Below are 42,071 nucleotides of genomic sequence, written 5' to 3'. Positions count from 1 at the left end.
GCGACAAGGGCGACACCGGCGCAGACGGAGCCAAGGGCGACAAGGGCGACACCGGCGCAGACGGAGCCAAGGGCGACAAGGGCGACACCGGCGCAGACGGAGCCAAGGGCGACAAGGGCGACACCGGGGCGAGCGCGTACGACCTGGCCGTGGAGCTCGGGTTCGCCGGTACCCCGGGCGAGTGGATCGCCTCCCTCAAGGGCGCCAAGGGTGACACCGGCGCGGCCGGCCAGGACGGCGCGGCGGGCGCCCAGGGCCAGAGCGGCGCCGCGGGCGCCGACGGGCAGAACGGCGCCGCGGGCGCCGAGGGGCAGAGCGCCTACGCTCTCGCCGTCGAGCTGGGCTTCGTCGGTGACCAGGCCGCGTGGCTGGACTCCCTCAAGGGCGCCAAGGGCGACACCGGGGCCAAGGGCGACACCGGAGCGGCCGGCGCCGCCGGTGCTGCCGGGGCCACCGGAGCCAAGGGCGACAAGGGCGACCCGGGCGCCGCCGGCGCGAAGGGCGACACCGGAGCGAAGGGCGACACCGGGGCGGCGGGCGCCAGCGGCGTCAGCGGGTACGTCCGGGTCGACGCCGCTTCGGCCAGCAACAGCACCAGCCCGAAGCACATTCTGGCGACCTGCCCGACCGGCAAGGTGGTCGTGGGCGGCGGCTACACGGTCGCCGGTGCCGACGCGCAGCGCCAGGTCGTGTACGCCAACGGCCCGGTCACCAACAACGGCGCCTGGGCGGTGTCGGCGATGGAGCACGAGAACAACAACGCGAGCTGGTCGCTCGAAGCTTACGCACTGTGCGCGACGAGTAACTGATCGGTCGGTAAGGAATCGCGGCCCCCGGAGCACGGTAGCGCGCTCCGGGGGCCGCGATTCGCGTACCCGCCAGGCGTCCACCCCAAGGTCGGCCGGTGGGCCGACAGACCGAGGTCGGGTCGCCGACTACGCTCAGTAATACCCCTTTTGTTCAGGTATCGGAGGCAACCTGTGACGACGGCCATCGAGGCACCCGACACCAGCACCGCCCCGGACTCCCCCGCGACAAGCCCCGCCGGGCGCCCGCGCGGCCGCCGGGCGGCCGCCTACGTCGGGGGCGCCGTCGCCGCCGGGGCCGTCGGCGCGCTGCTCGGCTGGCAGGGCCCGGCCCTGCTGGACGGGTTCGGCGCCGGGTACGTCGGGCAGCCCGCCGCCGCGCTGGCCGAGGACCTGCGCTGCACGGGGTACCAGCCGCTGCGCGCGGACTCCGGGACCTACCCGCACCACGAGCGCGGCACGTGCGCCCTCGACGGCACCCGGGTCACCGTGGTCACGTTCGACCGGGCCTCGGACGTCACGGCCTTCACCACGCTGATGAACGGCGTCGTGCCGCTCATGCACCCCACCTGGCGCCAGGCGACGATCGCCACCGGCGAGGGCTGGGCGGCGTTCGACACCGCGAGCATGACGCAGGGCGTGGCGGAGACGGCCGTCCTGCGGGTCGGTGCCGGCGCCACCCACGTCGTACCGTCCCGCTGAGTCAGCGCGCCGCGGCGGCGCTGAGGGCCGCGAACACCTCGTCGTCGAGGTCGATGGACGCCGCGGCGACGTTCTCTGCCAGGTGCGCCAGGGAGCTGGTGCCCGGGATCGGGGCGATCACCGGCGAGCGCCGCAGCAGCCAGGCGAGCGCGAGCTGCGCGGCCGTGTGACCGGTCTCCTTGACCAGGACGTCCAGCACGCCGCCGGGCCGGGCGAGGTCACCGGCGGCGACGGGGTACCACGGGATAAAGGCGATACCCTCGCGGGTGCAGTGGTCGACGACGTCCTCGCTGCGCCGGTCGCCGAGGTTGTACAGGTTCTGCACGCTCACGATGTCGACGACCCGCCGGGCCCGGGTCAGCTCGGCGACGGTCACCTGCGACAGTCCGACGTGGCGGATCTTCCCCTCGTCCTGCATCTCCCGGACGACCCCGAGGCTCTCCTCGACCGGCACCTGCGGGTCGATCCGGTGCAGCTGCCACAGGTCGATCCGGTCGACGCCCAGCCGGCGCAGGCTCATCTCCACGCACTGCCGCAGGTACTCGGGGCGCCCGACCGGGTGCCACTGGTCGGGGCCGGTCCGCACGAGCCCGCCCTTGGTGGCCACGAGCAGCCCCTCGTACGGGTGCAGGGCCTCGCGGATCTGCCGCTCGCTGACGTCGGGGCCGTAGCTGTCCGCGGTGTCGACGAACGTGACGCCGTGCGCCACCGCGGCGCGCAGGACCGCCAGCGCCGCGTCCGGGTCGGCGGGCGCGTCCCAGATGCCCGCGCCGCACAGCCGCATCGCGCCGTAGCCGAGGCGGCCGACCTCGATGTCGCCGATGGTGACGGATCCGCCCAGAGGTGCCCGCGTCGATGTCATGGGGCCACCGTATCCGCACCCGCGCCGCACTGGCCGGGTGGCCGGACACCAGTCCCGTGACCTGCGCATACTCAGAGGGTGACGAGCATCGGACCGGACGGGCCCGCCCCTGACCTCGCCGGGTTGATCCGCACGCTGCGGCAGGCGGTGACGCAGGGGCCGCCCGGCACCTCGGCCGCCGCCTCGGCGGCCGCCGTCGCGCGGGCGCAGGGCGGCCGGTTGAGCGCGCTGCTGGCCGACGGCCCCGCCCCGGGTACCCGGTCGCCGCTGAGTGAGCTGGCCCAGGTGCTGCGCGCGTCCCTGGCCGGCGGCGGTGGGCCGGCGGCGGTGGCGCGGCTCCTCACCGCCGCTCTCGACGGTCCCGCTCCGGTCGCGCCGCGCGGTACGGCGGGTTCCGGGGGCGCCGGGCCGGCGGCGGGAGGGACCCAGGCCGGCGCGGGTTCGGGCGGTCCGGCCGGTTCGGCAGGGGCGGGGCCGGGAGGGGCGGGGCCGGGCGCGGCCGGCCCGGCGCCGGCGGGTCCGGGAGCGGCCGGTCCGGGAACGGCCGGCGGCGGACCCGGAACGGCCGGCGGCGGACCAGGCGGAGCGGGTCCCGGGCCGGGGAGCGCGGGCGGCGGCGCGGCGGGCGCGGAGCCGGCGGATCCGGGAGCGGTACGGGCGAACGGGAGGCAGCCGGGTGCGGACGGCGCGGGAGCGGCCCGGTCGACCCGCGGGTCGCCGTCGGGCCGGAGCCCGGTCGCCGGGGAAGGCGGCCCGGTCGCGGGACCGCGACCGGCGGGTCCCGGGACCGTCGTCGGGGGCGCGCCGGTCGTGCCGGGTACCGGGGGGCCGGCGGGCGGTCCGGGGGGAGCCGGCGGCGCCACCGGGCTGCCGCCGGGCGGACAGGGCGCGGGAGCCGGGCCGGCCGGCGGCGCTGCCGGGGGCGGACCCGGGGCAGTCGGCGGCCCGCCGGGCGGCGCCGGGCGGCCCGAGGGCGGCACCGCGCCGCCCGGGGGCGCCGCGCGACCCCCGGGGTACGTGGCGCCCGGTACGCCCGCACCGGCCGCGCCCGCGGCGCCGGCCGACGCCCGTGCGGTGCCCGGCCCGCTGCCGGCCCCCGGCGACGCCGACGGCGGGCCGCAGCAGGCGGTGCAGTCGCTCCTGCCCGCCGCGCCCGAGGCCCGCACCGCGCAGCTCGGCCGGGCGATCGGCTGGCTGGCGGAGAACCTCGACCGGCCGCAGCTCGTCGCCACCGGTGCGGCGCAGCTCGGCCCGGCGGCGGCGGCGCTGGGCGTCCGTCCGGAGCAGACGGCGGCGCTGGCGGCGCTGCTCGCCGACGCGGTCCGCGGCCACGAAGGGTGGGGGCCCCGGGAACAGGCGGCCTGGCAGGCCACGGCGGACCTGGTCGCGCGCTGGGTCGGCGAGGGCGCGGCGGCGGCCGCGTACGCGCCGGCCTTCTGGACCGGCACGGTGGTCGCGCGCGAGCTGCGCCGCCCCGACCTGGCGGTCCTGCTGGTGCGCACCTTCCTGCCCTACCCCTACGTCGGCGGCCAGCACGCGGTCGTGGAGACCGCGCACCACCGCGACGTCTGGGCGCCGTGCTGGATCGCGGGCGCGCCGCGGCTGGACAACACCGTGGAGCTGCACGTGCGGGCGGAGTCGGTCGACGACGTGGCCGCGGCGCTCGCCGGCCGGGTCGCCCCCGGCGACCAGGTGCGACTGCGCCCGCCGGAGGGCGGGCTCGCCGCCGACCCGGCGGCCGCGGGCCTGCTGGTGGTGGGCGAGGGCACCGGTGCGGCCGCGGTGCGCGGCCTGCTGGAGGAGCTGCGGTTGCAGGGGGACACCCGGCCCGCCGCCGTCGTCCACTGGGTGGACCCCGGGCAGGACTCGTACGACCGCGCGGCGCTCGCCGCCCTGGGCGACCTGACCGTCGTGGACAGTGCCGTGGCCCTGGCCGAGCTGGTGGCCGGACTGCCGGCGCCGGAGGACCTGACAGCGGCGGTAGCGGGGTCGCCGACCGGGGTCGCCGCGGCCCTGACCGCACTCGCCTTCGCCGGAGTACCGGGCGGGCGGGTCTGCGCGACGCAGATCGGCCGCGACGACTGAGAGCCGCTACCGCGCAACTGTCAAAAATTGAACGACGACCCCGGTCACCTCGCCGCCATTCCTTAAGAGAACGCAAAGGGAACGCACAACGAGTCCCGGATTCCCGGCGCGCAATGCCCGGTTATCCCCGGACTTTCCGCCGCTCCTGTGTGAAACCTTAGCGCTTTCAATACTTTGCGTAGCGACACGGACACAGGAAATCCTTCTGGATCGGCCGCGTTCAGGCGAGAGTTTCGGCTCTGTCAACGCTGACCCACACAAATTTCTCGCGTCAACTCCTCGAAACAGCACCTGCACTCTGGCCAGGCATTTGATTTCCCCGCCCGGACCCGCCTACCGTGCAGCCACTGCCGGACAGCCATCACAGTCAATAGTTGCCGGCATCACCGATATCACGCACGAATGGTCGGCACCGGTCGGCGGCGCCACTCCCGGGGCACCCGATCCGGTCACCCGCCAAGACGTGCAGAGGGGAAATACAGAATGAGGAACCGTCCCGCCATCATCGCCGTCGCCGTCGCCGCCGCTGTGGCGACCCCCGTCGTCGCCCACGCCGGTACGGACGCCCCGGCGCCCGCACCGGCAGCCGCCACCACCGGGGACCCGCAGGGGATCGTCGGGGGCGAGGACGCCGCCGAGGGCGCCTACCCGTGGATGGCGCACCTGACGGTCGCGTTCAAGAGCGGCAGCAAGGGCTGCGGCGCGACGCTGCTGTCCAAGGACATCGTGCTGACCGCACAGCAGTGTCTCGCCGAGGACAAGGAGCGCGGCAAGCCCACCGGCGTCACCGCCGACATCGGCCAGCTCGACCACACCGAGGCCGAGGAGGCGGGCACCCGCCGCGTCGGCGCCAGGTACCTGCTCGGCGGCGGTGTCGGCGCCGGCGACTGGGCCGTCGTCAAGCTCACCAAGAGCATCAAGGCCAAGAGCTTCCCCGTCCTGCCCGCCGACGAGGCGTTCGACGCGAAGAAGACCATGCGCGCGCTCGGCTGGGGCAGCACCAAGGAGGGCGGCAAGCCCGTCCGGAACCTCCAGGAGGTCGACCTGCCCGTCGTCTCCGCCAAGGTCTGCGGCAAGAACGCCGACAACGAGATCTGCGCGGGCGACCTGGCCGAGGGCGGCGTCGACACCTGCACCGGTGACGGCGGCGGCCCGCTGCTGGCCTCCGGCGCGGGCAAGACCTGGGTACAGGTCGGGATCACCAGCCACGGCGTCGGCTGCGGCCGTAAGGACAAGCCGGGTCACTACACCAAGGTGAGCGCCTTCACCGCCAAGATCCAGGCTGCGATCACCCTGCTGGAGGGCGAGGCCGCCAAGACCACCGCCTGATTCACCCGACGGCGCCGCTCACCTGCGGCCGCCGCCAGATCCCCCCGACCGGGTGCGGAGCCGCGGTTGCGCCGGCTCCGCACCCGGTCGGGGGTGTCCGGGTTTCCGGGCTGCCCAGGTCAGGCAACCGCGCGTGACCTGGCAGACCTGGTGGTAGTACACCCGGCCGCGCCCCCAACCCTGCTGTGACACTCGTGTAACACCCACAGGTATGCATCGAGCAAGTTGAAACCTCTCCCCTGCCCCTCGCGCGGGACAGAGACCTTAATGCCCCTCTTCACGGCCAACGCATGTCCGCCACGTAAGAAGTCCCCGCCGTACCATCCATAAAGATTTGGACCTTGGTGCCGGTTTTGATTGTACCGAGATCCGATTTGAACATGCCGTCCGCACACGAGTGTTGGAAAAACCGAGGCTGCCCATTGAAGTTGAGCCTCGTGTTGAGTTGGCCCCGATCACATTCCAAACGGAACGTCATGGGCGCTGTGCGCTCAGACTTCGTCTCGGCGTAGCTGTTTGTGGGCAGTCCCCCGATAGACATCCAGAACGTTTTGTCATCCTGCTTGATTGACGACTTGAACGACGCCGATGGCGCCGGGAGCGTCTGCGTGGGTGCCACGTCCGTGGGTGCCGCTGTGGGGATAGGCGCAGGCCGGGGTGCCGGGTCACTCCCACATGCTGTGAGCAGGACCAACCCAGCTACCACGACGACGCATCGAGACTTTGTCACGCCTTCAAGTATGGGCGACCATCGTTGCACTGCGTCGGGCGGGACCCCAGCGACTTCTTGGAAGCCCACGTGCACCACCCGATGGACTTGCTACGGGCAGACACGTAGGTGGTGAACAACTTGCGGTTGGTCTTCTTACAGGTTCGGTGCGCGATCTGGTACTTCTCGCCCGTTACGACGTGGCGATTACGGCCCCAGTAGGCATTACCCCAACGCTTCGCAGGCACATCCACCGACACCTCCATCGAGGAAGATACCCCGATTTTGGCCTGGATTGAGGCATCGACTTGGGTGGTTAAGGTAGCGATGACAACAGTTGCTTCTCCGGCAACGGACGCGCTATACGTGGCACTGATCTCGCCGTTGATTCCCGCGGTAAGCTTGTGTGAACCCTTACTGTCGAAAAAGTGAGAAATGCTCGGACCGACGCGACCCATCCGGTCACTGAACTTCTTCTTACGGTTGTAGACCCACTGACCTCGACAGTCAGGGTCCCCTGGGGCGAACTCTGACGACGGTTCGTCAGGGAGGTCCTCACCCTCGGGACCCACCGCGTCCGGGTCCTCCCAGTCCGCCGGGATGCCTGACTCTGGCTCGTTTCCAGCCTCGATGACCACGAACGCCGGGTTCTCAGCGACCACGGCTGCCGACGCGGCGTTCGGCGGAACGATCATCGCCATGGCCGTTACCAGGGCAACCACCCCTACAGGACGCTTGGTGTATCTACGCACGAGCTAGGCCCGTCCCTCCATTGGGTGGCATACCGCTGAGGGACCCTAGCCGTCGTCCGCCAGGCTTCAACCAAAGTGTCATGAAGCCGACAGCGCGGGCTGCAAGTGACCCAGACGGCACTCACGATCATCGTAGTGTCCTGACCTGAGCCAGCGACCGTGGCGAGGTTGCCGCCAGAATTTTGGTAGACCTGCATCTCGACCGCCTCGCCCGCCACCAGGTAGACGGACGTTGGTGGGGCGACCACCGACAGCGTTCCACCAGCGCCGGACGGTAGACGTACGTCACTACCCGGGATGTACGTGCCTGCGCTCTTGTTCCACCGGATGCCGCGCATGTTTGTTGCGTTGGTGGCGAACGTGGCCTTGCCCTCCAACTTGTAGCGGCCCGTGCCCGAGGCGACGAACGTGGTAGAGCTGAGTGTCGAGGCGCTCCATTTCGATAGAATGCGTTAGCGATTCGCGCATTCTTCGCAGACCGAGGCATGACTTTCAGGTGTGATTGACACCAATCTGCGAGTATCGTTTGAGTCGTCATGCGTTCAATTCTCCGCAACAACGAATCGCCCCGCATGAAGATGGGCTTGACCTAGCACCGGCGACCATATGTGAAACAAGCGTCCCTAAAGTTGTCAGCCAACGTCGCCCGACGAGCGTCGTACACGTACGCGCTGCCCGTCGCAGCTTCGACCACCGCCTGACGTTCCTTGAGGATGTTGACCACGACATCGGGCAACGGGACAGGCTTACGCTTCGACTTGGGCGAGTGTTCAATGTAGCCGCTCGGGCGAACCATGACGCGGTTGTTCTCGACCCTGAGCGTCTTCTTATCGTGGTATTCGGCAGCGATGGTGCCGTGGGCACTCAGGGCACGAGCCGCCTCTTCGGCATCCTCGGCCGCCCGTCTGATCTTCTCGGTACCGCTACGCCAGACCCAGGACCCATCGGCGTCTTTGCCGACATGTAAACGCCAGCGCCACGTGCCAGAGGAAGTTTGTTTGACGGGTATGTGTCACACACCTGGCTCAGCTCGACCCCGTATGTCACTTCCTGTGACACACCAAGATCCGAGGTAGCAACGAAATCAGAGTTTGGGCAGGTCAGAGCGCGTTTCCTCTGACCTGCCCAAACTCGGAGGCGCCTACCGCCAGGAGGCGCCGGTGGGGTGTCGGGTGGGGTCCGTCGGGACCGTCCGCGGTCGCATCGCCACGTGATACCGCGCTGCGCCCCGGCCGTACGGGACGCGGGTGACGAACTCCCACCCGACGGCATTAGTTTAGGCAAGGCTTACCTAATTGCAAGCGCCCACTTCCGTGACGCACGCCACCGTCACTCCCGGGGGCGGGCGTGCCGCGCGCCGGCCAGCGCCGCGCGCAGCGCCGCCAGGTCGACCTCCGCGAGCGTGGCCGGCCGCCAGCGCGGGCTGCGGTCCTTGTCGACGAGCTGGGCCCGGACGCCCTCGACGAAGTCGTGGCCGCGTGCCAGTACCGTCGCCGCGGCGAACTCCCGGTCCAGTGCCTCGGCCAGGTCGCCGCCCGCCGCGCCGCGCAGCAGCTCCAGCGTCAGGCACAGCGACGTGGGCGACCTGGTGTCGATCTCGGCCGCGGCGGCCGCTGCGGCTCCGCCGTGGCCGCGCAGCCGGTCGAGGATCTCGGGCACCGTCGGCGCCGCGTAGCACGCGGCGATCCAGTCCGCCTGCGCCTGGAGGGGGGCCGGCGGCGGGGGGACGGCGAACTCGGCGACGGCGTCGGCCGGGTCGGTCCCCGTCAGCGCGGCGCGCAGTGCGGGCAGGCTCGCGCTGGGCACGAAGTGGTCGGCCAGTCCGCAGGCGATCGCGTCGGCGCCCGTGACGGTCGAGCCCGTGAGGGCCAGGTGCGTGCCGAGCTGGCCCGGCGCCCGCGCCAGCAGGTGGGTGACACCGACGTCGGGGACGAAGCCGATCCGCACCTCGGGCATCGCCAACTGGGTGCGCTCGGTCACCACGCGGACACCGCCGTGCGCCGAGACGCCGACCCCGCCGCCCATGACCAGGCCGTCCATGAACGCCACGTACGGCTTGGGGTAGCCGGCGATCCGCGCGTTGAGTCGGTACTCGTGCGCCCAGAAGTCCCACGCGCCCGTGCCGCCGGCCCGGATGTCGTGGTACAGCGCCCGGACGTCGCCGCCCGCACACAGCCCGCGCTCCCCCGCGCCCTCGATGAGGACGGCGCGGACCCGGTCGTCGGCGGCCCAGGCGTGCAGCGCGGCGTCCAGGGCGCGGACCATCGCCTCGTCCAGGGCGTTGAGGGCGGCGGGGCGGTTCAGCGTCAGGTGGCCCAGGCGGCCGGTGGTCTCGGCGATGACAGGGGACATGACGGGCATCCTGCCCGATGCCCGGCGGGCGGGCGCCGGTGGGCCGGACCCGGCTGGGAGACTGGCGCCGCCGACGCGTGCGCCGTCGGCCGGGGAGAGGGCGATGCGGACGGTACGGGTGATCGGCGTCGGTGCCGGCGACCCCGGGTACGTGACCGGGCAGGCCGTGGAGGCGATGCGGACGGTCGACGTGTTCTTCGTACTCGACAAGGGGCCGGCCAGCGCCGACCTGACGGAGGCGCGGCGGCGGCTGTGCGCGCGGTTCCTCAGCGACCGCCCGCACCGGATCGTCACGGTGGCGGACCCGCCGCGGGACCGCGCCGCGCCCGACTACCCCGACGCGGTGGACCGGTGGCGCCGGGCGCGGGCCGGCGCGCTGGCCGCGGCGTTCGCGGCGGAGCTGGCCGACGGCCAGGTGGGCGGCATCCTCGTGTGGGGCGACCCGGCGCTGTACGACCCGACGGTCCGGATCATGGAGTCCGTGGCCGCCGGCGGGGACCTGGCGTGGGACGTGGTCCCCGGGATCAGCAGCGTGCAGGCGCTGGCCGCGCGGCACCGCGTCGCGCTGCACGAGGTGGCCGCGCCGGTGCACATCACGCCGGCCCGGCGCCTGGCCGCGGCCGGCTGGCCCGCGGGCGCCCGGGACGTGGTGGTCATGCTCGACGCCGACCCGGCCGCGACCTGCGCCGGGCTGCCGCAGGCCGAGCTGTCCATCTACTGGGGGGCCTACCTCGGCACGCCGGACGAGCTGCTCGCCGCCGGCCCGCTGCCGGCGACGCTGCCCCGGATCGCGCACCTGCGCCGGGAGGCCAGGGAACACCACGGCTGGATCATGGACACCTACCTGCTGCGCCGGAGCGACGCGGGGTCGACCGGCGCCTGAGCCGCGCCCGGCCCCGCGGGGGCGGCGCCGGGCGGCCGGTCCGGTGCGTCGGCCAGCGCCGCCAGCGCCGCGCAGACGGCCGGCCAGGCGGCCGCGCGCGGATCGATGAGGTCGAAGTGCGCCACGCCCGCCAGCTCCACCAGGGGTACCCCGTGGGCGGCGGCGTAGCGGCGGCTCTGGGCGACGGGGACCTGGCGGTCCGCCGCCCCGTGCACGAGCGTCACCCGGTGCGGCCGCGGCCGCCGCAGCGGGTCGGCGGCCGCGTAGCGGTCCGGGACCTCGGCGGGGCCGCCGCCGAGGAGGTCGGCCACGGCGCCGCCGTCGAGGTCGAGCCGGTGGGCCTCGGCCAGGTCCGCGACCGGTGCGAGGGCGAGGGCGCCGCGGACGGCCGCCGGATGCTCCACGGCCGCCCACAGGGCCAGGTGGCCGCCCGCGGAGTGGCCGAGCAGGAGCACGCCCTCCGGCGCCGGCACCCCGGCCCGGACCAGCGGCGGGCCGGCCAGCGACGGCAGGGCCGCGAGCCCCGCCGCCACGTCCGCCGCGGTGTCCGCCCAGCCGGTGCGGCGGTACTCCAGCACGGCGACCGGCCAGCCGCGCCCGGCCAGGTCGTGGGCCAGCGGGCCGACGTGGGCGCGGTCGTACTGGGGTCGCCAGAAGCCGCCGTGCAGCACGGCCACCACGGGCGCGCCCCGCCCGTCGCGCGGCATCCGCAGGTCGAGCACCTGGTCCGCGTGCGGCCCGTACGCCAGGGTCAGGTCGGCAGCGGGCGCAGCGCGGGTCAGGACGCTCCGGGAATCCTCCGCCACGCCGCGACCCTACGCGCCCCCCGCACCGGCAGGGCGGCCCGCGACCGACGATCACGGCGTTTCCGACAAACATTGCCACCGGGCCGGGCGGTGCCGGCGGGCGGTCCGGTGCAGGTCAGGCCCCTTCCGGCGGACACCGGGAAGCGGCCGGGGGCGCGGAACGGCAGATGCGCGGCCGGCCGCCGATGAGATACAAACTCACGGGACGGCCGGTCTGTCGGTTTGTCACCACCCGGTTCCTGCGCGCCCCGTACCGTCGAGGTGAGCGCAGAGGAGGGAGTCGAGGATCGGATGAACGCAGCCGAGGAGGTCGCCCGGCGACGGGACGGCGACGATCCCGGACACCGGGACCTGTTCCACATCCCGCCCGCGACCGGCGGCGACCACCCCGAGGTCGCCTACTTCGCCGGCAACTCCCTGGGGCTGCCGCCCAGGGCCGCCGCCGCCGAGCTGGCCGCCGACCTGGCCGACTGGGCGCGGCTGGGCGTCGAGGGCCACCTGGAGGCCGGGCGCGCCTGGCTGCCGTACCACGAACTGCTCACCGGCCCCGTCTCCCGGCTCGTCGGCGCCCGGCCCAGCGAGGCCGTGGTGATGAACTCGCTGACGGTCAACCTGCACCTGCTGATGGCCTCGTTCTACCGGCCGGCCGGCGCCCGCACCCGGATCCTCATCGAGGACGCGGCCTTCCCCTCCGACAGCTACGCCGTGCGCAGCCAGGCCCGCTGGCACGGCCTGGACCCGGACGCCGCCGTGCTGCGGCTGCGGCCCCGCCCGGGCGAGGACGTGCTGCGGACCGCCGACGTCTGCGCCGTCCTGGCCGCCGAGGGCCCCACCGTCGCGCTGGTCCTGCTCGGCGGCGTGAACTACCTGACCGGCGAGCTGATGGACATCCCGGCGATCACCGCCGCCGGGCAGGCGGCCGGCGCCGTCGTCGGCTGGGACCTCGCGCACGCCGCCGGCAACGTGCCGCTGGCCCTGCACGACTGGAACGTCGACTTCGCCGCCTGGTGCTCGTACAAGTACCTGAACTCGGGCCCCGGCGGACTGGCCGGCGCCTTCGTCCACGAGCGGCACCTGGGCGACCCGGCGCTGCCCCGGCTGGAGGGGTGGTGGAGCACCGCGGCGGCCACCCGGTTCGAGATGGCGCCGGTCTCCCGCCCGCCCGCGACCGTCGAGGCGTGGCAGGTGTCCAACCCGCCGATCTTCGCGATGGGGCCGGTCCGCACGAGCCTGGAGCTGTTCGACAAGGTGGGCATGACGGCCCTGCGCGCCCGCAGCGAGCGGCTCACCGGCTACCTGGCGGAGCTGCTCGACGAGGTGGTCGCCGCGCGGCCGCTGCACGTGATCACGCCGCGCGACCCCGCGCGGCGCGGCTGCCAACTGTCGGTGCGGGTGTCCGGCGGGTCGGCCGGCGCGCTGACCCGCCGACTGCGAGAGGAGTACGGGGTGATCGCGGACGCGAGGGAGCCCGACGTCGTCAGGTTGGCGCCGGTGCCGCTCTACTCGACCTACCACGACTGCTGGCGCGCCGCCGACGCCCTGGCCCGGGCGGTGGCCCCGTGAGCCGGCCGCGGGTGGCGATCGTCGGGGCGGGCCTCGCCGGGTCGCTGCTGGCCGGGTACCTGGCCCGCCGCGGCTACCCGGTGACGCTGTACGAGCGGCGGCCGGACCCGCGCGGCGGCCAGTCCGAGCGCGGCCGGTCGATCAACCTGGCGCTCTCCGAGCGGGGCCTGGACGCGCTGCGCCGGGTGGGGCTGGACGGCAGCGTGCTGGCCGCGGCGCTGCCCATGCGCGGCCGGATGGTCCACGCCGTCGCGGGCGAGCCGGACTTCCAGCCGTACAGCCTCGACGGCGAACGGGCGATCAACTCGATCAGCCGGGGCGCGCTCAACAACGCGCTGCTGGACGCCGCGACGGCGCTGCCCGGGGTCAGCGCGGTGTTCGGTCACCAGCTCGTGGGCCTGGACCCGAAGACGGCGGTGATGACCTTCGCCACCGCGGGCGGCCAGGTCGAGATCGAGGCCGACGTCGTGCTGGGCGCCGACGGCGCCGGGTCGGCGGTCCGCGGCCAGCTCCGCGCGCACGGCCTGACGGGCGAGGACATCGAGTTCCTCGACTACGGCTACAAGGAGCTGACGATCCCGGCGCGGCCCGACGGCGGGTTCGCGCTGGACCCGCACGCCCTGCACATCTGGCCCCGCGGGTCGTCGATGATGATCGCGCTGCCGAACCCGGACCACTCGTTCACCTGCACGCTGTTCTGGCCGCTGACCGGGCCGGGCAGCTTCGAGTCGCTGGCCACCGACGCCGAGATCCGGGGGCACTTCGCCGTCCACTACCCGGACGTGCCGGACCTGGCCCCGGACCTGCTCGCGGACTACCGGGCCAATCCGGTCGGCAAGCTGGGCACGGTGCGCACGGCGCCGTGGCAGGCGTACGGGCGGGTCGGGCTGATCGGCGACGCCGCCCACGCGATCGTGCCCTTCTACGGCCAGGGCGCGAACTGCGCGTTCGAGGACGTCGTCGAGCTGGACCGCTGCCTGCGCGAGTGCGGCGACGAGTGGCCGGCGGCGCTGGCGCGGTACGAGTCGCGGCGGTCCGAGAACGCCGACGCCATCGCCGAGATGGCGCTGGACAACTTCGTCGAGATGCGGGACCGGGTCGCCTCGCCGGTGTACCTCGCCGGGCGCCGGGCGGAGCAGTTCCTGCAGCGGCTGCTCCCGCAGGTGTACCAGTCGCGGTACGAGCTGGTGTCGTTCTCCACCACGCCGTACGCGCAGGTGCAGCGGCAGGTCCGCCGGCAGCACCAGGTCCTCGCCGGGGTCGCCGCGGCCGTCGGGGCGGCGGTGCTGGTCGGGGTGTCGGGCGCGCTGCGGCGGCGTCGGTGACGGCGGTGGGCTGGCCGACCGGGCTGATGGCGGGGCGGCCCGCGGGCGGGCCGACCCGGCTGCGCCACTTCATCGACGGGGCGTACGTCGGGGGCGAGGGCGGGGCGACGTTCCCCAAGCACAGCCCCGTCACCGGCGAGGCGCTGTTCGAGGTGCCCGAGGCCGACGCCGCCACCGTCGACGCCGCGGTCGGGGCCGCGCGGCGGGCGCTACGCGGGCCGTGGGGGCGGCTGGGCGACGCGCAGCGCGCGGCCCTGCTGCGCCGGGTGGCCGAGGAGATCGAGCGCCGGTTCGAGGACCTGGTGACCGCGGAGGTCGCCGACACCGGCAAGTCCGTCGCCCAGGCGCGCACGCTGGACGTCGCCCGGGCGGCGGCCAACTTCCGGGCCTTCGCCGACATCGCCGCCGGCACCGCCACCGAGTCGTTCACGACCGTGACGGCCGGGGGCGACCGGGCGTTGAACTACGCCGTCCGCAAGCCGGTCGGCGTGGTCGCCGTGATCGTGCCGTGGAACCTGCCGCTGCTGCTGCTGACGTGGAAGGTCGCGCCCGCGCTGGCGTGCGGCAACGCCGTGGTGGTCAAGCCCAGCGAGGAGACGCCCTCGTCGGCCACCCTGCTCGCCGAGGTCCTGCGGGACGCGGGCGTGCCCGACGGGGTCTTCAACGTCGTGCACGGGTTCGGCCCCGGCTCGGCCGGGGAGTTCCTGACCACGCACCCGGGGGTGGACGCGATCACCTTCACCGGCGAGTCGGCCACCGGCGCGGCGATCATGCGGGCCGCCGCCGACGGCGTCAAGGCCGTCTCGTTCGAGCTGGGCGGCAAGAACGCCGGCCTGGTGTTCGCCGACGCCGACCTCGACGCCGCGGTGGCGGGGTCGGTGCGTTCGGCGTTCACCAACGGCGGCCAGGTGTGCCTGTGCACCGAGCGGCTGTACGTGCAGCGGCCGGTGTTCGACGCGTTCGCCGCGCGGCTTGCGGAGGCGGCCGGGGCGCTGCCGTGGGGCTGGCCCTCGGACGAGGCGACGGCCACCATGCCGCTGATCTCGCGCGGCCACCGGGAGAAGGTCGCCGGCTACTACGACCTGGCCCGCGTCGAGGGGGCGACCGTGCTGGCCGGCGGCGGGGTACCCGCCTTCGGCGACGCCCGCGACGGCGGCGCCTACATCCAGCCCACGGTCCTGACCGGACTGGGCGCCCACGCGCGCACCAACCGGGAGGAGATCTTCGGGCCGGTGGTCCACGTGGCGCCGTTCGACACCGAGGAGGAGGCGTTCGCGCTGGCCAACGACAGCCCGTACGGGCTGGCCGCGGCGGTGTGGACCGGCGACGTGGGGCGCGCCCACCGCGCCGGGGCGGCGCTGGACGCCGGGATCGTGTGGGTCAACACGTGGTTCCTGCGCGACCTGCGCACGCCGTTCGGCGGCGTCAAGGCCTCGGGCGTCGGCCGGGAGGGCGGCGTCCACTCGCTGGAGTTCTACAGCGAGCTGACCAACGTCTGCGTCGCCGTGCCGCCCGCCCGGGACTGACCGTGCCGACCCGCCGCCCCGCGCCCGCGACCCGGCCGCCCCGCCCGGGGACCGGCCTGGCGTGCCCGGCGGCCCGGCGCCGCCCACCCGCGGCCCGCCGACGGGAGGCGTCGGCTAGGGTCCGGCCGGGCGGTGCGCCCGTCCACCACGTCCACCGGGAGCTGACATGACGTTCGACGCCGCGGGCGCCGCCGCCGCGCTGACCGAGGCTTACCACACCGGCAAGCCGGTCCCCCCGCTGCGCGACCGGATGATCGCCACCGGCGACGTCGCCGCGGCGTACGCGGTGCAGCGGGCACAGGTCGAGGACTGGCTGGCCGCCGGGCGGCGGCCCGTCGGCGCGAAGGTCGGCCTGACCGCACCGGCGGTACAGCGGGCGCTGGGCATCGACGAACCGGACTTCGGGGTGCTGTTCGCCGACATGGCCGGCGACGACGACGCCGTCCTGGACATCGCCCCGCTGCTCCAGCCGCGGGTGGAGGCCGAGGTCGCCTTCGTCCTGGGCGCCGACCTGCCGTACGAGCAGGTCACGACCGCCGACGTCGTGCGGGCCACCGACTTCCTGCTCCCGGCGATCGAGGTCGTCGACTGCCGGGTCGCCGACTGGGACATCTCCATCGTGGACACCGTCGCCGACAACGCGGCGGCCGCCCGCTACGTCCTGGGTACCGCGCCGCGCCGGCTGGCCGACGTCGACCTGCGGCACTGCGGCATGGTCCTGACCGACCGCGGCGAGCCGGTCTCGGTCGGGGCCGGGGCGGCCTGCCTGGGCAACCCCGTCCACGCCGTGGCGTGGCTGGCGGGCACCCTGGCCCGGCTCGGCCGCCCGCTGGCGGCGGGGGACCTGGTCCTGTCCGGCGCGCTGGGCCCCATGGTCCCGGTGCGGCCCGGCGCGGCCTATGAGGCGCGGATCTCGGGGCTGGGCACGGTCCGCACCCGGTTCAGTGGGGAGCGCGCGTGAGCGTCGGGGTGGCGGTGATCGGTTCCGGGAACATCGGCACCGATCTCATGATCAAGGTGCTGCGGCTGTCGGAGACGCTGCGGATGGCGGCGCTGGTCGGCATCGACGAGCAGTCCGACGGGCTGGCCCGGGCCCGCCGGCTCGGCGTGGCCACCACGGCCAAGGGCGTCGAGGGGCTCGTGGCGATGCCCGAGTTCGCCGACGTCCGGGTGGTGTTCGACGCCACCTCCGCGGCGGCGCACCGGCACCACGCCGCGGTGCTGGCCGCGCTCGGCCGCACGGTCGTCGACCTCACCCCGGCCGCGGTGGGGCCCTACGTCGTGCCGACCGTCAACCTCGACGCCCACCTCGGCGAGCCCAACGTCAACATGGTCACCTGCGGGGGCCAGGCGACCGTCCCGGTCGTCGCCGCGGTCGCCGCGGTCACCCCCGTGGCGTACGGGGAGATCGTCGCCTCGATCGCGTCCCGCTCGGCCGGGCCGGGGACCCGGGCCAACATCGACGAGTTCACCGACACGACCGCCCGCGCGGTCGAGGTGGTGGGCGGCGCCGAGCGGGGCAAGGCGATCATCGTTCTCAACCCCGCCGAACCGCCGCTGCTCATGCGGGACACGGTGTACTGCCTCTGCCCCGACCCCGACCTGGACCGGGCGGCCGTCGCCGCGTCCGTGGTGGACATGGTGGGGCGGGTGCAGCGGTACGTGCCCGGGTACCGGCTCAAGCAGGACGTGCAGTTCGACCCGGTCGACACCTACGTGCCGCAGCTCGGGCGGCGGGTGCGCGGCTGGCAGGTGTCGGTCTTCCTGGAGGTCTCCGGCGCCGGGCACTACCTGCCGGCGTACGCCGGCAACCTGGACATCATGACCTCGGCGGCGCTGCGCACCGCCGAACGCCTGGTGGAGGTGCGCCCGTGACCGGCCGGCCCGCCGCGGACCCGCCGCGGCTGTACGTCCAGGACGTGACGCTGCGCGACGGGATGCACGCGATCGGCCACCGGTACGGCGTGGCCGACGTGCGCCGCATCGCCGCCGCCCTCGACGCCGCGGGCGTCGACGCCGTCGAGGTGGCCCACGGCGACGGCCTGGCCGGGTCCAGCGTCAACTACGGGCACGGCGCCGCCTCCGACGCCGACTGGATCGCCGCCGCCGCGGACGTGCTCACCCGGGCGCGGCTGACCACCCTCCTGCTGCCCGGGATCGGCACGATCGCCGACCTGCGGGCCGCGCGCGACCTCGGCGTGCGCAGCGTGCGGGTGGCGACGCACTGCACCGAGGCCGACATCTCCGCCCAGCACATCGCCTGGGCCCGGGAGAACGGCATGGACGTCGCCGGCTTCCTGATGATGTCGCACATGGCGGAGCCCGCCGAGCTGGCCCGCCAGGCCGCGCTGATGGAGTCCTACGGCGCGCACTGCGTGTACGTCACCGACTCCGGCGGCCGGCTGCTGATGGGCGACGTGGCCGCCCGCGTCGACGCCTACCGCCAGGTGCTGGACCCGGCCACCGAGATCGGCATCCACGCCCACCACAACCTGTCCCTGGGGGTGGCGAACTCGATCGTCGCCGTCGAGCACGGGACGACCCGGGTGGACGCCTCGCTGGCGGGCATGGGCGCGGGCGCCGGCAACGCGCCGCTGGAGGTGTTCGTCGCCAACGCCGAGCTGCTGGGCTGGCCGCACGGCTGCGACGTGTTCGCGCTGATGGACGCCGCCGAGGACATCGTGCGGCCGATGCAGGACCGGCCCGTGCGGGTCGACCGCGAGACCCTGTCGCTGGGCTACGCCGGGGTCTACTCCAGCTTCCTGCGGCACGCCGAGCGGGCCGGCGCCCGGTACGGCGTGGACGTGCGCGCGATCCTGATGGAGCTGGGTCGCCGCCGGATGGTCGGCGGCCAGGAGGACATGATCGTCGACGTGGCGCTGGACCTCGCCGGCGCCAAGGAGGACCAGTGACCGACACCGCCGCACTCGCCGCCCGGCTGGACACCGCCGCGCGCGAGGCCGCCGCCACGACCCAGCTCACCGCGGACGTCGCGCTGGCGGCGCCCGGCGCCTACGCCGTCCAACGCGCGCTGGTGGCACGGCGGCTGGCCCGCGGCGAGCGGATGGTCGGCGTGAAGATGGGCCTGACCAGCCGCGCCAAGATGGCCCAGATGGGCGTCGACGAGGTCATCTGGGGCCGGCTCACCGACGCGATGTGGATCCCCGACGGCGGCGCCGTGGACACCGCCGCGCACATCCACCCGCGGGTCGAGCCGGAGGTCGCGTTCCTGCTCGACCGCACGCCCGTCGTCGGCGACGACTTCGCCGCCTGCGTCCGCGCGGTGGCGCCGGCCCTCGAACTGATCGACTCGCGGTACGCCGACTTCCGGTTCACGCTCGCCGACGTCATCGCCGACAACACCTCGGCGGCCGGTTTCGTCGTGGGGCCGTGGCGGCCGGTGCCCGACGGGCTGGACAACCTCGGCGTCCTGCTGGAGGTCGACGGCGAGGTGGTCCAGACCGGCTCGACGGCGGCGATCCTCGGCGACCCCCGGCGCGCCTTCGACGCCGCCGTCCGGCTCGCGGGCGCCGACGGCATCACCCTCGCCCCCGGCTGGGTCGTCCTGGCCGGGGCGGCCACCGCCGCCGTGCCGCTGGCGCCGGGCTCGCACGTGCGGGCCGTCGTGGAGGGCCTGGGCACGGCGTCGCTCACGGCGCGCGGGGCGCGGCCGTGAGCGGGGCCCGCGTCGTCGCCGGCAAGGCCACCCCGCGCGGGGCCTTTCCGCACGTCAAGGTGGCCGGCGGGCTGATCTTCGTCTCCGGTACCTCCAGCCGCCGCCCCGACAACACGATCGTCGGCGCGGCCGCCGACGCGCTGGGGACGACGGCGCTGGACATCCGCGCCCAGACCCGGGCGGTGATCGAGAACATCCGCGACCTGCTGCGCGCGGCCGGCGCCGACCTGGCCGACCTGGCACAGGTCACCACGTACCTGGTCAACATGAACGACTTCGGCGGGTACAACGAGGTCTACGCCGAGTACTTCGACGCGACCGGTCCCGCCCGCACCACGGTGGCGGTGCACCAGCTTCCGCACCCCCACCTGCTGATCGAGATCCAGGCCGTGGCCGTACGACCCCAGGAGGCGTCATGACGGAGACCGGACAGCCGCACGAGGCGAGCCGGGTGGACTTCGCGAGCTGGCTCGGCGCGAACCAGCACCTGCTCAAGCCGCCGGTCGGCAACCGGCAGCTCTTCACCTCCAGCGAGGACTTCGTGGTGATGGTCGTCGGCGGCCCCAACCAGCGGACCGACTTCCACGTCGACCCGTACGAGGAGTGGTTCTACCAGATCAAGGGCACGATGCACGTCGACCTGATGACGCCGGACGGGCCGGAACGGGTCACGGTGGGCGAGGGCCAGATGTGGATGCTGCCCCGCTCCGTCCCCCACTCCCCGCAGCGGCCCGAGGCCGGCTCGGTGGGGCTGGTGATCGAGCGGCCCCGCCCCGAGGGCACGCAGGAGCGGTTCCAGTGGTACTGCCCCTGGTGCCAGGCCCTGGTGCACGAGGTGGAGCTCCAGGTGCGCGACATCGTCGCCGACCTCCCGCCGATCTTCCAGGCGTTCTACGACAGCGCCGAGGCGCGCACGTGCGGGGCGTGCGGGGCGCTGCACCCCGGCAAGGGCTGATGGCCCGTCCCCCGGTCGTCGACATCCACACGCACCTGGTCCCGCGGGGGTGGCCCGATCTGGCCGCCGCCTGCGGCGGGACCGGCTGGCCGTCGCTGCGGATCGACTCCGAGCGCGAGGCGATGCTGATGGTCGGCGGCCAGCCGTGGCGGCCGGTCCGGTCGCCGGCCTGGGACCCGGCGGCCCGGCTCGCCGACATGGCCGCCGACGGCGTGGACGTCCAGGTCGTGTCCCCGACGCCGCTGTTCTTCTCCTACGACCGTCCGGGCCCGCAGGCGGCGAAGGTGGCCCGGATCTTCAACGACCTGACCCTGGAGGTGACGCAGCGGGCGCCGGGGCGGCTGGTGCCGTTCTGCCAGGTGCCGCTCCAGGACGCCGAGGCCGCCTGCGCCGAACTCGACCGCTGCCTGGCCGCCGGCCACGCCGGGGTGGAGATCGGCAACCACGTCGGCGACCGGGACCTGGACGACCCGGGCGTGGTGACCTTCCTCCAGCACTGCGCCGCCGTGGGCGCGCCGGTCTTCGTGCACCCGTGGGACATGCCGACCGGGCCGCGGCTGGAGCGCTGGATGGCCCGCTGGCTGACCGGGATGCCCGCCGAGACCCACCTGTCGATCATGGCGATGATCCTCGGCGGCGTCTTCGACCGGGTGCCGGAGTCGCTGCGGATCTGCTTCGCCCACGGCGGGGGGAGCTTCGCGTTCTGGGCGGGGCGGGCCGACAACGCGTGGCACCGCCGCGGCGACCTCGTCCGCGGACAGTCGCAGCGCCCGCCCAGCGCCTACGTCGACCGCTTCCTGGTCGACTCGGTGGTGTTCAGCCCGCCCGCGCTGCGCCTGCTCGTCGACACGATGGGCGCGGACCGGGTGCTGGTGGGCAGCGACTACCCGTACCCGCTGGGCGAACGCCCGGTCGGCGCGGTCGTCCGCCGGGCGGACTTCCTCGACGACGGCCAGCGGGCGGCGCTGCTCGGCGGCAACGCCCTGCGCTTCCTCGACGGCCCGGCGGCCCCCGCGTGGGGACCCGGGTGGCGGGGCATCGATACGGTGTAGATCAGCGACGGTCGCCGTCGCGCCGGACAGCGAGGAGTACCGAGATGACCATGACACCCCGACGCCTGGTCCGACCCCGTCAGCACCGCATGATCGCCGGCGTCTGCGCCGGCATCGGCCAGCGTTTCGGCATGTCCCGGAACCTGGTCCGCGTGCTGTTCCTGCTCTCCTGCCTGCTGCCGGGCCCGCAGATCCTGGCGTACCTCGCCATGTGGATCATCGTCCCGAACGAGTGACCCGCCCGGCGCCCGTCGACCCCGCCGGTCGACGGGCGCTCACCGGCGGGGTCGGGCGGCCAGCCACGCCGCGCGCCGCCGCCCGCGCGGCGGGTCAGCCCATCGACTTGGCGCCGTCGATCGACTCGCGCAGGATGTCGGCGTGGCCGGCGTGCTGCGCGGTCTCGGCGATGATGTGCAGCAGCACGCGCCGGGCCGACCAGCGGGCCCCCGGCGGGAACCACGGCGCCTCGGGCAGCGGCTGGCTGGCGTCCAGGTCGGGCAGGGTCCGCACCAGTTCGTCGGTGCGGGCGGCCACCTCCTCGTAGGCGGCCAGCAGGCCCGGCAGCGTGTCGTCCCCGGTCATCTGGAAGCTGTCGGCGTGCGCCTGGTACGCGTCGGATTCGTCGCCGGCCATCGCGGACGGGCCGTCGACGATGAAGGCGGCCCAGCGGCTCTCCACCCGGGCGACGTGCTTGATCAGCCCGCCCAGGCACAGCTCGCTCGCCGCCGGCCGCTGCGCGGCCTGCGCGTCGTCCAGGTCCCGGACGGTGTGGCGCAGGAAGAACCGGTGCTGGCCCAGCGTCGCGACGAGGTCGGCGCGCTCGCCACCGAGGGCGTCGTCGGCGGGGCGGGTGTGGGCGGTCGGAACGGTGGCGGTCGGATTGGTGGCAGTCGGATTGGTGGCGGTCGGATTGGTGGCCATCTGTCTCCTCCTCGTGGGTGGTTCGTCGGCGACCGTACCGCCGCCGACCGACATTTGCGGGTCCGGCGGGTTCACCGCGGGCGGCGGGTGAGCACCAGGTGCGTCACGCCGTCGCCGGCCACCGGCGGGGCGCACTCGTAGCGGAAGGCCAGGTCGGCGGCCGGCTCGAAGATCCGCTCGCCGTCGCCGAGCAGCACCGGCGCCACGACGACGTGCAGGTGGTCGACCAGGCCCAGGGCCAGGTACTGGCGGATCGTCGCCGCTCCTCCGCCCAGCCGGACGTCGGCGCCGCCGGCCGCCGCCCGCGCCCGGGCGAGCGCGGACTCCGGCCCGTCGGTGACGAAGTGGAAGACGGTGCCGCCCTCCATGGTCACCGACGGCCGGGCGTGCCTGGTCAGGACGAACACCGGGTGCCCGTACGGCGGCCGCGGCCCCCACCAGCCCGTCCACTCCTCGTCGGGCCACGGGCCGCGCACCGGGCCGAACATGTTGCGGCCCATGACGGTGGCGCCGACGCCGACGTCCCCGCGGACCACGAACGCGTCGTCCACCCCGGCGGTGCCGCCCTCGCCGCCCAGCATCGCCCGCCCGGCGCGGGTGGCGAACATCCAGCCGTGCAGCCGCTCCCCGCCCACCCCCAGCGGGTGCTGGAGACTCTGTTCCGGGCCGGCGACGTAGCCGTCCACGGACATCGTCAGGTTGTGCACGCGCAACTGGGACACTCTCCACACCCCCCGGGTCCGGCCGGCGAAGCCGGAACCAGCCTAGGCGGCGGCCCCGGCCCGCGCGCCGCTTCGCCACGACGCGGGTCGGGGAGCGGCCAGGTCGGGGAGCGGCCAGGTCGGGGGACGGCCAGGTCGGGGAACGGCCAGGCCCGGGGACGGCTCAGTAGGGCCGGCCGCGGGTCGGGCCGGCCGCGGGTCCAGGGCCGGGTCGCCGTTGACGGGTCAGGGTCGCTCCGGCGCCGGGTGCAGGGCCGTGCCCGCCACGTCGCAGTGCGCGCACTCCTCGATCGGCAGCCGGTGGCCGGTTCCCCGCTCCCGCGGCCCCACCAGCAGCGCGGCCAGGACCGCGCCGCCGACCATCAGGCCGACGCAGACGAGCACCGCCGCGCGGAACCCCGCCGCGAAGGCCGGCGGGTCGGTGTAGTCGGCGCCGCCGATGCCGGCCAGGACCGGTACCACGGCCAGCGCCAGCAGGCCGGCGGCCCGGGCGACGGCGTTGTTCACGCCCGAGGCCACCCCGGCGTACCGGTCGGGCGCGGCGTCCAGGACGGTGGCGGTCAGCGGCGCGACGGTGAGGGCCAGCCCGCCGCCGAAGACCACCGTGGCGGGCAGCACGGTACCCAGGTACGTGGCCCCCGCCCCGATCCGCAGCATCAGCAGCAGGCCGGCGGCGCACAGCAGCGGCCCGGCGGTCATCGGCAGCCGGGCGCCGACCCGCTGCGCGAGCGCCCCGGCGCGCGAGGAGAACAGCAGCATCAGCGCGGTGACCGGCAGCAGCGCCGCGCCGGCCGGCAGCGGGGCGAAGCCGGCCACCACCTGGAGCTGGAGGACCAGCAGCACGAACAGCACGCCGAGCGCCGCGTACACCAGGAAGGTGACGGCGTTGGCCGCGGTGAACCGGCGCGCCCGGAACAGCTCCGGCGGCACGAGCGGGTGGGCCGAGCGGCGCTCGACGGCCACGAAGCCGGCCAGCGCCGCCACGCCGGCCGCGCCCACCGCCCACACCGCGGGGCCGGCGCCGCCGCCGGCCGCGGTGAGTGCCCAGGTCAGGCCGCCGAGCCCGACGGCGCCCAGCGCCGTGCCGGCCACGTCGAACCGCCCGGCCGCCGCCGGGTCCCGGGACTCCGGGACGTGCCGCAGCCCGACCAGCAGGATCACGGCGGCCACCGGCAGGTTGACCAGGAACACGGCCCGCCAGCTCCACTCCAGCAGCCAGCCGCCGACGAACGGCCCGACGGCGGCGGCGACGCCGCCCAGCCCCGACCAGGCGCCGACCGCGGCCGCCCGGTCCGGGCCGTGGAACGAGGCGGAGATCAGGGCGAGGCTGCCCGGGGTGAGCAGTGCCCCGCCGACGCCCTGCAGCGCCCGGGCTGCGACGAGGGTCCCGATGTCCGGGGCGAGGCCGCACAGCAGCGAGGCCGCCGCGAACCAGGCCACGCCGAGGGCGAAGACGCGGCGCCGGCCGAACCGGTCGCCGAGGGAGCCGCCGAGCAGGATGAGGGCGGCCAGCGTGAGGGTGTACGCGTTGACGGTCCACTGGAGACCGGCGAAGCCGGCGCCCAGCTCGGTGCCGATCCGGTTGAGTGCCACGGTGACGACGGTGCCGTCGAGCAGGGCCAGGCCTGAGCCCAGGACCGTGGTGAACAGGACCCAGCGCCCGCGCGCGGTACCCATGCGGATCCCGTCGGCCATGCCGCCGCCCTCCCGCCGCCCGCCGGGCGACCCTGGATGTCGACCGGCCGTCGGCGCCCGGCCGGTGGTGCAGGCCGGCCGGGGTCGACGTGCGGCCGTCGATGTCTAGGGCGATCCTCGTCCATCGGCGGTCCCGGCGGCGGCGGAACCGCCGAGCAGCGCGACGGCGGCCGGCAGGTCCGGCGGCAGGACCTGCACGCCCGGCCCCGCGCGCCGGGCCAGCGGCGGGGTGGCGCCGCCACCGGCCAGCGCGACCCGGGCGCGGGCCGACAGTGCCCGCAGGGCGCCCAGTTCGGCGCTGAACGCCCCGACCCGCGTGGCGGCCAGGACGAACGTCACCGTCGGCGCGGCGAACGAGGCCAGGTCGGCCAGCGGCGTCTGCGCCCCCAGGAAGCGGATCCGCCAGCCGGCCCGGCGCAGCAGCAGGCCGAACGCGAGCAGCGCGATGTCGTGCTGCTCGGCCAACGGGCAGGCCAGGACCGCCATCGGGCCGCCGCCCTCGCCCCAGCCCTGGGCGTGGGCGGTCAGCCAGCCGCGGACGATGTTGCTGGCGTAGTGCTCCTCGGCGACGGTGATCGCCCCGGTGCTCCAGCGCTCGCCGAGTTCGCGCAGGTACGGCAGGAGCACGTCGGCCACCATCGGGCCGAGGCCGAGTTCGCGGTGGGCCTGGGCGAGCCGGCGGGCGGCCAGTGGCTCGGACCGGTCGTCGAGGGCGGCCCGCAGGCGGCGCCGCAGGACGGCGGCGCGGTCCGCGGGCGCCGGCCGCCCGGCGGGCGACACGGCGGGCGCCGCGGCGGGCGACACGGCGGGCGCCCCGGCCAGGACGGCGGCCGCGGCCTGGGCGGCGGAGTGGCCGGCGGCGAGCAGGGCCTTCATCTGCCGGATCCGCGACTCGTCGCCGAGGCCGTAGAGCCGGTAGCCGCCGTCGGAGCGCACCGGCGACAGCAGGCCGTACCGGCTCTCCCAGGCGCGCAGGGCGTGGGTGCTCACGCCGACGCGGGCGCTGAGCTGGCCGATGCGCAGCATGACGGGGGCCTCCACGCCGTTCATCCTACAAACCTTAGACAAACATTTGACAGGATGTGCCGGCCGCCCTAGCGTCAGGCCATGAGAAAAGGTCAGCTCGTGCCGCGCGCGCTCGGACTCCTCACCGCGGTCTATGGGGCATACACGCTGGCCCGGCCGGCGTCGCTCCTGCGCACGTGCGGGTACCTGCCGGCCGGCCGCAGGCCTGGCCGGGCGGGCCTGGTGCTCGGCCGGGCCGTCGGCGTCCGCGACACGCTGTCCGGGCTGGCCATGCTGTGCGCGCCCGCCGGGGCGCCGCTGCGGGCGGCGGTCGCCGCGCGGGTGGCCTGCGACGTGGCCGACACGGTCGGCTTCGGGCTCACCGTGCCGGCCGCCCGGCGGGCGAAGGTCGTCGCGATCACGACCGGCTGGGCCGCCGCCTGCGGCGCGAGCCGCCGGTTCGCCGGGCGCCACCGGTGACCGGACGCGTCGCCGTCGTCGGCGCCGGCATCTCCGGGCTCACGGCCGCCTACCTGCTGCGGCGGCGGTACGACGTGGCGCTCTACGAGGCCGCGCCGCGCCTGGGCGGGCACGCCCACACCCACGACGTCACCGACGCCGCCGGCCGCGCGCTGCGGGTCGACTCGGGCTTCATCGTCCACAACCGGCGCACCTACCCCCAGCTCCTGAGGTTGTTCACCGAGCTGGGCGTACCCACGCAGGCCAGCGAGATGAGCATGAGCATCCGGGTCGGGCGGACCGGTCTGGAGTACGCCGGCGGGCGCGGGCTGCGCGGCATCTTCGCGCAGCGGCGGCGGGTCGCCTCGCCCGCTTTCCTGCGGCTGCTCGGGCAGATCCGGCGGTTCCACCGCGACGCCCGGCACTTCCTGCGCACCAGCGACGACGCCGACCGGACAACGCTCGGCGAGTTCCTGGACCGGCACGGGTTCGGCCCGGCGTTCGTCCGCGACTTCGCCGTCCCGCTGGTCTCGTGCGTGTGGTCCACCGGCACCCGCACGGCGCTGGACTATCCGGCCCGGTACCTGTTCCGCTTCCTCGACCACCACGGCCTGCTCCAGGTCGGCAACTCGCCCCGCTGGCGGACGGTCGTCGGCGGCTCGCGCACCTACGTCGACGCGGTCCGGGCCGTCCTCGCCGACGTGCGCCTCGACTGCGCCGTGGCCGGCGTCCGGCGGGGCGTCGACGGGGTCACCGTCACCGACGCGCGCGGCGGCGCGGCGCGGTACGACAAGGTCGTGCTCGCCACCCACGCCGACGAGGCGCTGGACCTGCTCGACGACGCCACCGCCGCCGAGAAGGAGGTGCTGGGCGCGTTCCGGTACGCGGCGAACACCGCCACGCTGCACTCCGACGACCGGCTGCTGCCCGCCGCCCGGGGCGCCCGCGCCTGCTGGAACTACCTCGTCCCCGAGACCGACGACGGCGATCCCGCGCCGGTGGTCAGCTACTGGATGAACCGGCTGCACCGGCTGCGCACGGCCACCCCCTACCTGGTCACCCTGAACGCCCCGGAGCGGATCGACCCGGCGAAGGTGATCGCGCAGATGCGCTACACCCACCCGGTCTACGACCTGGCCGCCGTCGCCGCCCAGCGCCGGCTGCCCGAGCTGACCACCGACCGGACCGCCTTCGCCGGGGCGTACCACGGCTGGGGCTTCCACGAGGACGGCTGCCGCTCCGGCGCCGCCGCCGCCGAGGCGTTCGGGGCGGGCTGGTGACCGCGGCGGCGGACCTACCCGCCCTGCCGGCCCTGGTGGTCGGCCACGTGCGGCACCTGCGGGTGCGCCCGGTGCGGCACGGCTTCCGGTACCGGCACTGGCACTGGCTGGTGGACCTCGACGACCCGCCGCGGGTGCCCTGGGCGCTGCGGCCGCTGGCCCGGTTCGCGCAACGGGACCACCTGTGCGGCGGGGCCGCCGGTGGCGGGCGCGCGGCCGGGCGCGACGGCGGGCTCGGCGGGATCAAGGCCGACGTCGTGCGGCTGCTGGCCGCGCACGGCGTCGCCGCCGACGACCGGTGGCGGGTGCTCATGCTCGCGCACGCGCGGCAGTGGGGGTACGTGTTCAACCCGCTCACCGTGTACTGGTGCCTCGACCCGCGCGGGCGGCTGGGCGCGGCCGTGCTGGAGGTGCACAACACCTACGGCCAGCGGCACGCCTACGTCCTGCGCCCGGACGGCGACGGCGCGGCGGGGATGGACAAGGAGTTCTACGTCTCGCCGTTCAACGACGTCAGCGGGCGGTACCAGGTCCGGCTCACCCTCTCCCCCGCCGTCGTGGGCGTCGCCGTCGACCTGTACCGCGACGACGCGCTGGTCCTCGCCGCCACCGTGCACGGCGTCCCCCGGCCGGCGACCGGCCGGGCGCTGCTGGGCCGGCTGGCCGTCATGCCGGCGGCGACCCTGCGGGTCACCGCCCTGATCCACTGGCACGGCGTGCGCCTCTGGCGCCGCCTGCCCGTACAGCCCCGCCCCGCGCGGAACCACCCGGAGGTCGCACCATGAGCACCGCCAACCCCCTGGGCGCCCGGCCCGCCCTGACCCGGCCCCTGCGCCTGGGCGCGGGGCCGACCCGCCGGGTGGTGGACCGGATGGTGGCCGACCTGCCGGTCCGGCTGCGCTACCCCGACGGCAGCGTCGCCGGGGGCGGCGGCGCCGACGCGCCGACGATCGAGATCGTCCGGCCGCGGGACGCGTTCGCCCGGATCGCGAGCGCCCCGAAGATCGGCATCGGCGAGTCCTACATGGCCGGCGACTGGTACGCCGCCGAGGGGACCGACCTGGCCGACGTGCTGACGCCGTTCGCCGCCCGGATGGCGACGCTGGTGCCGCGGCCGCTGGTCCGCCTGCGCCGGTGCGTGGACCGCCGGGTGCCGCGCACCTCCCGCAACACGGTGACCGGCGCCCGGCGCAACATCGAGGCGCACTACGACCTGAGCAACGCCCTGTTCGCCGAGTTCCTGGACCCGACCCTGAGCTACAGCAGCGCCCTGTTCGACGCCCGGGCCCCGCTGGCCGGGCAGGACCTGGGGGCCGCCCAGGAGCGCAAGATCGAGGCGGTGCTGGACCGGGCGGGCGTGCGCGCCGGGTCGCGGGTGCTGGAGATCGGCAGCGGCTGGGGGTCACTCGCCGCCGCCGCCGGGCGGCGCGGCGCCCGGGTCACCAGCGTCACCATCTCGCCGGCCCAGCACGGGCTCGCCCGCCGCCGCGTCGCCGAGGCCGGCCTGGCCGACCGGGTGGACATCCGGCTCCAGGACTACCGCCAGGTCGAGGGCCGGTACGACGCGGTCGTCAGCGTGGAGATGATCGAAGCGGTCGGCATCGAGTACTGGCCGACGTACTTCGACATCATCGACCGGCGGCTCGCGCCGGGCGGCCGGGTCGTCCTCCAGGCGATCCTCATGGCCCACGACCGGCTCCAGGCGAGCTGCCGGTCGCATAGCTGGATCCAGAAGTACATCTTCCCCGGCGGGGTCATCCCCTCGCTGACGGCGATCGAGGCGACGCTGCGCCAGCACACCGCGCTGGGCCTGACCGCCCGGCACCACTTCGGTCCGCACTACGCCGAGACCCTGCGGCGCTGGCGGTACCGCTTCCTCGCCCGGTGGCCGCAGGTCACCGCCCTGGGCTTCGACGAAAGGTTCCGCCGCATGTGGGAGTTCTACCTGGCGTACAGCGAGGCCGGCTTCGCCGTCGGCTACCTCGACGTCGCGCACCTCGAACTGGCGCGGGTCCGGTGAGCGGGCACCGGATCGCCGGCCGGCGGGTCTGGCTGGTCGGGGCCTCCAGCGGGATCGGCGCGGCGCTGGCGCGGGAGTGCGTCCGGCGCGGTGCCCGGGTCGCCGTCAGCGCCCGGCGGGTGCAGCGGCTGGCCGAGGTCGCGGACGACAGGATGGTCGCCGTCGCCGCCGACGTGACCGACCGGGCCGGCGTCGACGCCGCCGCCGCGGCGGTCCGCGAGGCCCTCGGGGGCCTGGACATGGTCGTGTACAACGCCGGCTACTGGGAGCAGACCGACGCCGCGGCCTGGGACCGGGACGCCTTCACCCGGCACGTCGAGGTGAACCTGCTCGGCTTCAACAACGTCATCGGCGCGACGCTGCCGGAGTTCGTGGCCCGCGGCTGCGGGCACCTGGTCGGGGTCGCGTCGATCGCCGGCTACCGGGGCCTGGTCGGCGCCGAGGCGTACGGGGCGACGAAGGCCGCGCAGATCAACATGCTGGAGGCGATGCGCGGGGCGCTGGCCCCGCGGGGGGTGGCCGTCACCACCGTGTGCCCGGGCTTCGTCCGCACCGAGATGACGGCCGGCAACGACTTCCCCATGCCGTTCATGATCGAACCGGTCGAGGCGGCCGCCGCCATCGCCCGCGGGCTGGAACGCGGGCAGCAGGAGATCGTCTTCCCCCTGCCGATGACGGCGGCGTTCAAGGCCGCCCGGCTGCTCCCCGTGCGCGCCTGGACGGCCCTGAACCGCCGGACGGTGCGCCCCCGCCGCCGACCGGTTGAGTAGCCGTACTCAGGGACCGGTGGCGCGCGGCGGGCATCATCTCCGTTGTCGGCGGTCGGGGCGTTCGCTCCACACCGCACCGTCCAAGGGGGAACGGGATGCACACCGAGAACCGAGGTCCAGCCGTCCGATGCGGCGACCGGCCGGTGCCCGGCTGGTCGGGGCCCGGCTGCGCCGCGCGCTGACGGCCCGTGGGACCGCCGCGGCTCAGGTCGTCCGGTCCGGCTGCGGCGCGGTGCGCACCACCAGCACCGGGCACGCGGCGTGGTGGACCAGCGCCTGACTCACCGAGCCGAGCAGCAGGCCGCGGAAGCCGCCGCGGCCGCGGGACCCGACGACCACCAGGGCCGCCTCCCGGCTGTCCTCCACCAGCGTGTGCTCCGGGTCGAGACTGCGCTCCAGGCGCGGCGTGACGGTGAGTTCGGGGTACGCCGGTGCCACCTCGGACACCGCGCGGGCCACGACCTCCTCGGCCTGGGCGCGCGCCTGCCGCTCGACGTCCTCGTACGTGGCCGTCAGCGGGAACGCGAACGAGTCCACCCACCACGCGTAGACGACCACCAGGGGCACCTCGCGGCGGGCCGCCTCGGCGGCCGCCGCGAGCAGGACGGGCCGGCAGTCGGCGGAGTCGTCGACCCCGACCAGTACGGGCCCGGCCTCGTCGGGGCCGTGCTCGCCGCGCACCACCAGGACCGGCCCGTGCGCGTGCGCGGTGACCTGGCTGGCCACGGAGCCCAGCAGCAGCTCCGTGAAGCCGCCGCGGCCGCGCGCGCCGACGACCGTGAGGCGGGCGTGGGCCGACTCCCGGACCAGGACGCCGGCCGGCGCGCCCGCGACCGCGCGCACCGACACCTCGACGTCGGGGAACTCGTCGGCCAGGGTGGCGGCGGCGCCGTCCACGATCCGCTGCGCCGCCTCCTCCAGGCCCGGCGGGGCGGCGGCGTACGCGTCCAGGCCCACGGTGTAGGGGTGGACGTACCCGTGCACGAGCGTCAGCGGCGCCCGCTCGCGGCGGGCGGCCACCGCGCCGTGGCGGGCGGCGCGCAGGCTCACGGGTGAGCCGTCGACACCGACGACGACAGGTGCGTTCATGAATCCTCCAGGTGCGCGGCGACTGCGGTCGGCCGCCACCGTGCCCGGCGGGCCGGCCGGGGTACCAGAGCCGTAGGTCCCGGCTCTGGCGCCTTCCACATTAGGACACCGGCGGCCGCGCCCTGACCGCCCGGCGGCGGCCGGCGAGCCAGGCGGCCGCCAGCAGCACGGCGAACAGGGCGACCCCCGCGGCCGGTCCGACCCGGTCCAGGGTCGCGCCCAGCCGCAGCGCCACCTCCGCCGCGCCGGTGACCAGCGGGTCCGAGGCCACGTCGCCGCGGGCCAGCCGCGCGTCGTGCCGGCCGACGTACGCGAGGTAGGCCCCGACCACGACCAGCAGCGCCCCGCCGGCCCGCCCGACGTGCGGCGCCAGCCGGCGCAGCCGGCCCAGCGGCGAGGCGCGCGCGCACGCGACGGCGAGCGCCGCCGCCCCGACCAGCAGGCCGATGCCCGCGGCGAAGGCCAGGAGCGCGGGGAGGCGGGTCCCGGTGCCGCCGGCGGCGGTGGCCCCGACGACCGCCATGAACGGGGCGATCGCGCAGCCGAGCGAGGCGGTCGCGTACGCGGCGCCGAACAGCACCAGCCCGGGGTAGCCGCCGAGGCGCGGCGTGCGGCGCGGCCCGCGGACCAGCGCGGGAATCTCCCGCCCGGCCAGCAGGAGGAGGCCGGCGACCGCCAGCGCGGCGCCGAGCGCGACGGTAAACCAGGGCAGGTGGCGCTGGAGCGCGCCGGTCCCGCCCGCGAGCAGCGTGCCGCTCACGCCGAACACGGCGACGAAGCCGGCGGTCATCGCCGCCGTCGCGCCGAGCGCCCGGCCGACCCCGGTCGCGCGCCCGGCCCGGGCGTCGCCCACGACGAGCAGGGACAGGTACGCGGGGAGCAGGGCGAAGCCGCACGGGTGGACGGCCGCGAGCATCCCGGCCGCGACCGCGACGGCCAGCGGAACCTGGTCGGTCACCTCGGGGCTGCCACTTCAGCCGGCCGGCCGGCGCCGGGGACGCCGGGGTGCCGGCCGCGGGCGGCCGCCCTGGGCAGCGCGGCGGAGGAGGGTGCGACGAAGGGGGGTGCGACGGAGGTGGCGACCTGCGGCTCAGGCGGCTCGACGCCGGCGTGGGGACCGACCGGCCCCTGGCCGCTGCACCCGGCCAGGGCGATGACTGCCGCTACCGGCAATCCGAGGAGCGCCATCGTGGCACGCACGGGTCGCCACCTCCGTCGCGGTGGGGAACGAGCGACACGGAACGTATGGCGGCCGACCGGTGCGGGGCAAGTCCCGCGGGCGATTGATAAGGCTGCGCTAAGGAACCCGGTACCGGGGAGTAACAAGAGACCGCGGGAGGCCCCTCAGGCGGCGTACGCGGTGCGGATCGCCGACAGCGCCCACTGCATCCGGCTGACGGCCGTCTCGGGGTGCTCGCCGAACTCCTGGGCGACCAGGGCGGCGCAGCCCCGCGCGCCGTGCCGGGTGATGGTGTGGTCGACGGCGCGGCGGACGGCGTCGTCGCCGAGGTCCTGCGAGCGCTGCAGGTCGGAGACGAACAGGGCCTCGACCCGGGCCTCATCGATGGTCATCGTCGTCATTGCCGTTCCCCCGTTCGGTGCCGGCCGGTGTTGTGTCTCAGCACACGCCCGTCAGGCTGCGACCCCAGTGCGCCCGGGTGGCGAACCGGTTGCGACCGGCGCCCGCTACCTGGCAGGTGCCGGGTCCCGGGCGCCTGATACCGGTCTACCACCGCGCTGCGACAGCTCCCGGTACCCCCACCGCAGCGGGCCGGGCCGCACCGGCCAGCACCACCGGCCCCACCGGCCCCGGCCGGCCCGCAGGTGCGCCACGTAGGCCGCTGCGGCGACCACGGCCGCCTCGGCCTGCGCCGCCGAGGCGGGGATGTCGGCGAAGGCCGCCGCGTTCACAGCCTCGGCCAAGGCCTCCAGCGGGGGTTCGCCCGCCCGGCGGGCGGCCGCGGCCACCGCGCCCGCGCTGTGGTGCGGCGGCAGGGGCCGGCCGGCGAGCCGGCGGGCGTCGCGCACCTCGCGCCAGGCGCCGGCGATCCGGGCGCCCGGATCGGGCGCCGTGAGCCGGCCGCGGCTCAGCCGGCGGCGCGCCAGGCCCAGCGACGCCAGCGCCGCGGCCCCGGCGAGCACGGCCGAGAGTGCGCCGACGAGCCCCGCCGGCAGCCCGCCGGAGGCCGGCGCCGGGGCGACCCGGGACGGTCCGGCGGGCGCGGCGGGCGCGGGAGTCGGCGCGTCGGCGACCGTCGGGGGCGGCGTGCGCACCGGCGGCGGCCGCGCCTCGCCCTCGACCGGTAGCGGCCGCTGGCGGGGGCGTGGCAGCGGGTCGAAGGCGACCCAGCCCACCCCGTCGAACAGCACCTCCGGCCAGGCCACCGCGTCACCGGCGTACACCGATCCGCCGCCGGCCGGCACCCGGAACCCGACGACGACGCGGGCGGGCAGGCCGAGCAGCCGGGCCAGGACGGCGTACGCGGCGGCGAACTGCTCCGAGGTACCCCGCTGCCCGCCGGCGTGCGGGGGCCCGAACAGGAAGAACCGCAGGTTCGGGTACGCGTGGCCGCTGGGCGCGTCGGCGACGAGCCGGTAGTGGGCGCGCAGGTACTCCTCGACCGCGGCCGCCCGCTCGTACGGCCCGACCGCCTCGCCGGCCAGCCGGTCGGCCAGCCGGGACAGCGGCGCGGGCGGCTCGGGGCCGGCGTCCAGCAGCGGCGCGACCGCGGCGCCGCCGGGCACCTCGGCCTCGGCGAGCAGGTCGGCGGGGTCCGCGCGCCGCCGCGAGTCGACGGCGTAGCGGGCGCCCGGGTGCAGCGGCTCCTGCCCGAGCAGCGTGCCGCCCGCCGGGTCGTACGCCACCCGGACACCGCCGACCCGGTGCACGTCCGCGGCCGCGGGCAGCAGCCGGCCGGTCAGCTCGGCGACCGTGACCTCCTGCCGGACCGGCCGCCCCGCCGCGGGCACCCCGCCCGCCGACGTGCCGGAGGGGCCCGGCAGGGTGCGACCGGCGCTGCGGTACGTGGCGCCCACCCGCCAGGTGACCCCGTCGTACTCGGTGAGCACCGCCAGGCGCAGGCGCGAGTCGGTGGGCGCGGCGGACAGCCGTACGTCGAACAGCTTCTGCCGCGGCGCCAGGGCCCAGCCGGAGAGCCGGACCAGCGGGTTCTCGTCCAGGGTGTCCAGGCGGGGCGGCCGCAGGTGCGCCCGCGGGTCGGCCGGCCGGGCCGCCGCCACCGGCCGCAGCGCCGCCGCGCCGCCCGCGGCGGCCACGCCGACCGCGGCGACGGCGGCCAGTCCCGCCGTGGTCCGCCGCCAGCGCCGCCGCGCGCCGCCGACGGGCGGGGCGTCGGGACCGGAGGCGGGCGCCGCGAGTCCCCAGGCGGCCAGGGCGGCGAAGGCCACGGTCTGCCACCAGGCCGGGGCCGCGTTGGGCCCCACCAGGTACAGGGCGCCGACGAACAGCGCCGTCGGCGGTGCGTAGCCGAGCAGCACCCGGCGTGTCCGCAGCAGCAGCTCCGCGCCGACGAGCGTGGCCAGCCAGGCCGCGGCCACCGGGATCACGACCGTGTCGGGCCGGGGGGTGACCGGGATCATCGCGCCCAGCAGCCGGGGCAGCCCGTTGGCCCACGCGTCCGCGAGCAGGGCCAGCGGCCCGCCGGGCACGCCGCCGAGCCGGGCGGCCAGTGCCACGGCGCCCGCCAGGTAGCCGGCCAGGGCCAGCAGCGACAGCGGCGCCACCCAGGTCCCGCGGCCGCGGGCCAGCGCCGCGCTGAGGGCGGCCGCGGCCGCGGCCGCCCCGGCCACCAGCAGCGCCAGCAGCCGGTCGTCGAAGATCCGTCCGGCGGTCGACCCCGCGACCGCGACGACCGCGACGAGGGCCACGAGCCGGCGGGTCACCAGCGCACCGCCGGCCAGCGCGCGGCGAAGTCCGCCCCGTCGCGCGCCTCGACCACGCCCGGTGCCGGCGGCCCCGCCGGTCCGGCGCCGTCGCAGACCACGGTCCGCACCGCCGCGTACCGGCCGCGCAGGCCCGCCACCTCGGCCGCCGCCGCCCGGCCGGCACCGCCGGTGACGAAGATCAACGTGTCGCCGTACCCCAGCGCCCGCAGCCCGTGGACCGCCGCGCCGACGTCGCCGGACCGCGGGGTCGCCTCCGTCAGCAGCTCCAGGTACGGCCCGACCGCGGCCGCGCGGCGCGGTCCGCTGTCCGCGGCCGCGCCGCCGACCAGGCGCAGGGTGGCGGGCAGGTGCGCCTGGCAGGCGGCGGTCACCACGGAGGCCGCCACCTCGACCGCGGACTCGAAGTCCTCGGCGCGGGCGTACCCCTCGGCGCGGTCGTCGAGGACGACGACCACGTGCGGCACGCTGGTGTCGACCTGCTCGCGGACGAGCAGCTCGCCGGCCCGGGCACTCGCCCGCCAGTGCACCCGGCGCAGGTCGTCGCCGACGACGTACCCGCGCAGCGAGTCGAACGTGATGCTGCCGTGCGGTACCCGGTCGTGCCGCCCGTCGAGGCTGCGGGTAGCCCCCGGCGGCACGTCGGCCAGCGGGTACCGCCGCGGGTACACCCAGACCCGCGCCGTCCCGCCGTGTGCGCGGTCGGCGCTGACCAGGTCGAACGGGTCCCGGCGGCGGACCAGCAGCGGCCCCACCCCGACGACCCCCCGCCGGCCGGTCGGGACGTCGTACCCGACCTCGGCCGACGCCCCGGGCCGCAGCCCCCGCACGGCCACCGGCGTGCGCCGCGGCCCGCACCGGTCGGCGGCCGACAGGTGCGCGCCGCGCCACCCGCTGGTGTTGGTGACGCGCAGGGTGACCCGGCACGGCTCGCCCCGCGCGACGCGCGGCGGCGCCAGCCGCCGGTCCACCGCCACCGCCGGGCGGGCGCCGCAGTGCAGCAGCGCGTACCCCAGCGCCGCGGCGGCCACGCCGCCGAGCAGGAGCAGCTCGGGGTACCGGCCCCACCACCCGGCGAGGAGGGCGGCCGCCGCGGCGGCCGCGAGCCCCGCGCCGCGGGCCGTCAGGCGCACGCCTACGCCGTGGCCGGCACCGGGACCGGCACGGACTCGATCGCCTCGGTCAGCACCCCGCCCGCCGTGGCGCCGCGCAGGTGGGCGTCCGGGGTCAGGACCAGCCGGTGGGTGAAGACGGCCGGCATCAGCTCCTGGAGATCCTCGGGGATGACGAACCGCCGCCCGGCGAGCATCGCGTAGGCCGACGCCGCCCGGGTCAGCGCGATCACCCCGCGCGGGCTCACCCCGAGCCGGACCTGCGGGTGGCCGCGGGTGGCGGCGGCAACCCGCACCGCGTAGGTGTACAGCGGGTCGGCGATGTAGGCGGTCCGGGCGAGCGCGGCCAGCTCCGCCACCGCCGCGGTGTCGGTCACGGCCGTCAGCAGCTCCGGCGACCGGTCGGCGGCGCCGCGCAGGACCTCCACCTCCACGGCCTCGTCCGGGTAGCCGACCGACAGCCGCATCAGGAACCGGTCGAGCTGGGCCTCGGGCAGCCGGTAGGTGCCGTCCATCTCGATCGGGTTCTGGGTGGCGACGACCATGAACGGCCGCGGCACCGGGTGCCGGGTGCCGTCGACGGTGACGTGCCGCTCCTCCATCACCTCCAGCAGCGCCGACTGGGTCTTGGGCGACGCGCGGTTGATCTCGTCGGCGATGACGATGTTGCCGAACACCGGGCCGGGGTGGAACTCGAACGCGCCCGTGCCCTGGTGGAACACCGTGACGCCGGTGACGTCGGCGGGCAGCAGGTCCGGGGTGAACTGCACGCGCCGCGCCTGCCCGCTCACGGTCGCGGCCAGGGCGCGGGCCAGGGTGGTCTTGCCGACGCCCGGCACGTCCTCCAGCAGCAGGTGCCCCTCGGCGAGCAGGGCGGTCACCGCCAGCCGGACGACCTGCGGCTTGCCCAGGACGACCCGGGAGACCTCCCCGGCGATGCGGGCGCCGGTCTCGGCGACGATGTCGGTCTCCGGGTCGGGCGGGGACGGGGGCGGGGGCGTCTGCACGGTTGTCCCTCGGTCAGCAGTTCGGCAGATCGTTGATCTTGTCGCCGTTGGTCAGATTCAGCCAGATGAAGGGGATGTAGCGCTGCTTGTCCTCGAACGTGATCTGCACCCACATGTCGCTGCGCTTGTTCCGGTTGTACTTCGTCGCGTCCAGCACGGCCCCGTCGCTCTGGTCGCCGTCGCTGCCCCTGCGCCTGCAGAACGCGCGGTAGGTCTGGCCGGCGCGGGCGGTGCCGACGCCCTCGGACCCCTGCTGGCGCGCGCCGGAGTAGACGCCGATGCCGCGGTTGCAGTACCCCCGGTCCGGGCCGTTGCGGTCGTCGCAGGCGACCCTGCCGTCCAGGCGCTTCGTCCGGGCCTCGCCCTTGTCGGCGGCCTCGCCGGCCGCGTTGACCGCGTACACCACGTAGCGGTACACGGTGTCCGGCGTCAGCTCCCGGACCGTGTCGCCCTTGCAGTCGAACCGGGTGCGGCGGCCCCCGTTGAGGCTGATCTCGCAGCGGGCGGCGTCGGCGGCGCGCAGCGGCACGGCCAGCGTGCTGTACCCGGCGGTCGACTTCAGCGCGGTCACCGAGGGCCGCGGGACGGTGCGGGCGCGCGCGGTCGCTGCCGCTCCCTCCCCGGCGTCGTTGACCGCCGACACTTTGACCGTCACGGCCTGGCCGGTACCGAAGCCGCCGATGTCCACGGTGCCCGGCTGCGGCGCCGCGGTGCGCCGGCCGTTGGCCACCACGGCGTACGACCGGACCGGCCGGCCGTTGTCCGCGGCGGCCTGCCAGCTCACCCGGACCGTGCCCGCCTTGTCGGCGGCGGTGACCACCTGGAGGCCGGCCGGCGGCCCGGGACGGGTGAACGGCGTCACCGACTCGCTGACCGGCGACGGCACCGAGCCGGCACCGCGGTCGTTGACCGCCACCACCGTGAACGCGTACGCCCGGCCGTACTCCAGGTCCCGCACCGCCAGCGACGTCGACCGGCTCGTCCCCACCACGGACGACGCCCCGTCGGTGGCGGCGGTGACCTGGTACCGCAGGATCCGCCGGCCGAGGCCGTCCGCCCGGGGCCAGCTCACCTGCACCGTGCCGTCGGGCCGCGCCCGCGCGGTCACCGCGGTCGGCGCCGCGGGCACGTCGGCGGTGGGCACGACAGGGTTGCTGCGGGTCGCCGGGCCGGCGCCCCGGCCGTTGACCGCGTGCACGCTGAACCGGTACGTCTCCCCGTTGGTCAGCCCCGGCACCACGACCTGCCGCTGCCGCGCGCCGACGGTGAGCTGGCGCCCGGCGCCGACCACGACGTACCGCACGATCGGCGACCCGTTCTCCGCCGCGCCCCGCCAGGAGATCCGGGCCTGGGCCCGACCGGCGGTGGCCAGCACGCCCGGCGGGGCGCCGGGCGGCCCGATGCGCGGCTTCGGCGGGGGCGGCGGGTCCGGCGGCGGGTCGCCGCCCAGGACGCCGTCGGCGTACTTGTCCACCGGCCGCACGGCGTGCCGGTCGTCGACGACGTGGGCCGCCGCGCTGGCCGGGGCGTTGATGAACAGGCGGTTCTCCCGGACCTCCAGCTCCAGCGGGCCGCTGCCGGCCGGTAGCCGGATCGTCTCGGCCGCCCCGCCCGCGCCGTCGAGCACCCGCACCCCGCCCGCGCCGTCGGCGCAGTAGAACCGCCCCGCCCACGCGACCGCCGGCTGGGCGAGCGCCCCCGTGCCGGGAACGGTCAGCGTGCGGGTGCCGCCGCCGACGCCGACGACCACGACCTGCCGCTGGTCCGGGACGGTCACCGGGATCTGGTCGCCCACCACCCGACCGGGCAGGAGGCCGGGACCGGCCAGGTCCAGCCGCGCCTTCGCCGTGCGCTCGCCGCGCAGGGACGTGAGAGTGCCGTCGGTCCGGTCGAGGACCGCCGCGCCGTCGTCGAGGGCGGCGACCGCCAGGTCGTGCTGGGCGTCGGCCACCGGCACGGTGCGGACGGTGGCCGGTCCGGCGCCGGCCCGGGCCGGGTCGCCCGCGGTGAGCGCCGCCACCGTCCCCTCGGTGGGCACGCCCACCCACAGCCGGCCGCGGCCGTCGAACACGCCGCCGGTGATGCCCGGCGGGAACCGCACGGGCTCCCCTACGCCCTGGAGGGTGCGCGGGTCGAGCTGCCGCACCAGGCCCTGCACCGTGTCCACGATGAACGCCGACTCGCCGTGCAGCGCGACCGTCACCCCCAGCCCGGCGCTCGTGGGCGTCGTGGCGGTGGCCCGCAGCGTGGCCAGGTCGAGGGCGCTGACCAGCCCCGTGCTGCGGTCGCGCAGCAGCAGGAGCCGGTCGGTCTGGGTGACCTGCACCGCGTGCTGCGCGCTGCCGCGCACGTCGAGGCGCGTGTCGATCCGGGCGGTGACGCCGTTGACGCGGGCCACCTCGCCCTTGACCGTGCTCCACAGCCAGGAGCTGGCGTCGTAGTTGGCGACGGCGTTGTCGGCGGCGCTCAGGCCGAGGAGGGTCGCGCCCATGGCGACCACGGCACTGGCGGCGGTCACGGCGGTCACCAGGCCGCCGCGGCTGCGCGGGCGCCACGCGCGGACCCGGCGGGCGTACCGCGTCGCCGCGGGCGCCACCCGGGTGCGCAGGGCGGTGTGCGCGATGCCCACCATGCCTCCCCGCAGGTGCAGCCTGTGTCCGCGCGGCGCCCGGGGGTCCCGGGCGTCCGAGTCGGACGGTCGCGCAGCGCGGCACCGGCACGGCCAGGCGCGCCGGTGCTCCCGACGCCGTCTGGCCGCGGCCGGTCCCATCGATATGCACGGCCGAGGGCCAATCATAGGGAAAATCGACGAACTCCTCGACCCCCGCGACCGTCGAACCTGGACCCGCCGCGCTGGTGCCCTCACTCCCGCCGGGTGCACACCGGACTGGCGACGCCGAACTCGGTGGTCGAGTACACGGCCGACACCTGGAAGCAGTAGTCGAGCGCCGGGTGGAACCCCGCCGCCGTGTACCGCGTCGGCGCGCCCGCCGGCAGTTGGGCGAGCAGCCTCAGCTCCGCGCCGGCCTGCCCGCCGGTGACGAGGAACGTCGCGCGGCCGCCCGACGGGTCGCGCCAGCGGACGACCACCGCCCCCGGCTCCCGCGCCACCGTGACGTCGGCCGGCGGCTCCCCCGTCAGCCGCACGGCGCCGGTGGGCTCGACCTGCCGCGGCGGGGCGCCCGAGCGCAGCAGCGCGACGGTGGCGATGCCCGCCGCGCAGAGCGCGAGGACGACGGCGACACCGGCCACCACCCAGCCCCCGCGGCCCCGCAGACCCGCCGCGGGCGCCACGCCGGTCCACGCCGGCGCCGCCGCACCGGGGACCTCCGCCGGACGCCCGCCGTCGACCGCGGGCGGGGCAGGAACCGGGGGTGCCGTGGCGGCGACGTTCCGGGCAGGTGGCGCGGGTACCGCTTGCGCGGAGCCGCCGGACCGGAGGTCGGGGCCGGTGCCCGCCGCCCGCGCAGGTACGGCCGGACCGCCGTGCGGCGACGGCGACGGCGACGGCGACGGCGCGATGGTCGTCGCTGGGAGCGGCGGTGCGACGGAGAGCGGGAGCGCGGTGAGCTGGTGTTTTTCCGACCCGTCCAGGTAAGCGCGCGCCGCCTGGACCGCCGGATGGGTGTCACCGAGCACCGGCCCGCCCAGGTGCGCCACCCGGGTGAACTGTCGGCACGCCTCGTGCCGGTTGCCCAGCTCGGCCGCCACCGCCCCCAACTCGGCCGCCATGGCCAGCAGCTCCGGGTCGTCCTCGCCGCGGACCCGGCCCCCCTCCGCCAGGTGCAGTTCCAGCACCCGGCGCGCCGCGGCCGGGTCGTCGGTCTCCCGGTACATGCGGGCGAGCACGGCCGCCGCCGCCAGGACGGCGTCGTGGCCGGCCCCCAGGTCCTCGCCAGCGGCCTCCGTGGCGGCGCTGAGCAGCGCGGTGGCCTCCGCCACCTCCCCCGCCGCGTACTGCCGCCGGGCGCGGGCGCAGGCGGCCGCGAGGGTCGCCGGGTCGATCCGGTACGGGTCAGCCACGCCGGCCATGCTGCCGCCGCGCCGCCGTCCGCGCCACCCCGGTATGTCGCCGCGAGGGCCGGGATGTCGGGGGTGTAATGTGATGGCCCGTGCGACAGTCACCGGCTGTCGGCGCGAGTCCGGGTGGCGGAATGGCAGACGCGCTAGCTTGAGGTGCTAGTGCCCGTAAAGGGCGTGGGGGTTCAAGTCCCCCCTCGGACACACAAATCAGACAATCTCACCCTACTCTAGGGGTCAGAGCGAAAATCTGCCCCGATTGAACCCCGGGGCACCCTACCTAGGTGTCACGCTGAGTGACGTGACGCTTGCGGGTTGGGGCAAGGGTAAGGGTAGCGACACTGAGGGCCTGATCGCTGCCCTCATGCCCGCGAAAACTCCCCCACTCACGTTGCCTGAGCTAGAGCAGTTCGTCGCCTCACGGGCCGTCCACCTACACCGCATCGTGCCGCTTGACCCGTCCGGCCGTGTGCACGTTCCCGACCTGATCGAGCGACTTAACTCGGGCCAGGACACGAAGCTAGTGACACGGGAGAGCACCCTTCAACGCCTGGTGATTGGGGTCTGCTGCACCAACTGGTGACAGTTCTAGTCAGGCGGCCTGACTGGCCGGTGGAGTCATGATGGTCTCGTACTCGATAGGGGTCAACCGGGCCAGCGACCGTTGTCGTCGGCGCCGGTGGTA

Annotated in this window: 38 protein-coding genes and 1 tRNA gene; 22 read left to right on the top strand and 17 right to left on the bottom strand. The window is 75.8% G+C overall.

The genetic code is table 11. The features are described from left to right. Both IEY75_RS19740 and IEY75_RS19735 read left to right on the top strand, forming a co-directional pair. On the top strand, window positions 1–809 hold an 809-nt coding region (locus IEY75_RS19740), incomplete at its 5' end, for a collagen-like domain-containing protein (RefSeq protein ID WP_189115884.1). Window positions 810–980: 171 nt separating this feature from the next. Further along, window positions 981–1,508 (top strand): hypothetical protein, encoded by a 528-nt coding sequence (locus IEY75_RS19735; RefSeq protein ID WP_189115883.1) that lies wholly within the window; start codon window positions 981–983, stop codon window positions 1,506–1,508. Between the two features lies 1 nt (window position 1,509). On the opposite strand, the gene IEY75_RS19730 is transcribed toward IEY75_RS19735, so the two are convergent. Both IEY75_RS19730 and IEY75_RS19725 read right to left on the bottom strand, forming a co-directional pair. Then, window positions 1,510–2,370 (bottom strand): aldo/keto reductase, encoded by an 861-nt coding sequence (locus IEY75_RS19730; RefSeq protein WP_189115882.1) that lies wholly within the window; start codon window positions 2,368–2,370, stop codon window positions 1,510–1,512. Between the two features lie 71 nt (window positions 2,371–2,441). After that, window positions 2,442–2,714 carry a hypothetical protein gene (locus IEY75_RS19725; protein WP_189115881.1) on the bottom strand — a complete coding sequence of 91 codons (273 nt, stop codon included), beginning with the start codon at window positions 2,712–2,714 and terminating at the stop codon, window positions 2,442–2,444. 673 nt (window positions 2,715–3,387) lie between these two features. Here IEY75_RS19725 and IEY75_RS19720 point away from each other — a divergent pair. Both IEY75_RS19720 and IEY75_RS19715 read left to right on the top strand, forming a co-directional pair. Further along, window positions 3,388–4,455 (top strand): ferredoxin reductase domain-containing protein, encoded by a 1,068-nt coding sequence (locus tag IEY75_RS19720; RefSeq protein WP_189115880.1) that lies wholly within the window; start codon window positions 3,388–3,390, stop codon window positions 4,453–4,455. A 483-nt stretch (window positions 4,456–4,938) separates the two neighbouring features. Next, on the top strand, window positions 4,939–5,784 hold the full coding sequence (locus IEY75_RS19715) for a S1 family serine peptidase (RefSeq protein ID WP_189115879.1): 846 nt from the start codon (window positions 4,939–4,941) through the stop codon (window positions 5,782–5,784). A 726-nt stretch (window positions 5,785–6,510) separates the two neighbouring features. On the opposite strand, the gene IEY75_RS19710 is transcribed toward IEY75_RS19715, so the two are convergent. Together IEY75_RS19710 and IEY75_RS19705 are read right to left on the bottom strand one after the other, a co-directional pair. Continuing rightward, a complete protein-coding gene (locus tag IEY75_RS19710; protein ID WP_189115878.1) occupies window positions 6,511–7,194 on the bottom strand; it encodes a hypothetical protein in 684 nt (227 codons plus the stop codon). A gap of 1,380 nt (window positions 7,195–8,574) precedes the next feature. Further along, the gene (locus IEY75_RS19705) at window positions 8,575–9,597 is read right to left on the bottom strand and encodes an enoyl-CoA hydratase/isomerase family protein (RefSeq protein WP_189115877.1); all 1,023 of its coding nucleotides are present in this window, start codon (window positions 9,595–9,597) and stop codon (window positions 8,575–8,577) included. Between the two features lie 103 nt (window positions 9,598–9,700). Here IEY75_RS19705 and cobF point away from each other — a divergent pair, with 103 nt between their 5' ends. After that, window positions 9,701–10,480 carry a precorrin-6A synthase (deacetylating) gene (cobF, locus tag IEY75_RS19700; protein ID WP_189115876.1) on the top strand — a complete coding sequence of 260 codons (780 nt, stop codon included), beginning with the start codon at window positions 9,701–9,703 and terminating at the stop codon, window positions 10,478–10,480. Here the strand turns inward: cobF and IEY75_RS19695 are convergent. Continuing rightward, window positions 10,438–11,286 carry an alpha/beta hydrolase family protein gene (locus IEY75_RS19695; protein WP_189115875.1) on the bottom strand — a complete coding sequence of 283 codons (849 nt, stop codon included), beginning with the start codon at window positions 11,284–11,286 and terminating at the stop codon, window positions 10,438–10,440. The genes cobF and IEY75_RS19695 overlap by 43 nt on opposite strands. Before the next feature lie 291 nt (window positions 11,287–11,577). Between IEY75_RS19695 and kynU the strand changes: the two genes are divergently transcribed. The 11 genes from kynU (at window position 11,578) to IEY75_RS19640 (ending at window position 21,619) form a co-directional block, all read left to right on the top strand. Further along, on the top strand, window positions 11,578–12,849 hold the full coding sequence (gene kynU, locus IEY75_RS19690; RefSeq protein ID WP_189115891.1) for a kynureninase: 1,272 nt from the start codon (window positions 11,578–11,580) through the stop codon (window positions 12,847–12,849). Next, window positions 12,846–14,174: an FAD-dependent oxidoreductase gene (locus IEY75_RS19685; RefSeq protein ID WP_189115874.1), complete on the top strand. Its 1,329-nt coding sequence runs from the start codon at window positions 12,846–12,848 to the stop codon at window positions 14,172–14,174. Before kynU ends, IEY75_RS19685 begins: the two co-directional genes overlap by 4 nt. 26 nt (window positions 14,175–14,200) lie before the next feature. Then, window positions 14,201–15,700, top strand: a complete 1,500-nt coding sequence (locus IEY75_RS19680) for a 2-hydroxymuconic semialdehyde dehydrogenase (protein ID WP_189115890.1) — start codon at window positions 14,201–14,203, stop codon at window positions 15,698–15,700. 166 nt (window positions 15,701–15,866) lie between these two features. Beyond that, window positions 15,867–16,661, top strand: a complete 795-nt coding sequence (locus tag IEY75_RS19675) for a 2-keto-4-pentenoate hydratase (protein WP_189115873.1) — start codon at window positions 15,867–15,869, stop codon at window positions 16,659–16,661. Continuing rightward, window positions 16,658–17,575 carry an acetaldehyde dehydrogenase (acetylating) gene (locus IEY75_RS19670; protein WP_189115872.1) on the top strand — a complete coding sequence of 306 codons (918 nt, stop codon included), beginning with the start codon at window positions 16,658–16,660 and terminating at the stop codon, window positions 17,573–17,575. Before IEY75_RS19675 ends, IEY75_RS19670 begins: the two co-directional genes overlap by 4 nt. Continuing rightward, on the top strand, window positions 17,572–18,612 hold the full coding sequence (gene dmpG / locus IEY75_RS19665) for a 4-hydroxy-2-oxovalerate aldolase (RefSeq protein ID WP_268244369.1): 1,041 nt from the start codon (window positions 17,572–17,574) through the stop codon (window positions 18,610–18,612). Before IEY75_RS19670 ends, dmpG begins: the two co-directional genes overlap by 4 nt. Then, entirely contained in the window at window positions 18,609–19,376 is a 768-nt protein-coding gene (locus tag IEY75_RS19660; RefSeq protein WP_189115871.1) for a 2-keto-4-pentenoate hydratase, read from the top strand. The genes dmpG and IEY75_RS19660 overlap by 4 nt, the downstream gene beginning before the upstream one ends. Beyond that, window positions 19,373–19,795, top strand: coding sequence for a RidA family protein (locus IEY75_RS19655; protein WP_189115870.1), 423 nt, complete (start codon window positions 19,373–19,375; stop codon window positions 19,793–19,795). The genes IEY75_RS19660 and IEY75_RS19655 overlap by 4 nt, the downstream gene beginning before the upstream one ends. Beyond that, window positions 19,792–20,331, top strand: a complete 540-nt coding sequence (locus IEY75_RS19650) for a 3-hydroxyanthranilate 3,4-dioxygenase (protein WP_189115869.1) — start codon at window positions 19,792–19,794, stop codon at window positions 20,329–20,331. Before IEY75_RS19655 ends, IEY75_RS19650 begins: the two co-directional genes overlap by 4 nt. Next, window positions 20,331–21,383: an amidohydrolase family protein gene (locus tag IEY75_RS19645; RefSeq protein WP_189115868.1), complete on the top strand. Its 1,053-nt coding sequence runs from the start codon at window positions 20,331–20,333 to the stop codon at window positions 21,381–21,383. Before IEY75_RS19650 ends, IEY75_RS19645 begins: the two co-directional genes overlap by 1 nt. Window positions 21,384–21,427: 44 nt before the next feature. Beyond that, complete coding sequence (locus IEY75_RS19640; protein ID WP_189115867.1) at window positions 21,428–21,619, top strand: PspC domain-containing protein; 192 nt, start codon at window positions 21,428–21,430, stop codon at window positions 21,617–21,619. Between the two features lie 94 nt (window positions 21,620–21,713). Here IEY75_RS19640 and IEY75_RS19635 read toward each other — a convergent pair whose 3' ends face one another. From IEY75_RS19635 to IEY75_RS19620, 4 genes are all read right to left on the bottom strand, one after another. Then, window positions 21,714–22,304 (bottom strand): DinB family protein, encoded by a 591-nt coding sequence (locus tag IEY75_RS19635; protein ID WP_189115866.1) that lies wholly within the window; start codon window positions 22,302–22,304, stop codon window positions 21,714–21,716. Window positions 22,305–22,375: 71 nt separating this feature from the next. Further along, on the bottom strand, window positions 22,376–23,026 hold the full coding sequence (locus IEY75_RS19630; RefSeq protein ID WP_189115865.1) for a dihydrofolate reductase family protein: 651 nt from the start codon (window positions 23,024–23,026) through the stop codon (window positions 22,376–22,378). Between the two features lie 225 nt (window positions 23,027–23,251). Continuing rightward, window positions 23,252–24,721 (bottom strand): MFS transporter, encoded by a 1,470-nt coding sequence (locus IEY75_RS19625; RefSeq protein ID WP_189115864.1) that lies wholly within the window; start codon window positions 24,719–24,721, stop codon window positions 23,252–23,254. Between the two features lie 105 nt (window positions 24,722–24,826). Continuing rightward, window positions 24,827–25,771, bottom strand: coding sequence for a MerR family transcriptional regulator (locus IEY75_RS19620; RefSeq protein WP_189115863.1), 945 nt, complete (start codon window positions 25,769–25,771; stop codon window positions 24,827–24,829). Between the two features lie 57 nt (window positions 25,772–25,828). Between IEY75_RS19620 and IEY75_RS19615 the strand changes: the two genes are divergently transcribed. From IEY75_RS19615 to IEY75_RS19595, 5 genes are read left to right on the top strand one after another with little or no spacing between them, the layout of a single operon-like run. After that, entirely contained in the window at window positions 25,829–26,206 is a 378-nt protein-coding gene (locus tag IEY75_RS19615) for a hypothetical protein (RefSeq protein ID WP_189115862.1), read from the top strand. Next, a complete protein-coding gene (locus IEY75_RS19610; protein ID WP_189115861.1) occupies window positions 26,203–27,465 on the top strand; it encodes an NAD(P)/FAD-dependent oxidoreductase in 1,263 nt (420 codons plus the stop codon). Before IEY75_RS19615 ends, IEY75_RS19610 begins: the two co-directional genes overlap by 4 nt. Beyond that, the gene (locus tag IEY75_RS19605; RefSeq protein ID WP_229789935.1) at window positions 27,462–28,250 is read left to right on the top strand and encodes a DUF1365 domain-containing protein; all 789 of its coding nucleotides are present in this window, start codon (window positions 27,462–27,464) and stop codon (window positions 28,248–28,250) included. Before IEY75_RS19610 ends, IEY75_RS19605 begins: the two co-directional genes overlap by 4 nt. Further along, window positions 28,247–29,485, top strand: a complete 1,239-nt coding sequence (locus tag IEY75_RS19600) for an SAM-dependent methyltransferase (protein WP_189115860.1) — start codon at window positions 28,247–28,249, stop codon at window positions 29,483–29,485. The genes IEY75_RS19605 and IEY75_RS19600 overlap by 4 nt, the downstream gene beginning before the upstream one ends. After that, window positions 29,482–30,255: an SDR family NAD(P)-dependent oxidoreductase gene (locus IEY75_RS19595; protein ID WP_189115859.1), complete on the top strand. Its 774-nt coding sequence runs from the start codon at window positions 29,482–29,484 to the stop codon at window positions 30,253–30,255. Before IEY75_RS19600 ends, IEY75_RS19595 begins: the two co-directional genes overlap by 4 nt. Window positions 30,256–30,459: 204 nt before the next feature. On the opposite strand, the gene IEY75_RS19590 is transcribed toward IEY75_RS19595, so the two are convergent. The 8 genes from IEY75_RS19590 to IEY75_RS19555 form a co-directional block, all read right to left on the bottom strand. Beyond that, the gene (locus IEY75_RS19590; protein WP_189115858.1) at window positions 30,460–31,344 is read right to left on the bottom strand and encodes a universal stress protein; all 885 of its coding nucleotides are present in this window, start codon (window positions 31,342–31,344) and stop codon (window positions 30,460–30,462) included. A gap of 100 nt (window positions 31,345–31,444) precedes the next feature. Further along, window positions 31,445–32,302 carry a cytochrome c biogenesis CcdA family protein gene (locus IEY75_RS19585; RefSeq protein ID WP_229789934.1) on the bottom strand — a complete coding sequence of 286 codons (858 nt, stop codon included), beginning with the start codon at window positions 32,300–32,302 and terminating at the stop codon, window positions 31,445–31,447. Window positions 32,303–32,688: 386 nt separating this feature from the next. Then, window positions 32,689–32,925: a hypothetical protein gene (locus tag IEY75_RS19580; RefSeq protein ID WP_189115857.1), complete on the bottom strand. Its 237-nt coding sequence runs from the start codon at window positions 32,923–32,925 to the stop codon at window positions 32,689–32,691. A 105-nt stretch (window positions 32,926–33,030) separates the two neighbouring features. Then, window positions 33,031–35,247: a transglutaminase TgpA family protein gene (locus IEY75_RS19575; protein WP_229789932.1), complete on the bottom strand. Its 2,217-nt coding sequence runs from the start codon at window positions 35,245–35,247 to the stop codon at window positions 33,031–33,033. After that, entirely contained in the window at window positions 35,244–36,380 is a 1,137-nt protein-coding gene (locus IEY75_RS19570; RefSeq protein ID WP_189115856.1) for a DUF58 domain-containing protein, read from the bottom strand. The genes IEY75_RS19575 and IEY75_RS19570 overlap by 4 nt, the downstream gene beginning before the upstream one ends. A gap of 2 nt (window positions 36,381–36,382) precedes the next feature. Next, window positions 36,383–37,321, bottom strand: coding sequence for an AAA family ATPase (locus tag IEY75_RS19565; protein WP_189115885.1), 939 nt, complete (start codon window positions 37,319–37,321; stop codon window positions 36,383–36,385). 58 nt (window positions 37,322–37,379) lie between these two features. Then, window positions 37,380–39,995: a fibronectin type III domain-containing protein gene (locus IEY75_RS19560; RefSeq protein WP_444544010.1), complete on the bottom strand. Its 2,616-nt coding sequence runs from the start codon at window positions 39,993–39,995 to the stop codon at window positions 37,380–37,382. A gap of 233 nt (window positions 39,996–40,228) precedes the next feature. Next, a complete protein-coding gene (locus IEY75_RS19555) occupies window positions 40,229–41,389 on the bottom strand; it encodes a hypothetical protein (RefSeq protein WP_189115854.1) in 1,161 nt (386 codons plus the stop codon). Window positions 41,390–41,506: 117 nt separating this feature from the next. On the opposite strand from IEY75_RS19555, the gene IEY75_RS19550 reads away from it, so the two are divergent. Beyond that, window positions 41,507–41,590, top strand: a tRNA-Leu gene (locus IEY75_RS19550). The last annotated feature ends 481 nt before the right edge of the window (window positions 41,591–42,071 follow it).

The sequence above is a fragment of the Pilimelia terevasa genome (genome assembly GCF_014647915.1).
GTDB classification, from domain to species: domain Bacteria; phylum Actinomycetota; class Actinomycetes; order Mycobacteriales; family Micromonosporaceae; genus Pilimelia; species Pilimelia terevasa.
Note: the sequence above shows the minus strand (reverse complement) of the source record. Positions and strands in the feature narration are given on the sequence as shown.

Bases quoted from the DNA above. Each gene is read 5' to 3' on its own strand.
- IEY75_RS19730 (WP_189115882.1), bottom strand. From the start codon at position 2,370: ATGACATCGACGCGGGCACCTCTGGGCGGATCCGTCACCATCGGCGAC.
- IEY75_RS19715 (WP_189115879.1), top strand. From the start codon at position 4,939: ATGAGGAACCGTCCCGCCATCATCGCCGTCGCCGTCGCCGCCGCTGTG.
- IEY75_RS19710 (WP_189115878.1), bottom strand. From the start codon at position 7,194: ATGGCGATGATCGTTCCGCCGAACGCCGCGTCGGCAGCCGTGGTCGCT.
- IEY75_RS19705 (WP_189115877.1), bottom strand. From the start codon at position 9,597: ATGTCCCCTGTCATCGCCGAGACCACCGGCCGCCTGGGCCACCTGACG.
- cobF (WP_189115876.1), top strand. From the start codon at position 9,701: ATGCGGACGGTACGGGTGATCGGCGTCGGTGCCGGCGACCCCGGGTAC.
- kynU (WP_189115891.1), top strand. From the start codon at position 11,578: ATGAACGCAGCCGAGGAGGTCGCCCGGCGACGGGACGGCGACGATCCC.
- IEY75_RS19680 (WP_189115890.1), top strand. From the start codon at position 14,201: ATGGCGGGGCGGCCCGCGGGCGGGCCGACCCGGCTGCGCCACTTCATC.
- IEY75_RS19675 (WP_189115873.1), top strand. From the start codon at position 15,867: ATGACGTTCGACGCCGCGGGCGCCGCCGCCGCGCTGACCGAGGCTTAC.
- IEY75_RS19650 (WP_189115869.1), top strand. From the start codon at position 19,792: ATGACGGAGACCGGACAGCCGCACGAGGCGAGCCGGGTGGACTTCGCG.
- IEY75_RS19645 (WP_189115868.1), top strand. From the start codon at position 20,331: ATGGCCCGTCCCCCGGTCGTCGACATCCACACGCACCTGGTCCCGCGG.
- IEY75_RS19640 (WP_189115867.1), top strand. From the start codon at position 21,428: ATGACCATGACACCCCGACGCCTGGTCCGACCCCGTCAGCACCGCATG.
- IEY75_RS19635 (WP_189115866.1), bottom strand. From the start codon at position 22,304: ATGGCCACCAATCCGACCGCCACCAATCCGACTGCCACCAATCCGACC.
- IEY75_RS19625 (WP_189115864.1), bottom strand. From the start codon at position 24,721: ATGGCCGACGGGATCCGCATGGGTACCGCGCGCGGGCGCTGGGTCCTG.
- IEY75_RS19620 (WP_189115863.1), bottom strand. From the start codon at position 25,771: ATGAACGGCGTGGAGGCCCCCGTCATGCTGCGCATCGGCCAGCTCAGC.
- IEY75_RS19615 (WP_189115862.1), top strand. From the start codon at position 25,829: ATGAGAAAAGGTCAGCTCGTGCCGCGCGCGCTCGGACTCCTCACCGCG.
- IEY75_RS19600 (WP_189115860.1), top strand. From the start codon at position 28,247: ATGAGCACCGCCAACCCCCTGGGCGCCCGGCCCGCCCTGACCCGGCCC.
- IEY75_RS19590 (WP_189115858.1), bottom strand. From the start codon at position 31,344: ATGAACGCACCTGTCGTCGTCGGTGTCGACGGCTCACCCGTGAGCCTG.
- IEY75_RS19580 (WP_189115857.1), bottom strand. From the start codon at position 32,925: ATGACGACGATGACCATCGATGAGGCCCGGGTCGAGGCCCTGTTCGTC.